Genomic DNA, 56,827 nt, shown 5'->3' with positions numbered 1-56,827 from the left:
TCAGTGCCTTCGTAGATACGCGTGATGTGGAAGGAAAAATCACCACCATCAGCGGCTAACACCAGGCGCGTGCTATCCCAGTTGCCATTTTCAGCTTTGACAAGACGATCTGTCTGGCGCGCTTCTTCAATATTGCGAACGATCATAATAGTTTCCTTATCAGTACAGCCATTGATAGCGTCAATAAAATAGTATGTTAACAGGCCCTAACCCGTAATAGTTTCTGTCTGGAAAGGACCAATCCTGACCAGATTCTCAGGGTCATGCTCGCCCCCGAGCTGTTCGGTAGAAAAATACTCACGGCTGTTCAACGGTGCATGCCAGCGTGCTGCAAGCCGCCGAAATAGCCCCCATGAAGCCTGATTGTCTGGTGTGATGGTAGTCTCAAGGTGATGAACGCCCTGAAGCTCAGGGCGTGTCATAATGGCTTCAACCAGACGACGGGCCAAGCCCGTGCCGCGCGCCTTCTCCCCCACAGCCACCTGCCAGAGGAAATACGTATCCGGGGCATTATCCTTGACGTACCCAGAGACAAAACCAACCACTTCGCGTTCCTCATTGATGGCCACGGCACAGGTATCACGGAACTGCGTAGCCAATAGCAGATAGGCATAGGCAGAATTGACATCGAGGGGCGGACAGGACTTGATTAACTCGTATACTCCCCAGCCGTCGTCAGCATTTGGCTTGCGAATAAACAAGGGCGTCTCTGCATGCCCCACCACAGCATCCGCAACAGTGGGACGAATCAGGTCAGCAGAGGGTGTAAAAGGCGGTATCGGCGTTGTCATGGTTATGCTTCGCTTCTGCGATTTTGTTAAGGCTACGCTGTTTGTTTAGTAGCTTGAATGATAATTACCCTAGTTGATCAGGGTCTATTAATCACTATATTAAAAACTATGTATAAATACTATAACGGTTAATTATGACCACATCAAACAATCAGGCAGTTGATGCGGCCAAACCATAACGGAAAATTATAAAAAGCGCCTAAAACCTCTATCAGTAGCTAACTAGCAACCGTTAGCGACGGGTTACGCTGCGCATAGTGACAAATTCTTCAGCGCCTGTCGGGTGAATGCCAACGGTGCGATCAAAGTCAGCCTTGGTAAGGCCAGCCCTGACCGCAATCGCTATGCCTTGGATAATTTCTCCCGCATCGTCTCCTACCATATGCGCGCCGAGCACTACGTCTGTTGCATCATCAACAATCAGCTTCATCAAGGTGCGTTCCTGACTACCTGACAGGGTGTGCTTCATGGCACGAAAATCAGCCTGGTAGACGCGGATATTGCCTTTTTCTCTGGCCTCTTCTTCTGATAGGCCCACCGTTCCTATATTAGGATGGCAGAACACAGCAGTGGGAATATTGGCGTAATCCATCGGTTTCGCATCAGCGTTACGGAAATGGACATCCACCAACTGCATGGCTTCAGCCAATGCAACCGGCGTCAGTTCTGGGCCAGCAATCAGGTCGCCCAGAGCGAGTATCGAGGGCACGCTGGTTTCAAAGCGCTCATTGACAGGCACCTTGCCTTGCGCATCCAGGCGAATGCCCAGCGTATCCAGCCCTAACCCTTCAATATTGGCGTGGCGCCCGGTGGCCGCCAATACGGCATCCACGTGCATTACCTGGCCGTCAGTCAGTGTCACCCGATATTCATCCTTGCCAGTATCTCCGGTCACTTTGTCGATTTGGGCAATATTGACATTAAAATGTAGGTTAACACCCTTGCGAGACATTTCATCGCGGGTAAATTCACGCACTTCCTGATCAAAGCCGCGCAGAAACAGGTCGCCCCGATAGATAAGATGGGTATCACTGCCAAGACCATTGAAGATGCTGGCAAATTCAACCGAAATATACCCACCGCCCAGGGTCAAAAAACGCTTGGGGAAGTGTTCCAAATCAAAAATCTGGTTGGAGCTGAGCATATGCTCGCTACCCGGGAAATCCGGCAGCCACGGCCAGCCACCGGTAGCTACCAGAATCCGCTGTGCGGTGATCTGATGCTCGCCTTCATCGTTATGCAGAATGACAGTATGGGCATCTCTGCAACTGGCATGGGCATTGTAGAGCGATACATTAGCGCCTTCGAGCAAGCGATGGTAGATACCGTTCAGGCGCTTGATCTCGCCTTTCTTGTTTTCCCTCAGGGTTGCCCAGTCAAAGATGGCTGGGCCGGGTAATTGCCAGCCAAAACCAGCTGCATCATCAAAGCTGTCGTGAAAGTGCGCAGCGTAGGAATACAGCTTTTTAGGTACACAGCCCACATTGACGCAGGTGCCACCCAGATAACGGTTTTCCGCTATCCCGACCTTGGCGCCTTCTGCCGCTGCCATTCTGGCGGCACGTACACCGCCAGACCCAGCGCCAATAACAAAGAGATCGTATTCATAAGCGGCGTTTTTCGTCATGCTGTGCTCCTTTCATTCAATATCAGTACGTTAAGGAAGTTGTCTCCCCACTTTTCATCAAGGCAATGGTTGACCTCGTGATAAGCTAGGGTTAAAGATAAAAAGGTTAAAACGCTAATCATTTTCTGTATATGACTGCTTCTTCGCCAACGAGAACCTAGATGTCAGATTCCATTAATAAACTGTTAGCCAATAATCGCGCCTGGGCTGAGCGAATGTGCAAGGAAGATCCGGACTACTTTGCCCGCCTGTCGCGGCAGCAAAATCCCGATTATCTGTGGATTGGCTGCTCCGACAGCCGGGTTCCGGCGAACCAGATTATTGCCCTTCCCCCTGGCGAAGTCTTTGTCCACCGTAATGTTGCCAACCTGCTTCATCATACTGATATGAACGCCCTGTCTGTGGTTCAGTTTGCCGTTGATGTGCTTAAGGTGAAGCACATCATGATTGTTGGCCATTATGGCTGCGGCGGCATCAAGGCCGCAGTCACCGGTGGTGAATGCGGCATGGTCGATTTCTGGTTGCACTCGGTACGCGAACTTTATAATCAGCACTGTGACTCAATGCAGCATTTGTCTCTAAGTCAACAGATCGACACCATGTGCGAACTGAATGTCAAAGCCCAGGTTAACAGCCTTTGCCGCACCAAAATCCTGCAACGTGCCTGGCAGCGGGGTGAGCAGATATCCGTGCACGGTTGGGTATATGGGCTTGAGGATGGGCTGGTGAAGGATCTTCACTGCACAGTATCTGACTTATCCCAGGTCGAGACCCTTTATCGGATTGACCGCCTTGAAGCAGGCGACTAATCAAGATGGCGCCCTAGCCTCCAAGCATCAATCAGTAGCGATAGCCACGGTGGCAGCTTTTGCAACTTGCTCCAACTTCGGACAGTCTCTTGGCGGCCGCCCTTAAATCGTCATTTTTGACAGCCTCCATCAGGGTGGCGATTTCGCCATCCAGGCGGTCAAAGCCTTCGCGGTAGCGATCCCACTCTTTCCAGATTTCCGGCCTGGCATCAGACCCGGGACCGTGACTGCCTTCAATAAATGCGGGCAGCATATTATCAGCGTTAACTATTTGCCTAAGGGTTTCAATGCGTGGCCCAGCGGCAGATAGATCACGCTGATTGACGATATCAAATCGCAGTTGGCGTACCAGGGTTTCGGTTTCCTTGAAGGTATCCTGACGCCAGATCACTGCCTCACGTTGATCAGCGAAAGGAGTATCGTCAGCGCTGGCGGGCGGCGATGACCAGCGCTCATCTGCGCTGGCCTGAGACGAGACAGCACCCAGTGAGAAAGCCATTATGACAGCTGTGCAGGCAAGTAGGGTGATATGCCCTGGTGATAAGCATAAGCTTCTCATGTTAATCGTATGTCCTCGTCGAAAATAACGTCTTTAAACCAGCGGGCAACTGACACCGGTGCCTTTCAGGCCACAGTAGCCACCCGGGTTCTTGTGCAGATATTGCTGGTGGTAAGCTTCGGCGTAGTAGAACGTATCCAGCGGTTTTATTTCCGTGGTGATCTGCCCTCGTCCGGCTTTATCCAGCTGCTGCTGAAAAAGGTCGGCGCTGTGCCGGGCTGCTTCAAGTTGTTCGTCATTGGTTGTGTAGAGTGCTGAGCGGTACTGGGAACCAATATCGTTCCCCTGGCGGTTCAGCTGGGTGGGGTCATGATTTTCCCAGAATATGGTTAACAGCAAGGTCAGGTTAACCTCGGCCGGGTCATAAATGATCAGTACCACTTCCGCGTGTTCAGTCTGCCCAGTGCAGACTTCTTCATAACTTGGGTTAGGCGTTTTACCGCCTGCATAGCCTGCCGCAGTGACTAGAACCCCCGACACTGGCCAGAACAGGCGCTCCACGCCCCAGAAACATCCCATGCCGACGACCAGAGTGGCATAGCCTTCGCGATATACTGGCTTCAGGGCTTCACCGCTGATGGCATGATGCTCACTGGTTTTAATAGGCGTATCCCGCCCGGTCGGTATACGATCAAAAAAGCTCATGTCTTACCTCGCTTGAAACGTTGAAGGGTTACCACTGCGACTGAATTGGTAGATCAGGTCAACCGCCTGATTGGCACCCGAAACAGCCTGCAGATACAGGTCACGCCATAAGGTGTAGCGCAGGGTAAGTTCTGCTATTGGGGTAAAGATACCAACGCCATAGCTGATGCTGATGTCATCGGTTAGCTGGCCACTTAACGCTACCTGACTATTGTCGCCGGCGCCTGCGGTATCCAGACGCAGGTCATCAATGCCAAAGGCCTGACCGATAGAACCGACAGCACCTCCTGTGCGGCCTAACGACATACTGATCAGCGCAGTGGTCATTGCACTGCTAAAACCACTGCCAGATTCGTCCGGCGCCCTACCGCGCAACAGGTAGGAAAGCGCACGGGTTTCATTCATAGCCGGATTGGAAAAAATGGCAAGGTTGGGTGATTCCGCCAGTCCGGTTACCCTAACCCCGACAATGACATCGTCCTGAGTGACGTCGGGATTACGGATTGCTTCAAAATCAAGTGATGGCGCCCCCGGCGGGCCACTGAAAAGAATGGCGCCACGCCGGATAAGCAGATCCTGACCAAAGGATTTAAAACGGCCATCCGCCAGATTGACATCGCCAAACAGCTGTAAACCGCCGCTATTCTGGTCGACTTCAAGGGTACCCTGAAGGCGTGAATTCAGCCCATAAGCGGAGAGTTGCATGTCTTCGCCAAGGTTGATATTGATCTGTACATCCATAGCCATTCCGCCCTGCTCAAGGCTTTCTGCAGCGCTTGGCCCACCATTTTCAGACCGTTGCGCGGCCAACTGTTCGGCTTCTTGATCGTCGCGCTCGGTTATAATGATCTCGTCGCTACTGGGCCCCATCACCGAAGCAGGCAGCTCGCCTGCCTCCAGACGCGCCCAGGGCACGTTGACATCGCCCCGCACCTGCAAGCGATCGGGGGCAACGCGAATGCGAATATCCGGTGCGGCTTCCAGGCGGCCAAACTGTGGCAAGGACACCAATAATGGGTTCTCTGTTGCCTTCAGGTCAATGCCAATGCCCCAGTCATCATCTCCGGGCCAGACGGCCTCGCCCTGAATATTCAGACGTCCACGTTCGGCATCCACAAAACCGTCAATCCGGCCTGAGTCACCGTCGAAATCGACGTTGATCTCCCCATCGGGAATGACAATGGGCAGGTCGGCGCCGGCGACCTGTAGCTGATTGAGGCTTAACTGGCCTTGAAGATCCGGTTGTGCCACAGAACCGCTGATGCTGACATTACCGTCTAACTGCCCTTCCATGGTGTCAAGCCCAACCACCATCTCGCGGTATGGGTTCAGGCGAACGCCTACGACCCTTAGATCACCGTCGAGACCTGCGGCGCCGAGTGGATCTGTAATGGCCAGATCGAGGTTGATATCACCGGTATTGCCCAGCGCCAGAGTGGCATTGGCATCCACCTGCTGTGGATTAGCTTCTATGCGGGTTTCAAGGCTCAGGCGCGGTAGGGTTACTGGCTGGCCAAAGTCATTCAGCGCGGTGATCTCCAAGCTGCTGTCCAGCCCCAGATTGGCCTGCCAGCGGGCACCGCCCTGTCGCCAGGAAGCCGCCATATCAGCGGTGGTATCACCTTGTAGCGACCAGCCCTCAGGTAGGAAAGGAGCCAACATCTGCATAGGCACTTCGCTGACAGACAAGACAGCGTTACCCGCATCGGCAGAGGCATTAATAGCCTCCTCGGAACAGATAACGCCGCCTTCCTCGCGGCGCAAGCAAAACCTTGATAGACGGGCTTCACCACTATCCAGGCGATAACCAAGATCCAGAGGGGCTTCAAGACTTATCGTGCCGAACGCTGAAACCACCTCAAGCGGTAACAGCGTAGCCTGGTAGCGCTGCCCCGGCTGATCAAACTGGCCATCAAGCGCCAGAGTGACACTTTCAAGCAGTTCATTATCTGCGCCCCCTGCCACCTCCAGCGAAAGATTATGTTCAGAAAGCCTGCCATCCAGTGAAAGCGCGATATTTTCAAATGCTTGCCCACCAGCAATAGCATTAGCTATTGCCAGGCGGATATCCAGCTGCGGATCTTCAATACCACTGACATCCGCATCCAGCTGTAGGGCATCCAGACGATTTTCGCCAAACTGCAGCCCTTGGCCCTCAAGATTGGCGGCAAGTTGCGGCTGCTCCAGGCTTCCCCGTGCCTGAATCTGCCCGGTTAGCGCGCCTTGTAACCCGGGGGCCAGGGTTTGCAGGCCACGCATATCAATAGTGGCGTCCAGATTCATGTTTTCCGGGCTGATCTGGCCGCTGGCATTGAGCCGGTTTTCACCCTGAGCAAAGTCCAGCTGCTGAAGATCTACGTTAAGCGTACTGTCTGCGTTGAGGGCTGCCTTCAGATTGAGTGGATAGCCCTGCAACTCACCGTTGATATCGAGCACAGGCAGTGCCACTGTCCATAGCTCGCCCTGCTGGCGCACAGAGACATCCAAAAGCCCATTCAGCTGCCCTTCAACCGATGGCGCAAGGTCATTGGGGTTGAGATTGGACAGCTCAACAATCGCATCAACGCCCAAACCATCCTGCCAGGAGACATTGCCCCTGCTGGATATCTGGCTGCCATTTACGTTTAGGGTCAGTGGCGCCCAATTAAACGTGCTCAGGTTCCCCTGGCCGTTCAATGCCAATCGGCTGGGCGGTACCTGGGGGCCTTGAGCGTCAACCTGAAGATCAAGCTGGTAGTCTTCAAGATCACCTTCGGCGGTCAAGGTCAGCCCTTCAAGCACATAAGGCTCATCCGCTGACTCACTGTCCTGTGTAGCAGCCGGTGAGGTTAACGGCCAACGCAGCTGATTGCTGTCCAGCGTTATCTGGAAAGGCAGGGTCGGCGCCAGGGCATCCAGATTGGCGGTCAGGTTCGCCGCAATTGGCCCTTGGGCGTTGAGCGTTGCGTTCAGATCATTCAGGTTGCCGTCCAGCCGTAGGGAAATCTCCTCACCGGCCAGTTCGGGCATTATCTCCGGCAGTAAGAGTTGAGCATCCAGCTGGGCATTCAGCGGGTAGTTTTCCTGCAGCTCCACCTCGGCACTCAGCTGCGCTGAGGCATCAGGCGTCGTGACATCAAATTGGGTTAAGTTAATTTGGCTACCCTTGGCTGTCAGTCCCAGTTGCAGGCTGTTCACTGTGTATTCGGTAACTCCTGAAAGCGTGAATTCATTCACGCTGAACGCAGGTAGCTCCAGGCTGATTGGCAGGCTGATAGCAGGTAACTCAAGCGGCTCGCGGTTGGCGATGTCCTCTGCGGGCGAAACCTCGCTGACAGGTTCAAGCGGATCTTGCAATTCAATGGCGGCATCAATGGCCGCACTGGAAAGCGGCGAGTCCTGTGAGCCTGCCAGCAAAACACCCGGACTTGGGGGCAAATAGACCTGAGGGCGCTCCAGGTGGGTGGGCGCAATACTGATAAGGGTCTCTTCTGCGCTGATGGCAGAGGTAAAGCTTTCCCAGCGGATTCGGGTGCCATCGCCAAGGCGTACATCTATGTTTTCCAACACCAGCTCGCGCAGCTCAACTGGGAAAGGCAGGCGAATTTCTTCCAGCGGCGCCGAGTCCTGCCGCTCCTCTTCAGGTTTGTCGCTGCTAGCCGGCAGGCGAACTGTAGCATCGACCAATCTCAGTGTATCAATGCACAGACGGCCGGAAAGCACGCAATCCTCTGCCCAAGCCAGTTCAAATTCGCCCAATGAGAGAGAAACTCCCGCCACATCCAGGCCAAAGCCTTCCAGTTTGAGGTGTTCAAGCAGGCTACCCTGATGGCCTTCCAGCTGAACCCAGTTGCGCTGTTCTGCCTGATCCAGAAGCACACTGGTTCCCCAAGGGGACAGTACCCAGCCAAGGACTACCAACACCAGTGACATCAGCCAGATAGGCAGTACAATCACCAGGCGTATAAGGCTCCAGACCAGCAGCCACAGGCGTTTTCGGGCTGAAAAATAATGCCGTTTGATCACGGTCTGTTTATCTTGAGACACAGGCAACTCCTAGAACTCAGGCCCGATAGAGAAATGCAATCGCCAATCGTCTTCGTGATCAAAGGGATGGGCGACATCAAGACGAATGGGCCCAACCGGCGAGACCCAGCGTACGCCGAGTCCGGCGCCGGTCTTCAGGCTGTCAGGGCCCCAATTGTCGAAGGCATCGCCGGTATCAGCAAACGCCGCCCCCACCAGTTGCCTGTCACTCTGCGTTGATATTCAAGGCTGGCTGTCAGCAGCTGTTGTCCGCCGCGCAGCCGCCCTTCGGCATTGCGCGGTGAAAGGCTTTCATAGGAGTAACCCCGTACGCTGCGGTCTCCGCCCGCAAAAAAGCGCAAGGATGGGGGATACGATCAAAGTCATCCGTTTCAATAGCGCCGATACCCAGGCCACCGACAAAACGGTTGTCGTTACCGATCATGCGGATCCACTGGGTATCGCCGTTGACCCGCAGGAATTGGGCATCAGACCCCCAGAACGTATCTGAGTACTCGATCGACAGTTTCTGGCGATCACCCCAGACGGGAAAGCGCTGTTCACGGGTGCGGATACGCGTCCATTGCACACCGGGATAAAGTAACCAGACCTTGTCTGATTCCCCACCTTGGGTGAAATCTTCGTAAGTGGTGCGTACATAGACAGATTGCTCCCAGTCGTTATCGAATTTCCAGCGTCTGGCAATCTGCAGGGAACCTTCCAGGGTACGGGTGTCATTATCGTCTTGATGCTTGATACCGTATTGCAGCTGATAGCTATCTTTGAGGGGGTCATCCAGTGGAATAGTGTATTCACCGGAGAATCGCTGTTCAGGTGCCGAAATATACAGGTCGTTGTCAAGGCTATGGCCAAAGCGGTTGACCCAGGGCTGCTGCCAGGAAAAGCTCATCCGCGGCCCGACATCCGTAGCAAATCCGACACCCACCTCGAACTGGTGGCGATCAGCGGGTTCAACGCTGATATCAATGGGCATTGAGACATTGTCCGAAGGACTGACGTTCAGGGCGCTGCGCATGGCATCCAGGCTGATATTTTCAATTAACGGTGAGCTATCGGCTATTTCACGCCCAGTCGCTTCCTGCCACCACATGGAAGCGGATTGTTCCGTCGGTGTCACTGTCATCAGTTCTGCCGGATCAGCTAAGCGTGGGCGTACAGTAACGGCTTTGAACCAGCCAGTTTCTGACAGGCGCTGATTGTATTCGGCGATTGATTCGGCAAGGTATGGCTCGTTCAACTCAAAGGGCCGCATTTTTTCAAGGCGCTCAGGCTCTATGTGGCTTCCCCTTGTATGGATATCACCAAAGCGGTAGCGCCGCCCGCTATCGAAATCCATATAAAGGCGCGCACTGTTCAAGTAGGGCCTTACTTCCATGCGTCTATCCGCAAACTGCCAGTTGAAGTAGCCACGCTCCAGAGCCAGAGTCGATAGCCGGTCGCGTAGGCTATCCCAAGGGCTATGGCGCAGCACATCTCCCTGCTCTAGCGGGAAATCCTCGACAGCCCTGACAAAGGGAGCATCCTCACTGGCGTCGCCATTAAGCTCGAGAGATAAGACTTCAATCGTCACCGGCTGACCGGGATCAATCTGTATGTTAACGCCGCTTTTGCCATCTTCCAGCGTCAAGTTGATATCAGGCTCGTAATACCCGAAAGGCCGCATGGCTTCAGCAACGCGTCTGCGAATTTCGCCTTCCAGGCGCACTTCGGAAAACTCATTCACCTTGAGCGCCTTGATATAAGCATTGATGTTGTCGCTGACCTCCTCCTCAACCCCTTCGACGTTAACCTCAAACGCCCATAGTGAAGATGAGACGCATACCAGCGATAACACACTGCCCGTCAGTAATCGCTTGATTGCCTTTCCTCGGCAAGAATTATCCATGGATTCGTTTCCTAGCTAAATGGCTCAGCCGGTTGTCATCTGAGCATTTCCAACTGAGCGCTGAAGGCCAATTGCGCTTGCCTGATCTGACGTAGATCACTTTCCAGAGCATTCAGTTCCTCCTGCCAGGTTTGTTGTGCCGCGGCAATTTGATTTGTCACCTCTGAAGAACTGACGATATTAGCCTCTTCCAGATCCTGTACACGATTCTGCAGGACTTGTTGCTCTGCTCTCAGCGCTTCTATGTTTGCCAACAGGCCAGATTCCTGACGTTCAAGTTGTGTTATCAGGCTGGCTATTTCATCTACCAGTTCTTGCCGAGCCTGGGTGCTGGCCTGTTCAAGTGCTTCAAGGGAAGTGTCAAGTTCCGACAACTGGCGATCACGTTCAGCGGCTGCTTCCTGCTGGGAGCTGATTTGTTCCATCAGCTTATCCAGGGTCTCTGCCGATACGGTATCCTCGCTGGCAGGTATCAAACTGAAAAGCTCGCTACGTGTATCGTTCAATGCCATCCCCAACTGATCCTGCTCCTGAAACAGGGTGCTCATCTGAGCTTGCAGTAGCGTAATGGTCTCCTCTACCTGAGTATCACCAGAATCCAGCCGAGCATGCATATTGGAGACCTCGCCGCTAAGCCCATTTACCTCATCAAGCAGGCGTTCGCGTTCATACCAGAGCCCTGCGGCGGCAGCGGCGAGCAGTGCTGATATGGCCACCAGGGCCAGCCAGATCGGCCAGATGGCAGGGCCCTTCCGGTAGCGCAGATGTTGTGCACTGACGCTTTGCTCAACATCAGGGACAATACGTCTTGACGCAGCGGATTCAGACATGGGTTCTCCTCAATGGGCGATGACGTCGGCGCGGCGGCCGATACCTCGATAGTCTAGGCCACAGCTTGCCACAAATGCTGGATCATAGATGTTTCGTCCGTCCAGTATCAGTTTGGCGTTGAGCAGTTGGTGCAGTTTCTGCCAGTCAGGATTCCAGTAGGCTTTCCACTCGGTTACCAGCATCAGGGCATCAGCCTGCTCGCAAGCCAGGTAGGGGTCATCCTCAAAGGTGGTCAGGTCGGCACGTTCACCAACGGCGTCCAGCAGAGCAGGAATGGCCGCCGGGTCATGCAGTTGCACCTTGACGCCCTGTGCCCAGAGTGACTCCAGTAGCGTCAATACCGGCGCCTGGTCAATGCGTGCTGTGCCCGGCTTGAATGCCGCGCCCCAGATAGCGATGGTCTTACCCTGGAGGTTGCCATCGAAATGCGCCCACAGCTTGCGAAACAGGGTTTCTTTCTTGTTTTCGTTGATATCCATGACCTGTTCAAGCAATGCCGATGCCCGGCCGCTGGAAAACTGGACATCCGCCAAGCGCATCAGATCGCGTGAAAAGTTGGGGCCACCAAAACCGCACCCCGGATACAGGTATTCAAAGCCGATACGGGTATCGGCGCCCATCCCTTGACGAACGTACTCAACATCTACCCCGAGTGTATCTGCCAGCCCGGCAATTTCATTCATGAAACTGATCCGTGTCGCCAGCATGCCGTTAATCGCCAGTTTGGTAAGTTCGGCAGCTCGACGGGGCATACTCTGAAAAATTTCACTGCGACGGTTAAAAGCCCGCAGTAATTCCCTGACCAAGCGTTCACTTTCCGCATCGTCGCAGCCGAGTAGCCAACGGGTTGGCCGTGTAAACGTCAGCCATGCGCGGCCTTCTTCCAGCATATCTGGCAGGGCAACTCCCAGCTGGCTTTCTTGCAAAAGCCCTTGCAGGCGCTCGGTTTCCCCAACGGGAAAGGTCGAATTGTTGATCAGCAGCAGGCTGGCGGGTGCCTTGGCGGAAGCGCGGGTGATCAGACTAGCCGCATCGCTGCGCTGTTCAGGAGATAACGCCAGCCAAATGACATCCGCTTGAGAAATAGCGTCTGCCTGTTGCTCGATGGTCAGGGTGCCTTCTGCCCTGCTCTCCTCAAGCTGTTTCAGCAGGTGGGGTTCACGGTGCATCCAGCCAGCCAGCTCAAGCTTTTCCCAGGGCTCAGATTCATGCGCAAGCCAATGCACATGATGCCCCACCCAGGAAAGCGCGGCGGCAGCCGTTGCCGCACTTAGCTCACTACCGTAGATAAATATCCGCATCGCTCAAGGCTCCCGGGTATAACAAGTCATCTCTTTCGGGATTGACATGGAAGCCGGTAAACAGCGATTGCCAAAGCCTGCTACGGAAAGTACAACCTTACGAATCATACAAAGGTCCTTTTATGCGTTACGACCCAGGAATGGTTAGATAGAATGGTTATCATACACGACACACCTATACACACCCACACACGGGTTCATGCTCGTTTAACGACGCAGGAAGCTAAAAATGCAAGCAATACCTCAGGATAGTACCGCACCGGGTTCTCAGAACAACGTTGACCCTGCCGAAGTGGCAAAATTTGAAGCCCTGGCCAGCCGCTGGTGGGACAAGACCGGTGAATTCAAGCCGTTGCATGATATCAACCCACTGCGCCTGGACTTTATTGACGCGCGCGCCGGGCTGGCTGGAAAACGTGTGCTTGATGTTGGTTGTGGTGGCGGAATCCTCAGCCAGTCCATGGCTCACCGCGGCGCCGAGGTCACCGGCATTGATATGGGAGAAGCCCCTCTTAATGTAGCTCGTCTGCATGCAGAGGAAAGCGGCGTTGAGATCCACTATGAGCTGTGTGCCGTCGAAGACTTTGCCAGCCATCACCCTGGAGAGTTCGATGTGGTGACCTGCATGGAAATGCTCGAACACGTGCCAGACCCCGCTTCAGTAGTAGCCGCGTGCAGCCAGCTGGTACGCCCGGGCGGGCACGTCTTCTTCTCTACCCTGAACCGTACGCCCAAGTCCTATGCCTTTGCCATTGTAGGCGCCGAGTACCTGCTCCACTTGCTACCGCGTGGCACCCATCAACATGCCAAGTTTATTCGCCCTTCGGAAATGGCGACCTGGTGCCGAACCAGCCAGCTTGAGGTCAGCGAGCAAACCGGCCTGACCTATAACCCACTACTGAAACGCTATCGGCTCGACCCGCATGATGTATCGGTCAACTACATGATGCATTGTCGTCGAGGTGATGACGCATGACGCCCAAGGCTATTCTGTTTGATTTGGACGGCACCCTGGTTGACACCGCCCCTGACCTGGCTAATGCAACCAATCGGCTGCGCGGGCATCACGGCTTGCCGCCGCTGCCGTTTGCGACTATTCGCAGAGAAGTGTCCAACGGTGGTAGCGCCTTGGTCACTCTGGCACTGGGGCTGGAGGCCAGTGCACCAGAACATGGTGCGGCAAGGCAGTGGTTGCTGGATGCCTACGAGCAGGCGGTTGCTACTCATAGCCGAGTTTTTCGCCGCTGGACGAGTGGCTGCATCAATGGGAAACGCTGAAAAGGCCCTGGGGCATTGTGACCAACAAGCCACGTCGCTATACAGAACCTTTACTGCAGGCCTTGACGCTCTCTCCGGGTGCCCTGTTGTGTGCAGATGACCTGGCGGTCAAGAAACCTGCCCCTGAGCCCTTATGGGAAGCTGCTCGCCGCTTGGGCGTCGCACCTGCAGACTGCTGGTATGTTGGCGACCATCTGCGCGATATGGAAGCCGCCAAAGCGGCCAATATGCATGCTGTGGCGGTGGGTTACGGTTATATCGCTGAACAGGACGACTACCGGAAATGGCCGTCAGATGTGTGGTTTGCCGACTGCGCTGAATTGGTCAACGCCTTGCCGAAGCCATCTTGATATTTCTCATTAACCTATATTGTAACCCCTATATTTTAAGCCCCAGCTTTTCATATCTTAGCTGTTCATATCTTAACTACGCGGCGGCTGGGCATCCCATTTTTCACCGCTGATACCCGTGCTGTCAGGGCCCATCAGCCACAGATAGGTGGGCATGATATCTTCCGGCGTACGCAAGGTCTCCGGGTCTTCGCCTGGGTAGGCGGTGCGCCGCATCTGGGTCAGCGTCGCCCCTGGGTTGAGGGTGTTTACCCGCACGTTAGGCTGGTTATCAAGCTCATCTGCGAGCACTTCCATAAAGCCTTCAGTGGCAAACTTGGAAACAGAATAAGCGCCCCAATAGGCACGGCCTTTACGACCAACACTTGATGAGGTAAAGATGATAGAAGCATCCTCAGATGCTTCCGTCAAAGGCAAGAGTGCCTGGGTCATCCAGATGGGGCCATTGATATTGACCTGCATGACCTGCGCCCATAGCTCAGGGTTATATTGCTCAAACGGGGTGATGCGCCCCAGTAAGCCTGCGTTGTGTAAGATGCCATCCAGGCGCCCGAACTCTGTGTTCAGCGTCTGCGCCATATCCTGATAGTCCTTGAGCGTGGCGCCCTCAAAATTAAGCGGAAAGATAGCCGGCTGCGGGCCACCTGCCGCTTCAATTTCATCGTAAACCTTTTCCAGTTTAGCGATGGTTCTGCCCAGCAAGATGACGGTGGCACCATGACGAGCATAAGCAAGAGCGGCTGCTCGGCCGATACCGTCACCGGCGCCGGTAACCAGAATAATACGATTTGCCAGAAGATCAGCAGGCGCTTGGTAGTCAATCTTGCAGCTCATGGCATTTCCTTTAAATGAATAGATAGACGATGTTATTGAAATGAGCTTATCGGAACGGCTTTACTCGGGCATCTGGCGCAGAAAATCACCCGCAAGCCCGGCGGCGCTACTTTCCGGAAAGTCTTCACGTACCCGGTTCAGCAGTTCGCGGCTATGCTCGGCTTCTCCCTGGCGGGCTTTCACAAGGCCAAGCTTGTAGAGCGCATCTGCCACCTTGTTGTTACCGTCAAAATCATTGATAACCTTTTCAAATGATACTTCAGCGTCACCCAGATCGTCATTGGCAGCGTGCAACTCACCTAACCAATAATAACCGTTGGGCGTCAGGCGGGTATCCGGGTAATCAGCAACAAACGCATTAAAAGCACTAATTGCGTCATCGAATTCACGCGCTTGGACAAAAGCAAAGGCTGCCTGATAGGCTTCCTGTACTTCTGGAGATGTTGTGCTGGCGCTAGGCCTGTCAGACACAGGAGTATCGTTTTCTTCGGTGGAAACCTCCGCTGCCTCGTCGCTAGCTTCAGATGCGTTATTCAACTCAGAAGTATTGACAGGTATAACGTCGCCATCCAAAGATTGTTCGACATTATCGGTAGAAACGCTACTTTCCAACGCTGTCAGACGGTCATCGGTATCCAGATAGCGCTGTTGGCCCTGATTGCGCAACTGCTCGAGCTCGTAGCGTAATTTCTCAATCTGGCCGCGCAACTCCTGAATTTCCCGTTGATGCTCCTGAACCTGATTAAACATCACCAGCGCACCATCAGTCGCTGTCTGGGTATCCGCCTGCTGATAAAAACTGCTTGTCGATGACGCCGATAGGTCCTGCACGATGGGCTGCTGGGCAAGCGCTACCGGAGCAGTCATCAGGCTCAGCGAAAACGTCAGCCCCATTGCACAAGCGGGCAGTCCAAAAAGCGTTTTACCATGATGAGCTGCAGGCCTTTTCGGCTCTGACAGGCTGTGGCGCCATATTGCGAGACTGCGATTCATAAAACCACCTTAATTCAAACACAAAAGGCAGTGACTGATCTGTGGATCCAACGCGTATCCAAGACAGCACTGCCCTTTGCTCAACATTAGTTCACTGGCCGGTTAACAGCACTGGCCGCTTAATAATCAAAGACAACCCGACGATTCTGGGAGTAGGCACTTTCATCGCTGCCACGGGCTGCCGGGCGCTCTTCGCCGTAGCTCACCACGCTCATCTGACTGTTGGAAACGCCCTGAATATTCAGGAAACGCTGAACAGCATTTGCACGACGTTCACCCAGTGCCAGGTTGTACTCACGGGTGCCGCGTTCATCAGTATGACCATGAAGAGTGACCTGGGCACTTGGATTGGCGCGCAGGTAACGGGCGTGAGCCATGACAACAGATTCAAATTCACTTTTGATCGTGTCGCGGTCGAAATCAAAGTAGATGGTACGTGCAGAAGGAATTCTGGAATCTGCCTGTTGCCCAGCTGATGACCTGCTGCCAGATGTCGAACCGTACTGCCCAGTACCGCTGATACCTGTGGTCGAAGCACCGGCCGAGCTGCTACCGGAAGAGCTACCTGAACCTTGCTGGGTGCCGTAGGCATCACTCCCCTGAGTGCCCCCGTACTGGAGCAGCCCGCGATGATGGTGATTGAGAACGCCACAGCAAATAAACGAACCAGTGATTTGACTTGCATTATCAGACCCCTTGTCTGAACAGTAAAAGAAATGAAACCTGAGTTAGCTGAAAACATTTATGGATTAATCCATAAACGGTGACCAGGCAGGTTCCCGTACATCACCTTGAGGTGACGGTAGCCGGAAAGACGATCGACCATCTGCGGAAACCGCACTCAATACTCCATTGCCTCCTCGCTTGGTGGCGAAAATGACCATAGTACCGTTAGGCGCTACGCTGGGAGATTCATCCTGAGAGGAGTCGCTCAGCACCACGAGTCGATTGCTGGACAGATCCTGTCGCGCTACCTGATAGCCGCGACTGGAACGATGAATCAGAAAGATATCCTCGCCATCAGGTGAAAAGCGACCTCTAGCGTTGTAATTGCCGGTAAAGGTAAGCCGCTGTGTTTCTTGGCTCGCAAGCGAATAGCGGTAGATCTGCGGGCCACCGCTACGATCCGAAGTGAACAACAGGCTGCGCCCATCCGGCGCCCATGAAGGTTCAGTATCAATGCTGCTGTTGTTGGTGATACGCGTTAGTGAGCGATCCGCCAGGTTCATGATGTAGATTTCAGGCTGGCCATCCTTGGAGAGCGACATAGCCAGGCGTCTGCCTTCAGGCGACCAGGCCGGAGCACTGTTGATTCCTTCAAAGTCGGTCAGTTTGACACGTTGGCCTGAGGCCACCTGCTGCACATAAATGGCTGGACGCCCGGACTCAAAGGAGACGTAAGCAAGCTTCTCGCCATCTGGCGACCATGCGGGCGACAGGATGGGCTGATCCGAACTGAGAACTTCCTGGTTATTGCGTCCGTCGCTATCAGCCACATAAAGCGTAAACTGCATATTATCACCCACGCCACTGGCGGAGACATAGGCAATCCGTGTCGAGAAGGCGCCGCGAATATCGGTAATCGCTTCAAAGATCTGGTCACTTAGGTAGTGAGCGGCACTACGTAGGCCATTACGTTGGGTGGTAACGCTTTCAGTAAGCATCTGGCGCTGACCGCTGATATCCATCAAGGCAGCACTAACCCGGTATCCATCAGCCGTTTCTTCGACATTCCCGACCACCAGATAGCGAACATCCAGGGATCGCCAAGGGCCAAATTCCACCTCGTCGGCACGGGTTGGCTGTTCGAACATGGCGCTACGTTCCAGAGGATCAAAATAGCCACTGCGCTGCAGGTCATCCTGAATAATCTGCGCTACATCCTCAGACAGTTCGCTGGCCTGTTCAAAAGGCACAACACCAAGCGGCAAGGCACGCTCACTGCCCCGCGTAATCTCAATGGTGAGGTTAGCATACGCTGTGCTGCTCAACAGACACAAAGCCAGCAACATCCCTATTCGTCTTAACATTGACATCAGCGAACATCCCCGGAGTAAAGCGCAGATTAAACTGGCGCAGATTGCGTTGAAATTCAGCAGGTACATCGCGGAGCTCACTGAAGGGCGCCGCCTGTTCGACAGCCTGCTGGGCAGAACGGTCAAAACTTCCATCGCCACTGGATGAAACCACTGACGTCGCCAGGACTTCTCCTGATGGACCCAGACGAATGTTGAGTGTCACCGCAGCATTATTGCTGGCTCCAGGCGGAATGATCCATGCCTGTTCCACCAGATTTTTTACTATGTTGGTAAAGCTGTTTTGCGCCTGTTCAGCTTGACGTGCCCTTTCAGCCAGTTCAGCAGCGCGACGCGCTTCTTCGGCCTCTCGCAGGCGCTGGGCTTCAGCTTCCCGCTGGCGCTGGGCTTCGGCCTCTGCTTCCCGCTGGCGCTGAGCTTCGGCTTCTCGTTGGCGCTGGGCCTCGGCTTCTGCCTCTCGCTGGCGCTGGCGCTGAGCTTCGGATTCTCGTTGGCGCTGGGCCTCGGCTTCTGCCTCTCGCTGGCGCTGGGCCTCGGCTTCTGCCTCTCGCTGGCGCTGGGCCTCGGCTTCTGCCTCTCGCTGGCGCTGAGCTTCGGCTTCGGCTTCTCGCTGGCGCTGGGCCTCGGCTTCGGCTTCTCGCTGGCGTTGAGCTTCGGCTTCGGCTTCTCGCTGGCGTTGAGCTTCGGCTTCTCGCTGGCGTTGAGCTTCGGCTTCTCGCTGGCGCTGGGCCTCGGCTTCTGCCTCTCGCTGGCGCTGGGCCTCGGCTTCGGCTTCTCGCTGGCGCTGGGCCTCGGCTTCTGCCTCTCGCTGGCGTTGGGCTTCGGCTTCTCGCTGGCGTTGAGCTTCGGCTTCTGCCTCTCGCTGGCGTTGGGCTTCAGCTTGCTCAGTGGCTATATCCTGTGCCGTAGGGCCAGGGTCTGGCAGCGTTGTTTTCTGGCTTTCTTCTGGCACATCTGCCGTAGGCTGCTCAAATGGCTGCTGGGCCTGATCGGTAAAGGTTTCGGTGCTCACCAAAGTCGCCTGCACAATGGATGACGATTCCGGTGTGTCATCCTGGGAAGGCAAGCTGATAACACTTAGCCCCACGACAAGGGCATGTAGCGTGACCGCAAGAATCAATGGCAACCCATAGCCAACGTCGGACTTGTGACGCTTGCGGCCCAAAAAAGCGATGGTTTTCTTACCTTTAGTCATTATTCGGTGGCTCGGATATCAGACCGACATTCTCAACCCCTGCACCTTGCAGCGTACTCATCAGAGTAACAATTTGCCCATAGGCCACATTACGGTCGCCGCGTACCAGAACAGCAGAATCAGGACTGCGCTCGAGTATTGTCACGACCCGTTGTGCAAGCTCATCAGGGGTTACCTGTGTACTACTTTCCCCCAGGGTGATGTGGTACTGTTCTTCCTGATCCACCGCAACGATCACTGGTTCAGTGTTTTCAGGGGTATCAATCGGTTGGGAGGATACCTGCGGCAATTCAACCTGCACCCCTTGTGTCAGCATGGGAGCCGTAATCATAAAAATTACCAATAGCACCAGCATGACATCGATAAAGGGCACAACGTTAATTTCTGCCATCGGTCGACGCTGGCTGTTGCGATTAAAAGGACCTTGCATACCACGTCTCCCTTACTGGGTATTTGGCTCACGCCCTTGAAGATTGCGGTGCAAAATGGCGTAGAACTCCTCGGCAAAGTCTTCGTACTTACCCAGCAAGCGCGCTGAACTGTTGGATAAACGATTATAGAAGATAACCGCTGGAATCGCGGCAAATAGCCCCATGGCGGTGGCAATAAGCGCTTCAGCAATCCAGGGCGCCACGGTGGCAAGGGTGGCCTGCTGCGTCATGGAAAGCGATTGAAAGGAGCCCATGATGCCCCATACCGTTCCAAACAGGCCGATGTAAGGGCTGGCAGAGGCAACGGTTGCAAGAAAGACCAGATGCTTGGTCAGGCGCTCTTCTTCCCGCGACCAGGCGACGCGCATACTGCGTTGAACCCCTTCAAGCACCTGGTCAGGCTGAGAGTTGCGCGGCATCAGACGATGAAATTCCCGAAACCCTGCCTGAAATAGATGCTCTGCCCCCTGGCGCTGATCATCCGCTGGAATTTCCCGATACAGATCGTTCAGATCAACACCTGACCAGAAGGTCTCTTCAAATTTCTGGTAAGCCGATTTGGCCCGTGAAAGCGCAAAGCTGCGTTGAAAGATCACCACCCATGACAATAGGGATCCGATCACCAGGAGCACCATGACCAGCTGGACAACGGTACTGGCACTCATGACCAAATGGGGTATAGACATACTGTTTTCGTTCACGGTTATCCTCGTCGTCTCTAAAGGCATCATGGGCATTAGCTGACATCAGTCATTACTCACTGATATTAAACACCTTAAGTACCTGAGCTGGCCATCTCTTGGGTTTCATGGTTCTGGCATTCAAACACGCTATCTCGACCGTGGCACGGCAAAGTAGTTCCTCTTCACGTTCAACTACTTGCTCGAAAGTAGCCTTGCAGCGCCCAACGTCTGTCACCAAGGCCGTCACTGTCAAGGCATCATCAAGCAGTGCGGGCTTTGCATAGTGGCAGGTTAGACGATAGACCACTAACTGAGTATTTTCGACCAGCAACGCCTGCTGATTAATGCAGTGACGACGCAACCATTCGCTGCGCGCCCGCTCCATGAACTTGAGATAATTGACGTAATAGACAATTCCGCCGACATCGGTATCTTCCATGTATACCCTGACGGGCATGCTAAAAGAGGGTGTTGTTGTCATGGTCGGATTTCTCCACCTGCGTCTGCAGCCTGTTCATGGGGAACGCGACTGAAATGCGACCAGGCCTGGCGAGTGACCACACGCCCACGTGGGGTGCGCATCATCAGGCCCTGCTGGATAAGATAGGGTTCAATGACATCTTCGATAGTGTCGCGCTCTTCACCGATCGCCGCGGAGAGGGAATCTACCCCGACCGGGCCGCCGTCAAATTTATCCATCATGGCCAATAGCAGGCGCCGGTCCATATGGTCGAGGCCGTGATGATCAACGTTAAGCATATTGAGTGCCGCATCGGCAATCGGCGTGTCGATTTCACCACGTCCTTTGATATCGGCGTAATCCCTTACCCGTCTTAACAGGCGGTTGGCAATTCGCGGTGTTCCCCGGGAACGTTTGGCGATCTCTTCGCAGCCATCCGGGGTGGAAGGCACTTCCAGCAGGCGCGCGGAACGGGTAACAATCTCGGTTAGCTCGGCAAGGTTATAGAATTCCAGCCGCTGGACAATGCCAAAACGATCACGCAGGGGCGATGTCAAAAGCCCAGCACGGGTAGTGGCACCCACCAGGGTAAAACGCGGCAGATCAAGCTTGATCGAGCGCGCTGCAGGCCCTTCACCAATCATGATATCAAGCTGAAAGTCTTCCATGGCTGGATAAAGCACTTCCTCCACTACGGGCGACAACCGATGTATTTCATCAATGAACAGTACATCGCCTTCTTCCAGGTTAGTTAACATCGCTGCCAGGTCGCCCGCCCGCTCCAGGACCGGTCCTGAGGTTGACTTGAGCCCGACCCCCATTTCTGCGGCAATGATATTGGCCAGAGTGGTTTTCCCTAGCCCTGGAGGTCCGAATACCAGTGTATGGTCAAGACTTTCTTCCCGCAGTCTGGCCGCACCAATAAAGATTTCCATCTGTTCACGTACACGCGGCTGGCCAATGTAGTCAGCCAAGCGTTTGGGACGGATAGCGTGATCCAGACGGACTTCACCCTGTTCAGGTGCTGCGGCAATCAGACGATCATGTTCAAGCATGCTGCTCCTCACCCATGGTTAACTGTTCATGCGCTGGGTCAACGCCGCTTTAATCAAGGCTTCCGTTGGCTGATCTGCCTCCAGGCCTGACAGCATTTTTGCTGCTTCGGTAGGCTTATAGCCAAGACTGACCAGGGCTGACTCCGCATCTGCCAAAGCATTGCGGTGCTGGGGATTGGCTTGCGGGTCAAGCAGTGAGGGTTCGCTGGAAGTTTGTTCCCATTCTGTAAAGCGGTCGCGCATTTCGATAATCAGACGTTCTGCGGTTTTCTTGCCAACGCCGGGCAAACGGGTCAGCGCCTTGCTGTCGTCATCGCGGATGCAGCGCATGAAGGCATCCTCATCCATTCCGGACAGAATTGCCAAGGCTAGCTTGGGCCCCACACCGTTGACTTTTATCAAGGCACGGAACAGCGCGCGTTCCTGTTCCCGCACGAAACCATACAGCAGATGGGCGTCATCACGTACGGTCAAATGAGTAAAAAGAGAAACCTGCTCACCCACGGAAGGTAGCGCCACCAGTGCGGTCATTGACGCTTCGAGTTCATACCCGACGCCATGCACATCAATGACAATCCACGGTGGCTGCTTATGCAGCAACTGCCCTGTCAGGCGTCCAATCATAGGGTTACCCACTCCTTAGCAAGGCAAAGATCACGTATTTTAGATGACTGCTAATATAAAGTTTATCTGTACAGATAGCCAGTGGATTGCCGAACGGGCATATTCAAGGCCGCTCTTCTATAACCGCCAGCGTCCACTGCTTCGGCGGGTACGACGCTGTGGAGCAGGCACCCAAAGCCCGCTGCGGGAATAAGCATCTGTCACGGCAATCGCCAGGGCATCGGCGGCGTCTGCCTGGGGCGTACTCGGTAGCTTCAGCAGCGCCGTAACCATATGCTGTACCTGTAGCTTGTCAGCACCACCCTGGCCGGTCACCGTCTGCTTGATCTGACGAGCGGCATATTCATTGATCGCCAGGCCATGGTTAGCCATACACACCAGCGCCGCTCCCCTGGCCTGCCCTAGCTTGAGTGCTGAATCGGCATTCTTGGCCAAAAACACTCGCTCGACGGCTACCGCATTGGGCCGATGCTGGCCAATGACTTCGCTCAGGCCTGCATAGATCTGTGCCAGGCGCTGCTCCAGGGCGCTATCGGTAGTGCGAATACAGCCGCTCGCCACATAAACAGGCTGACCGTGGTGGACATCAATAACGCCATAACCGGTGATTCGCGAGCCTGGATCAATGCCCAGAATACGCACGGTTAACTCTTTGGTTAACACGGTGTTGATTGCTGCTTCATGACGGTTTATCCAAAATGACTATCGCGATACACAATAAATGGCTGAAAAAACACCGACGCCATTTGACGTCGGTGGAATTCAGAAACTCAGGACAGCGTCCAAGACATAGCTTATTCGCTGGCGTCAGCCTTGGCTTTCTGACGCAGACGAATATTGAGCTCTTTAAGCTGCTCGGCGCTGACATCTCCCGGTGCATCTGTCATCAAGCAAGCCGCGCTCTGGGTTTTCGGGAAGGCAATGACTTCACGAATGGTGGTCGCTCCGGTCATCAACATCACCAGGCGATCCAGGCCAAAGGCCAGGCCACCATGGGGCGGCGCGCCATAATGCAAGGCATCCAGCAGGAAGCCGAACTTCTCACGGGCTTCCTTTTCACCGATGCCAAGGATGTCAAAGACAGTGCTTTGCATGGTCTGGTCATGGATACGCAGTGAGCCGCCACCCAGTTCAGTGCCGTTAAGCACCATATCGTAGGCGCGTGACAGTGCCGCTGCCGGGTCTGCCTTGAGCGCTTCCGGTGAACAGGCCGGTGCAGTGAAGGGGTGATGCAATGGGCTTAAACGGCCGTTGCCGTCAGCTTCGAACATCGGGAAATCAACCACCCACAGTGGTGCCCATTCATGGGTGTAAAGGTCTAGATCAGCGCCGATTCTGACGCGCAACGCCCCCATCGCCTCATTGACGATAGACGCCTTGTCAGCACCAAAGAAGATGATATCACCGTCTTTGGCATCCACGCGGTCAAGCAGCTCTTCCACCACGTTTTCCATGAACTTGACGATAGGCGACTGCAGCCCTTCGATGCCTTTGGCACGCTCGTTGACCTTGATCCAGGCGAGACCCTTGGCGCCATAGATGCCGACAAACTTGGTATATTCGTCGATTACCTTGCGCGACAGGCTGGCACCGCCAGCCACTTTAAGGGCAGCCACTCGGCCATCCTCAGCGTTGGCAGGGCCTGAGAAAACCTTGAAGTCGACCTGCTTCATCAGATCGTCAATATCGGTCAATTCCAGCGGAATACGCAGATCAGGTTTGTCAGAGCCAAAACGCTGCATGGCATCATGCCAGGTCATCCGCGGGAAAGCCGGCAATTCGACATCCAGCACGTCATTAAACAGCTGACGGATCATGTCTTCGGTAATCGACATGATGTCATCTTCGCTGACAAAAGATGCCTCGATATCAATCTGAGTGAATTCTGGTTGACGGTCGGCGCGCAGATCTTCATCGCGGAAGCACTTGGCAATCTGGTAGTAGCGATCAAAACCGGCCACCATCAGCAGCTGCTTGAAAAGCTGCGGGGACTGGGGAAGTGCAAAAAAACTGCCCGCATGGGTACGGCTGGGTACCAGATAATCCCTGGCGCCTTCCGGTGTGGCCCGAGTCAATACTGGGGTTTCGATATCCAGAAAACCCTGATTTTCGAGGTAGGCGCGCACATTGTGGGAGATACGCGAACGTAGACGCAGCTTTTCAATCATCTCTGGACGACGCAGGTCAATATAGCGGTGCTTGAGACGCACTTCTTCGCCAACTTTACCATGCTCATCAAGCTGGAAAGGCGGCGTGGCAGCGGCATTAAGCACTTCGACTTCCTTGGCCAGAACCTCAATCATGCCGGTGGGCATGTTGGGATTCTGGGTGCCTTCAGGACGCAGACGTACGCGGCCTGTCACGCGCAGCACATACTCACTACGGGCACGGTCGGCATTAGCGAACGCTTCGGCAGTATCAGGGTCCACAACAAATTGCGCAATACCATCACGGTCACGCATATCGAGGAAAATCACCCCACCGTGGTCACGGCGGCGGTGCACCCAGCCGCAAACGGTAACCGTTTGATCCACCAATGTTTCATTCAGCTGGCCGCAATAATGGCTGCGCATGTCAAATCCTGTTCTGTTTCGTGGCTAATAAAATTACGTTTGGGCAGGCTTTACAGCCAATGATGCGCTATCAGGCGGCAGCATCACTGTTCTTGGCTGAGCCTTTGTCTGTGCTCGTCTTCTGGGTAGAGGTGCCGTCGGACTTGTCAGCCACCAGGTTCTTCTTGCTACCCGTTTTGAAATCGGTCTCGTACCATCCGCCTCCGGCCAGGCGAAAGCCTGCTGCCGATACCAGACGCGACAGGGTATCCTGTTTACACTCTGGACATTGGGTCAGCGGGTCTGCGCTCATTTTCTGCAGCTTTTCCAAACGCTGGCCGCAAGCCTTGCACTCGTATTCATAGATGGGCATGTTATAAACTCCTGTTATCAACGCATGAAAATCGAAGCAAAGACAAAGTGATGGCATTTATAAGATTTGCCATAGTGTATATGCGGCCAGCCGGAGAAATTCCAAGATGGCAAATAATCAAGCGAACGTATTATACCCTTTTGTTGCCCCTGGCGAGCAAGGTTAAGCACTACATAAAACATACCTGAATAACCTGAAAGGACATGTAAATGGCTAATGCCGTCATTCTCGATGCCGAAAGCCTGGGACCAGATATTGATCTTACTGCCATTGAAAGCCAAGTGAATCAGCTTGACGTTTATCAGCAAAGCACCCCACAGCAGGCCATAGAACGCTTACAGGATGCCGATATTGCAATCGTCAATAAGGTGATCATCGATGCTGACACCTTACAGGCGCTGCCTCGCTTACGCCTGATCTGTGTATTGGCCACCGGCCTCAATAATATTGATCTTGATGCTGCCAAGGCGCATAACATAGAGATAATGAACGTGAACGCTTACGGCACGGCCAGTGTCTCCCAGCACACCTTGATGCTGATGCTTACCCTGGCTAACCGCCTGCCGCTATACCAGGCCGATATTGCTAAGGGTAAGTGGCAGCAAAGCGCGTTTTTCTGCCTCCAGAATCATCCCACCATTCAGCTTGCTGGCAAACAGCTTGTCATGGTGGGAAAAGGTGAATTGGGTAGTGAAGTGGCGCGTCTGGCAGAAGCCTTTGGCATGAAGGTCAGTTTTGCCGCCCGCCCCGGCAATGAGGCAAATGACGCACGCCCATCTCTGGATGACCTGCTTCCAGAAGCCGATATTATCAGCCTGCATTGCCCGCTGAATGCAAATACCCGCCACTTGATTAACCGTGAGCGCTTGGCAAAGGCCAAATCATCGCTGTTGCTGGTCAATTGTGCTCGCGGAGGCATTGTTGATGAAGTGGCCGCACTTGAGGCACTTAAGGTGGGGCAGCTAGGCGGCCTGGCCGTGGATGTACTCCCTGAAGAGCCGCCCCGAAACGGTCACTCGCTACTCGATGCTTTGCACGCTGGCGCTACAGGCCAGGCAATCCCCTTAAACCTTATCGTCACGCCACATAACGCCTGGATCACACCGGAAGCAAGGCAAAATATTGTCAGACTGACAGCTGAGAATATTCAGGCCTGGAAAGAGTCTGCCTGAGGCCTCTTATTGACTGCTAATAGGTTGAAAAGTGATCGGGCACTGCAACCTGATCAAGCACCTCCAGCTCGACGTGGGTGACCTGAGCGTTTTCAGAGCCTTTCCATAACCATTGGGATAATACGTTTACATTATCACTGGAACCGCACATCAGAACCTCTACCCGCCCATCGGGGAGGTTCTTGGCGTAGCCGGTGAGGCCCAGCTTGAGCGCCTGTTCCTGGGTGGCTCGACGAAACCACACCCCTTGAACCTTACCGGTGATCCATGCCCGTACACTGGACTGTTTCATGGAAGCTCCTTTGTATAGATCATTTCAAAACCGTGTCAAACGGCTGTTTCTAGGCAGTTTCTGCGCTATTGATGCATGGCGCTGTCTTTATCAACAAACTCGCGTTGTACAATGACAGCGCTATTGCGCGGTATCAAAGGCCTTTTGCGCCTTAACAATAGCGAGCGTGTAAACGCTGCGCCAAACAGAAGTATCAAGGACGAATAATAGACCCACAGCAGAATCATCACCACTGAGCCGGCAGCGCCGTAGGTAGAGGCTGTAGCGGTATGAGAAAGGTAGATGGCAATCACGCTGCGCCCAATGGTAAACAATACCGCCGTGACCACTGCACCGATCAGGACGTCCTGCCAGCGCAGTACCACATCCGGTAATACCTTAAAAATAGTCGCGAACAGCAGAATGACCACGCCCAGCGATATTAAGGATTCAGCGCTGGAAGCCAGTAAGCTCGTATACGGTAGCAAATTATCTGCTGCCTGGAGCATGGCACGAACGACTACCCCGGCGGCAAGTGACACCAGCAGGATAAAGCCTATTGATAACACTACGGTTAGGGATAAAAAGCGATTTTTTAAGAAAACCAATGCACTATTGGCAGTTGGACGAGCAGTGACCCCCAGATGGTGTTGAGTGAAAACTGCATCTGACCAAACACAGTGGTAGCGCCTACTAATAAGGCACCTACCCCTAATAAAGTAGGTAAAATACCGGCTTCTTTTATCCGTGATTGTGCGACAGCCTGCTCAATGGCACTGGCAGCTTCGACACCCATAGTCTCCTGCAATTGAGCGACAATCTGCCCATGAGCGGCATCTTCACCCATCACAACACCAATCACGGTGACTGCGATAATGACCGTTGGGGCTAGTGAAAATAGGGTATAAAAAGCCAGTGAGCCGGCATAACTGAAGGCATTTCGCTCCAACCAGAGTTGGACGGCATCTTTAATAACCTGGCTCCAAAAAATCACTGAGCGCTTGAGCATTTTATCTTCCTTGTAGCATTTAACTGACTATTTTTCGACTTGGCGAAGGTTAACGCCCGATCTACCAAACAGTCATGGTTTTATCAAGAATTGTTGTTAACATACCTGAATAAAATTCGCTTATCAGGCTGTTAGCCAATTGCGTTAGCCCGGTTCACTGCCATAATGGCAACTCAGCTAAACAGCGTAATGTCAGCCAAACTCTTTACCTTTTGGAGCCATCAATGCCCAGCGTTCAAACACTTGAACACCCTGCTGCAAATAAAGGCTATGAGTTCGACTGCCTGGTATTTATTGGCCGTTTTCAGCCACCTCACCTAGGGCATGTGGCCGTCATTCGCGAGGCATTAAAACAGGCGCGTCAGGTCATCGTACTGGTGGGGTCGGCTTGGCAGGCACGCTCATTGCGAAACCCCTGGCAGTTCAACGACCGCCAGAAGATGCTGACCTCTAGTTTTGACGATGAAGAGAATCAGCGCCTTGAGATTACTCCTTTGCTGGATGCACTCTATAACGATGATGTCTGGGTACGCGACGTACAAAGGCGTGTACGTGATCTTACCGTTCCTGAAAATGGCAAGCTAGCAAAAATCGGCCTGATTGGTGCCAGTCGTGGCCAGTCCAGTTATTATCTTTCACTGTTTCCGCAGTGGGAGTCTGTCAGTGTACCCGTGGTGGAAGGCATTTCAGCCAGCCAGATCCGTGAGCGCCTGTTTCGCTCTCAAGGCTCAAGTAATGATTATCTCAGCACCGGTGCCTTTCATGACTTGCCACCTGGGGTGATTGAATACGTTCAGCAGTTTTGTCAGGAAGAAGCCTATCTGCGCCTGATTGAGGAACAGCAACTGCTTGATCAATACCGGAAAGCTTGGGCGGAAGCGCCCTATCCGCCTATTTTTGTGACGGTGAACGCAGTGGTCGTTCAATCCGGGCACGTATTACTTGTTCGCCGTAAAGCAGCACCGGGCAAAGGGCTTTATGCGCTGCCTGGTGGTTTTATCAATTCTCATGAGCGTTTACTGGATGCCTGCCTGCGCGAGTTGCGCGAACGCATTCGTCTAAAAGTGCCTGAGCCGGTATTGAAAGGTTCGCTGCGTGGTCAGCGCCTGTTTGACGAACCACACCGCAGCTGGCGAGGAAGAACACTGGCAGAAGCGTTTTATTTTGCCTTGCGCCCAGATCAGCAGTTGCCGCGGCTCAAACCTGTCAAAGGCGGAGACCATGCACGTTGGATAGCGCTGGCCGATCTTGAGCCGGACAGCTTGTTTGAAGATCATTTTTTTATCATTCAGAACTTTCTGGGGCTGCCGGCTAATTTTGGCACCAGTGGATAGTATCAGCTTTACGAGTTGTCCTTTGCGTTTAGGCTTCAAGAAAGTCACGGGGAGTTTCATCATTTGCCGCCATAGGCGTTCAACCCCCGGCTTGTGCACCAATGAGCACCGGTAAAGGCGTATTTCCAGCGGGATATCCCAGCTTTCATCGCCTGCACGCACCAGAGTGCCTTTCTTTAATTCTTCGCGAATGCAGAAGTCAGGTATCCAGGCCACTCCTACGCCCTGGAGCACCATCCCTTTCAGGCCTTCTGCCATAGCGGTTTCATAAACGGTGCGTAATTTCAGACGTAGCGGATCATTTTTCAGCAGCATCCGCACACTGCGACCCAGAAAGGCGCCCTGGGTATAAGCCAGATAGGGTATGGACGTATCCGTTTGCAGTGAGAATAGCGGGTTACCTTGCCTATCTGCCATGGAAACGGGCAACATTTTGACTTTGCCAATCGAGAAAGATGGAAACACTTCAGCATCTAATTGCATGGTGGCAAAAGGGTCGTAGTAGGCCAACATCAGATCGCAGTTGCCCTCTCGCAGTACGTGTATCGCTTCACCTACGTTCATGGCTACCAAGCGGGTTGGCAACTCACCAAGGCCTTTCTGCAACCTGGAAATCCAGGGCGGGAAAAAACTCAGCGCTAGTGAATGAGCAGCCACTATATCCAGCGCTTCATTGGCAATGGACAATCCGCGCAGATGGCTCAGTGATTCATTCAGCTGCTCAACAAGGTTGCGCGCTGTGATCAGGAACAGCTGCCCTTCTGAGGTCAATCCAACCGGTGTCGTTGAACGGTCTACCAGAGTAACGTCCACAGCCTGCTCGAGTGCTCGAATCCGGCGGCTAAAGGCAGGCTGGGTGACATGGCGTTGACGTGCTGATGCGGAAAAGCTGCGAGTATTGGCCAGGGCGACAAAATCTTCCAACCACTTGGTTTCCAAATTCACCCTAGACTCCTTATAAAAATGACGGGTGTTGCGATAATAATGAATAACGCTAAAGCTGACAGGCCACCATGCTTAACAGATGCTTTCCATGTAAATGACCCACGCTATTAAGCATTTATTGTATAGGTGACATTAAATAGGCCGCTCGTGAAATGACTTTTTTCCATAAAGGCCGCTGCTGAATTTCGTCCAGTGACACACGACGGCATTGGGCAAAATCCTCTTCAAGCATTAATCTCACCTGAGTCGCAAACTCGGTGCTAGGAATAAAAGCCGTTATTTCAAAGTTGAGTCTGAACGATCGATTATCCAGATTGATGGTTCCGATGGTAGCTGCGCTCTTGTCGATGAGTATTGTTTTTGGTGTAGAAAACCAGGAAGATAACGGTATATTTTAACACCCGCTCTTAACATATCCGGCAGAAATGAAAATGCGGATAGAAATACCAGCAAGTGGTCTGGGCGCTCAGGGATCATTACCCGTACGTCTACACCGCGCATTGCGGCCAACCGTAAAGCGTCCTGGACACCTTGATCAGGTACAAAATAGGGGCTTGTCACCCATAATTTCTCGTTGGCGCTATGGATCAGACTCTGAACAAGCAGGCTTGCTGTATCTAACCGATCTGCGGGACCAGAAGGCACAATAACGACATCATGACTGGGGGCAGGCATGGCAATGGGCTGCCACTGTAGATTGATCACCTCCCCTGTCGCCCAGTGCCAATCCTCCCAGAAGGCTTCCTGAAGCCCCAGCACACTCGGGCCTTCCAGCATTAGATGAGTATCGCGCCAAGGCCCATGACGGCTGGATTCTCCAAGATATTCCACCCCTACGTTGAAGCCACCCAGCCAGCCCTGCTCACCATCCACCACTAACACCTTGCGATGATTACGAAAGTTTAGTTGGAAAGGATGCTTGAAACCGCGTGATGAGCGGAAAGCACTGACCTTGACACCAACATTGGACAGATCCTTAAGATACCCTTCATCCAACTTTCGGCTGCCCACTTCATCATATAGAAAATACACCCGAACACCGCGCTTGGCCGCCAGTTCCAGATGGTGTTGCAGCCGCCGCCCTAGCACATCATTGCGAACAATAAAGAACTGGATCAGCACGTAGTGCTTTGCCCGATCAATTCCGGCAAACAGGCTTTCAAAGGTTTCTTTGCCATCAATCAGCAATTCCGCGTGATTCTGCTGCGTCAGCGGCATCATGGCCAACTGCTCTACTGCCTGAATATCCGCCGTCAGCGAGGGCGAACAGTAAGGCAGCATATTGGACCGATAGCGGTTAAGCATCTGGCGCAAGACGCTATCACGCTCTCCCCTGGCCGATACATAGCCATAAAAACGTGGTCGACCGAAAAACCAGTAAGCAGGCACGGCAACATAGGGAAAGGTTAATAAGGAAATGATCCAGGCAATGGCCCCCTGGGACGTTCGACTGGACATAAGCGCCATAACCGCCGACACAATACCTAAAAGGTGTATCAACAGCAGGCCCGTTCCCCATAACCAGGAGGTCATAACAACTCCATTGACGTGCGATTGGCAAAAAATCAAACGCTATTATAACAGCTCAAGGCAAGGTTTTACTTGTCAATCGGAGCTGGCTATTTAATTTATATATAAAAACGGGCCCCGACATTCGGAGCCCGATAGTAGCGCGTTTAATGAGCAAAGTGCTTGCCATGGATATCAAATCAACGATATCAGGCTTTTTCAGCAATAATCTCTTTCCACTTGGCAGGCCCCGTCTGGTGTACCGAGGTACCCTGGGAATCAACTGCCACTGTGACCGGCATATCTTCCACTTCAAACTCGTAAATGGCTTCCATCCCCAGATCCTTGAAACCGACCACGCGGGATTTCTTGATGGCCTGGGCCACCAGATAAGCCGAGCCGCCCACCGCCATCAGATACACCGCTTCATTGTCACGGATGGCCTCAATGGCCGCCAGGCCGCGTTCTGCTTTACCCACCATGCCTAGCAACCCGGTTTCTTCCAGCATGGTACGGGTGAATTTATCCATACGCGTTGCAGTTGTCGGGCCGGCCGGACCAACCACTTCATCACCGATCGGGTCGACGGGGCCAACGTAGTAAATAAAGCGCCCTTTCATATCCACCGGCAGCGGCTCGCCCTTGGCAATCATGTCCACCATCCGCTTATGGGCGGCATCCCGGCCTGTCAGCAGCTTGCCATTAAGCAATAGCGTATCACCTGGCTGCCAGGTTTTGACTTCTTCACGGGTGATGGTGTCGAGGTTGACCCGCTTGACGTTATCGCCCATTTCACGGGTGATTTCCGGCCAGTCTTCAAGCTTAGGCGGCGCCAGTGCCACCGGACCAGAACCATCAAGGGTAAAATGCGCATGCCGGGTAGCAGCACAATTAGGAATAATGGCTACCGGCTTGTTGGCTGCATGGGTGGGATAATCCTTGACCTTGATATCCAGCACCGTCGTCAAACCACCAAGCCCCTGCGCACCAATTCCGGACTGGTTGACCTTTTCAAACAGCTCAAGACGCAGCTCTTCGGCGCGGTTCGAGGCACCCCGAGCCTGTAGCTCCTGAATGTCAATCGGGTCCAGCAAGGCTTCCTTGGCAATTTCCATGGCCTTTTCAGCAGTCCCTCCAATACCGATACCGAGCATACCCGGCGGGCACCAGCCGGCCCCCATCTTGGGCAACTGCTCAAGCACCCAGTCCACCACGCTGTCTGAAGGGTTCAACATGGCAAACTTGGACTTTGCCTCGCTGCCGCCGCCCTTGGCCGCTACATGAATTTCCACTTTATCACCAGGCACAAGCTTGTGATGAATAATCGCTGGCGTATTGTCCTTGGTGTTTTCGCGCTTACCATCAGGATCGGCTAATACAGAAGCGCGTAGAATGTTATCCGGCAGCAAGTAGGCGCGCCTAACCCCTTCATTGACCATATCGTCAAGGCTCATGTCGGCATCCCACTGAACCTTCATACCAACGTGAACAAAAACGGTCACAATGCCGGTGTCCTGGCAGATAGGCCGATGACCTGTGGCACACATCCGGGAATTGATCAGTATCTGGGCGATGGCATCCTTGGCAGCCGGGTTTTCTTCACGCTCATAGGCCTGCGCCATAGCATCAATGAAGTCTTTCGGATGATAGTAGGAAATATATTGAAGAGCGTCGGCAACGCTTTGAATTACATCGTCCTGGCGAATCACGGTCATTTAAGTTACTCCCCGGTATCTGGTTATCACATGCAGGCATAGATACGTCGTTCAGACGGCGATCACGCCACGCTTTTGATAATCGTTTTAATAAGCCACACGGTCATTTTGTGGTGGCAAGTATACCCCATCTATCGGTGACGGGCAGTCTGCTTAATTTACCTGCTGTTGGTGCTTTAGTTTGATTGATATTTTGTTTTGTAAAAAAGATAACGGTATAAAATTATTACACAGATAAGGATTGGCAATGTGAGCAGAAATATAGCCTGCGGGAAGCAATGTTGACTTTTTCTATCGATGTAGCGCAACGATGACAAGGCAGGCCTTCGCGTTCAAAAACACTGAAGCGCCACTGACGACGCGACTCGCCCCTGCTTTTTGCCTTGTCTACCCACTCAGGGCAGTTGGTAACACCTGCCGTGCGATAAGCCTGCCGGGTAAGTGCCAGTATGTAATGCGCCAGGCGCCGCCGCTCTTCTTCACTCAGATCACAGGGTCGCTGACGAGGCGACAAGCCGGCAAAGAACAACACCTCACTGCGTAGATAGTTGCCCAAACCAGCCACAAACCCTTGATCCAGCAATAAGCCACCCAGCCCACGCCGATAAAATGGCGGCTCCTTCAGGCGCTGGGCGATGTGCTCTTCACCCACCGATTGTGACAGCAAATCAGGGCCGAGTCTGGCCAGAAAAGGATGTTCCTCCAGGCGGTCTGCGGGCCACATGCTGATATCCGAAGCGCTATACAGACTGGCCGCGCGCCCATTAACCACAAGACGGGCGCGCAGTGAACGACGCGTAGCCGGCTCTTTATCTGCCATATGGCACTTCCATACGCCATAAAGCTGGTTATGGGAATAAAGAACATGCTGATCCGAAAAACGCACCAGCATGGCCTTGCCACGGGTCTCGACCCGTTCGACCTGTTGGCCAATCAGTTTAGGCGGGTACTCTTTAAGCTCATCAAAGGCAAACCAGGCATCATCAATGATGCCCTTAGTCAGCTGCTTTTCGATACGATCAGCAGCTCGGCGAATTTCAGGACCTTCCGGCATGTTTACCCCAGCGCCAGCTGTTTTTCTTTAAGCTCATGAAGACGGTCACGCAGACGGGCCGCTTCTTCGAAATCCAGATTCTGGGCGGCTTCAAACATGCCGTCTTCCAGCTTGCTGATCGCTGATGCGACATCGTTCGGGTGCATACTGGCGGGTTCATAGACGGCCTCAGGCTCTGCCACCTTGCGCTCATTACCCCGCCGACGGCTGGATTTCTTGCCGGGCGCCTGAGCGGCTTCCATGATGTCCGCCACCGAACGGGTCACCGTGGTTGGCGTAATGCTGTGCTTTTCATTATGCGCCTGCTGTTTTTCCCGACGGCGTGCTGTTTCATCCATGGCCTTGCGCATGGAATCGGTGATCCGGTCACCATAGAGAATCGCCTTGCCGTGGGCGTTACGCGCCGCACGGCCGATGGTCTGAATCAGTGAACGTTCAGCGCGCAGAAACCCTTCCTTGTCAGCGTCGAGAATCGCCACCAGGGAAACTTCAGGTATATCCAGCCCTTCGCGCAACAGGTTGATCCCCACCAGAACATCAAATTTCCCCAGGCGCAGGTCGCGGATAATCTCGACCCGCTCAACGGTATCAATATCCGAATGCAGGTAACGCACGCGAATACCATGCTCATCAAAGTAGTCAGTCAAGTCCTCAGCCATGCGTTTGGTAAGCACGGTAACCAGGACACGCTCCCCCACCGCCGTACGCAGGCGGATTTCCGAGAGCAGATCATCTACCTGGGTTGACGCGGGGCGAACCTCAATCTCAGGATCCAGCAGCCCCGTCGGGCGTACCACCTGTTCAACCACCTGACCGGCATGTTCGGCTTCATAGGGTCCGGGGTGGCGGATACAAAGATCGTCTGCGGGCTGATGGCTTCCCATTCCTCAAACTTCATGGGGCGGTTATCCAACGCCGACGGCAGACGGAAACCATATTCCACCAGGGTTTCCTTGCGTGAGCGGTCTCCCTTGAACATGCCGCCCACCTGGGGAACGCTGACGTGGGATTCGTCGATAAACAGCAGGGCATCGTCAGGCAGGTAATCAAAGAAGGTCGGCGGCGCCTGACCCGGGTCTCGCCCGGAGAGATAACGCGAGTAGTTTTCGATACCGTTGCAGTACCCCAGTTCCAGCATCATCTCGATATCGTAAAGGGTACGCTGTTCAAGACGCTGAGCCTCTACCAGGCGGTCGTGCTTACGTAACCACTCAAGACGCTCTTTCAATTCAGCTTTAATGGCGTCAATCGCCCCCAGTATGGTTTCCCGAGGGGTGACATAGTGGGATTTGGGGTAAATCGTCATACGCGGCACCTGGCCACTTACATCGCCAGTCAATGGGTCAAACAGACGAATGGAATCAATTTCATCGTCAAACAGTTCAACCCGTACGGCTTCCTCTTCAGCATCCGCCGGGAAGATATCGATCACATCGCCGCGCACCCGGTAGGTACCACGGCGGAAATCCATATCGTTACGGGTGTATTGCAGTTCAGCGAGACGGCGCAGAAAGGCACGCTGGTCGATCAGTTCACCGCGAGTGAAGTGCAGACGCATCTTGAGATACTGATCCGGGTCGCCCAGGCCATAAATGGCCGAAACCGACACCACAATCAGGGCATCGCGGCGTTCCAGTAGCGCCTTGGTCGCGGAAAGGCGCATCTGTTCAATATGATCATTGATAGAGGCATCCTTTTCGATGAAGGTATCTGAAGACGGCACATAGGCTTCAGGCTGATAGTAATCGTAGTAGGAGACAAAGTATTCGACGGCGTTATCGGGGAAGAACGCCTTGAACTCGCCGTAAAGCTGGGCTGCCAGGGTCTTGTTGGGCGCCATGACAATCGTTGGCCGCTGCAGGGTTTCTACCACATTGGCCATGGTGAAGGTTTTGCCAGAACCGGTCACCCCCAGGAGGGTTTGATGAGCAAGACCGGCTTCCAGCCCGCCTACCAGCGCCTTGATTGCCGTAGGTTGGTCACCGGCAGGGGAAAATTTGGACTGCAGTCTGAATGCTTTGCTCATCAAGGCTCCTAAAGCGGGTTTACGCGATGTCTTAGCGGTCAGGCAATATCTGAACGCGTGGTCACTTCAACACTGGCCTGGGTGATCAGACGATGAATCGGGCAGCGTTCACTGATTTCTTCGAGCCGCGCCTGTTGCTCAGGGTCACTGATACCATGAAAGACCAGCGTGACTTCAAGCTTGTACAAACCTTTACGCTCCTGTGAGTCATCACGCTTGACTCTTGTTGTGATGCCTTCCAGCGGCCAACCCTTGCGGTCGGCATACATCTTGGCGGTAATCGCCTTACAGGCACCTAGCGACAGGTCGAAATAATCGTGTGGGTCTGGCGCCGTTTCTTCACCGCCGTAGGCTTTGGGAACATCCACATAGAGATCCTCGAAGCCGTTCAGTTCAACCCGGTGGCGTAGCAGATGATCGCGCTCTGTAATCACTGTTATAGTCTTTTCCATGGTGTTTTCCTTCTCTGTAAGCCAATGTCCTTTCAATACGCTTTTGCTTTCAAGACGCTTTTGCTGTTCACGATACCTTGATCCCTAGCTTCAAGGCATTGACGGCGGCGATAAGCTTGTCGCGCTTTACGCGCCCTTCAACTTCAGCGCCATGCTGGCCGACTTCAGCACTTTCAACCCCGTCTACCATCATCAAGGCCGTTGTTATCTGATTCACCTGTTCAACGGATTCTACGCCTTTAAACCCTAATGATACCTGCTGAGCCATGTGTCCTCCCCCTACGCATACCTATCATTCAACAAGCTTATGCAAGCTTGATACAGCACCAGAGTCTAGCACGCTGATAATGGCTTGCAATCGGGTCTCAAGGCCCATACGTGGTAATGTTGGGGTATCCACGGTCAGGATCAAGGCCTGCTATTTCATCACAGTAAGGAGATGCTCACGCTATGCATGCATCCACAGCTTCAAGCTCAACACCGGGTACGCAGCCTCAGCCGCAAGCCACAGGCGCCAGTATCAGGTTATCTCATCTAGCTATTCTGGATATTCGTGGTGACGGTGCCGAACAATTCCTGCAAGGCCAGACCAGCGCCCAGGTTAACCTGGCGGACAGCCACTTTGCTCCCCTCACCTGCTTTTGTACTCCCAAGGGACGGATGATTTCTAATGGTCAGCTGATCCGCTTGGCTAGCGACCATGTGCGTATGCTGCTATCCGCCAGCCTGGTGGAACCATTGATGAAGCATCTGCAGAAATTTGCCCCCTTCTATAAGGTGACCTTATCAGCCAGTGAAGACGTCACTGTATTGGGAGCTGCGCTAGGTGATGCTGAAAATATGGCTCAAGCGCTCAAGATGCCCTTGCCCTCCGTACCCTGGCAACAGGTTAGTGACGCTGAGCAACGCAGTATATTGGCTTTTCCCCCGGAAATGATGAGGCTGGCTATCGATGGCTGTTTATCCTCCCTGAGGCAGATAGCGCAAACTGGCCAACAAAGGGCCAGCTTGCCGATTGGCAATTGGCCGATATTCGCCGGGGTCTGGTCTGGCTTGACGCCGAACATCAGGATAAGTACCTGCCCCAGATGATCAACTGGGAAGCCCTGGGTGGCATCAGCTTCAAGAAAGGCTGTTATACCGGCCAGGAAGTGGTGGCACGCGCCCACTTTCGCGGTCAGGTGAAAAAGCGCCTCTGGCGTGGCAGTGTCAATAGCACTGAAACGTTATCCAGCGGCACTGGGGTTAAGGATGACAACGACCGTAGCGTCGGCGAGATTGTGACCAGCTGCGTTAATGAAAATGGCGCTAGCGAATTTCTGGCAGTGATCAACACAAAAGCAATCAACAATCAACTGCCTCTGAGTATCAATGGCCATAGTGTTGAGCTGGCAAGTTTGCCTTATGAGGTTGAACGGCTTGACCCTGAGCAGCTGGCCCTGACGATCAGTGGTCAATAGACCATCAGTCATCAATAACACTATTAGGCAGGTGGAATAATCGCTTGGCTGTCTGGCCGCTCAGCCTAGCGACGTCAGCTTCTGATTGATGGCGTAGCTGGGCTAGCTGGCGGCAGACTTCAGCGACATTGACCGGTTCATTACGTTGGCCTTGCTGACCGTGAAGCGGCATATCCGGGCTGTCGGTCTCCAGCACAAAACCATCATCTGCCAATGCCTTGACCGCCCGCTGAACTCGGCGGGCGCGTGGATAGGTCAATATCCCCCCAGCCCGACAGCAAACCCCAGCGCATTAAAGGCGTGGGCCTGCTCTGGTGAACCGGCAAAACCGTGCACCATGCCGCCTCTGGGCAGCTGCAGCTGACGCAAACGCTTGGCCACCTTATCGTTGGCCTGCACGCAGTGAATTATCACTGGCAGGTCATAGCGTTTGGCCAGACGCAACTGGGCATCAAACAGCGTCCATTGCTGCTCAAGCGTGTCACTCAAGCGAGCATCAATGCCGCACTCACCCACGGCAACTAACTGAGGGTATGCTTGCAAGGCGTCTTCCAGCGCCTGCATATCCTCGTCGCTATGTTCTTCAATGAAGTAGGGATGCAGCCCCAAGGCAATACTGACGTCTTCACGCTCACCAAGCGCCAGCACTTTTGGCCAGCGCGCTCGGGTAGTGCCAGGCACCACAAAGTGTCTTACACCGACTTGTCTGGCGCGCTGAAAAACGTCATCACGGTCGCTATCAAAATCAGCAAGATCAAGATGACAATGGGCGTCAATCAGCATCTAGCCTCCCTAAGGCAACCTATATCAGTCAAACCGTATCCGCTCAGTGCTCGCGGGTTGGCTGGAAGCGAATCTCAGGCCAGCGTTCTTGGGTCATCTGTAAGTTCACTCGTGTTGGCGCAATGTAGGTGAGATAACCACCGCCATCAATCGCCAGGTTGGCGCTTGCCTTGCGCTTGAATTCTTCAAGCTTCTTGGCATCCTCACTGTACACCCAGCGGGCGGTGTTGACGTTGATGCCTTCATACAGGCAATCCACCTTGTACTCTTCCTTGAGGCGATGGGCGACCACGTCAAACTGCAGCGTACCTACCGCGCCCAAAATCAGGTCGTTGTTATCCAGCGGCATAAAGACCTGGGTAGCCCCTTCTTCGGAAAGCTGCTGAAGCCCTTTCTGCAGCGCCTTCATTTTCAGCGGGTCTTTCAGGCGCACACGCTTGAACAGTTCCGGAGCAAAGTGAGGAATCCCGGTAAAGCGCATGTCTTCATTCAGGGTAAAGGTGTCACCAATCTGGATGGTGCCATGATTATGCAGACCGATAATATCACCCGGCCAGGCTTCCTCAACCTGGGAGCGATCCGACGCCATAAACGTCAGGGCATCAGCAATCTTTACATCCTTGTTGATTCTGACATGGCGCATTTTCATGTTCTTTTCGTATTTACCCGAGCACACCCGTAAAAAAGCAATACGGTCACGGTGATTCGGGTCCATGTTTGCCTGAATCTTGAATACAAAACCACTGAAGCGCTCATCATCCGCAGTGACGATACGGGTATCCGTTTCACGAGGTTGGGGCGGCGGTGCATATTCAACAAAGCCATCGAGCATTTCCCGCACCCCAAAATTGCCCATGGCGGTACCGAAATACACCGGCGTCAGTTCACCGTTACGATAGGCATCAAGGTCAAACGCATGGGAGGCGCCGCGTACCAGCTCCACTTCCATGCGCAACTCTTCTGCCTCCTCTTCTCCCAGTACGGCTTCCACTTCAGGGTTATCCAGCCCTTCGATGCGTTTGTCATCAGGAATTCGGCTACCCTGGCCCTGGGTATAAAGATGCAACACATCGTTATACAGGTGATAGACCCCCTTGAAATGGCGCCCCATACCAATCGGCCAGGTCATCGGTGCGCACTGGATATTGAGTACGGTCTCCACTTCATCCATCACTTCAATGGGGTCACGGATATCACGATCCATCTTGTTGACAAAGGTCAGGATCGGCGTGGTACGCAGCCGGCAGACTTCCATCAACTTGATGGTACGGTCTTCCACGCCCTTTGCCCCGTCAATCACCATCAGCGCTGAGTCGACAGCCGTCAGGGTACGATAAGTGTCTTCAGAGAAGTCTTCGTGGCCAGGCGTATCCAACAGGTTGACGATACGCCCACCATAGGGAAACTGCATAACGGAGGTGGTCACCGAGATACCCCGCTCCTGTTCCATTTTCATCCAGTCCGAGGTCGCATGGCGATCATTACGCTTGCTTTTGACCGAGCCCGCCATCTGGATGGCGTTCCCGAACAGCAGCATTTTTTCAGTAATGGTGGTTTTACCCGCGTCCGGGTGAGAAATAATAGCGAAGGTGCGGCGAAGTTCCGCTTCGCGGGATAGTTGAGCGTCAGACATTGGTTTCTCTGGCAGGACTGCATAAATTAAGTAACTGATAGCGCCATGGTAACGCAAAACGAAGGCATCAGCACAAGCAGAGCCTTGCATCAGCAAAGGTCAGCATGCAAAAAGGCCATATCAACATATGTTGGTATGGCCTTGGCTTTTTTAAAGCTAAACGTATCTATATGAAAACAGATCAGGCAAACGTATTGATTTGAGTTCCCAAATTACCTTCTGAAGCAAGATTTTGCTGTGAACCTGAACCGGCCGTTGCCGATTCCATCAAAGCAGATACCTGCTGTTCCTGGTTATCCAGTGACTCTCTGAATACCTGCATTTGTGCCTGCTGAGCAGTCTGCGCCTGATTCATATAAAGCGACGCAGAGACAGCATTACTAACAGATGCATCCATAGTGGCACCTCGCTTGCTATTAAATATTATTTAACAATAGCAGAGGCATTATTGAGGTGCAAAGTTTCCCACCATTACGACGGCCGAAAATTTCAGAAACGGTCAGCACGGAAAGGCGCCATATCAATAGCCGTTGGTTTACCTTCCATCATATTCGCCAGCAGCATGCCCGTTGCTGGCCCTAGTGTGAACCCCTGATGACCGTGACCAAAAGCCAGCCACAGGCCTTTATGGCGCGGCGCCGGGCCAATGACCGGTTTCATATCTGGCAAGCAGGGCCGCGCGCCCTTCCAGGCGTCTGCATCTTTTCGCTCACCAAGCGGAAACAGCTTGCGGGCGGCTTTTTCGGCACTCGCCAGTTGATTATCGTGAGCAGGTGATTCCAGGTTATCCAGCTCGGCCCCAGTTGTTAGACGAATACCCGCGCGCATGGGCGCTAACAGATAGCCTACTTCGGCATCCATTACCCAGTGATTGAGCTTGGCACCTTCGCCAGACGCATAGTGCATGTGGTAACCACGCTTGACGAAAGTCGGGAAATGATAACCCAAGGGTTTGAGCCACTTTCCCGCCCATGGCCCCAGCGCCATAACTAGGTTATCAGCTTGCAGGGTTTCATCAGGCGTGGTCACTTCCCAGCCCCCTGCCTTCTGCTGGATATCAGTGACTTCACTCTGCAACAGCCGGCCACCCTGCTGCTTGCAGGCATCGGCATAGGCAGCAACCAGGCTTCCAGGATCATTAACCACCCAGGAATCCACCCAGTGGATAGCACCAATGATATCCGCCGAGAGGTGCGGTTCCATGACAGACAACTGCTGACGGTCAAGGTGCTTGAACTGAACACCAAAACGCTCCCGATTCTCTTCCGCTTCTTTCAAGCGAATTGCCTGCTTGCTTTCAGAACGGAACAGTTCCAGAAAGCCATCTTTGGCGATCAACCGCTCAGCGCCAGCCGCTTTGATCATAGGCGCGTGAGTATCAAGGCATAACTGAATAAGAGAAGCATATTCCGGCACGATACGTGAGTAGGCCTTAGGGCCGGAGTTATGCCAATAACGCAGCAGCGGTGACGCCGCATTAATCATCCCGCCCGGCCGATAACGAATATCCACTCGGCGATTAGGCAAGACACTCAGCAGTGTTTTCATATCACGAGGAAAGGCATAGGGGCGCACGGCCTCACGCTGGATGATGCCAGCATTGCCAAAGGATGTTTCCTGGCCTGGATCACGGCGGTCAATCAGGGTGACATCATGCCCGCGCTGAAGAAGATGCCAGGCAACGCTGACACCAATCATTCCAGCACCCAGAACAATACTATGCGCCATTCTATGCTCCTTGTTTTTTTATGCCTTTCAACATCAACGCTGCCACCAGCCAATATACTGATGACAGCAAACTATAAAATAAACTCGTGCTGGCCTTGTCACAAGGTTGCTGAGCAGTACGCTACAAGCAACTGAGGATCAACCCTAGCCAAAAACCATTTTTAGAAAATAACACCAAATCAATAGCATTAAAATAGCCACAAACACTGTATATTTTTTAAAAAACAGCAATTAATTTCAAAAAATTAATCAAAAAAGAATAAAAACCTAAACCCCACAGCGAGGGGTGGAGCAACTGCAAAAAAGCCGTCAATCTATCAAAATCTATCAGCACGCAGGAAACTATCACACAGCAGATAGGCTATTTGAAAAACACGGGCAACATAAGTGAACCCTAATAGTAGAGGCAATACTTATATGCCGATTAGCGCATTTGAATGCAGATAACTGGGGAGGAAATGTAGAAAGTAGATAACTAGACAGGAATATGAAAATAACACTGGGAGAATAAGAGATGACAAGGGTTAATGGGGTGGATGATGGGGATCGAACCCACGACCACCGGAGCCACAATCCGGGGCTCTACCACTGAGCTACATCCACCATAACCTGGAATAATCTGCTTACTGATGTGTTTTACAAATAGTTAATGGGGTGGATGATGGGGATCGAACCCACGACCACCGGAGCCACAATCCGGGGCTCTACCACTGAGCTACATCCACCATAATTAACTTGTAAAGCAGATAGATACAAACAATGATGCTCATATCTTTCAACATGCTGACGCTTCAGATTGGCACGCCCAGCAGGACTTGAACCCGCAACCTACGGCTTAGAAGGCCGTTGCTCTATCCGGTTGAGCTATGGGCGCACTTTGGAGTTAGCTATTCAATTGATAATGTTACTCAATTGAATCAAGTGCTGAACCACAACCAACGCTTGGATATGCAAGTACCAACATCCACGTTAGGAAGTGGTCGGGGTGGAGGGATTCGAACCCCCGACATCCTGCTCCCAAAGCAGGCGCGCTACCAGACTGCGCTACACCCCGAAGTAACTACCTAGACGCTACCGTATGTCTCGTCTCAAGCGAGGCACATATTACAACTTTTAATTTTAAAGTCAACCACTAATGCACATAAATCCTTCAATCGCTTTGCCTGAACGTGCTGGCATGCGAAAATCAGACGCATTCCACTTGTTCAAGTATCTTTCTCGACGGGGATTACATTGATGACCGCCCAATTGATCGATGGCAAAGCCATCGCCGCTGATGTTCGCCAGGATGTTGCCAACAAGGTTGCCGCTCGCCTCAAGATCGGTGCTCGCGCTCCTGGCCTTGCGGTTGTGTTAGTGGGCAATGACCCTGCCTCGCATGTTTATGTCAGCAACAAGCATCGCGCCTGTGAGAACGCAGGCATTCACTCCATTCAGCATGAACTGCCGGCCGAGACGACCCAGCAGGCGCTCGAAGCCTTGATTGATCAGCTGAATGCCGATGACACCATTGACGGCATCCTGGTGCAGCTGCCCTTACCTCCTCACCTGGATGCCGAACCGCTGCTGGAACGCATTCTTCCTAACAAGGATGTCGATGGCTTCCACCCCTATAACCTGGGCCGTCTTGCACAACGTCTGCCTGCCCTGCGCCCCTGTACGCCCAAGGGAGTGATGACGTTGCTTGAAAAAAGCGGCTTGGCCGTACGCGGCCTGGATGCCACCGTGGTCGGCGCCTCCAATATTGTTGGCCGCCCCATGGCGCTAGAACTGATGCTGGCCGGTTGTACCACCACGGTATGCCATCGTTTCACCCGTAACCTTGAAGAACATGTCAGACGTGCCGATCTTCTGGTGGTCGCCGTCGGCAAGCCCGGTATCGTTAAAGGGGAATGGATCAAGCCCGGCGCCGTCGTGATTGATGTGGGTATCAACCGACAAGAAGATGGCCGTCTGATTGGGGATATCGATTTCGAGCAAGCCCAGCAAAGAGCCAGCCATATTACGCCTGTACCCGGTGGCGTTGGCCCCATGACGGTTGCCAGCCTGCTGCAGAACACCCTGGAATCAGCCGAACAGCATGCCCCTGCTCATACCTGATTCACGTTGAGCATTATCAGACCTAATAAGGAATCTTTCGTGAAACATATCGGGATTATTGGTGCCATGGCGCAGGAAGTCGAGATTCTTGCCGGGCAGCTGGACAACGCCCAGCGCCATGAACACGCAGGGTGTACGTTTTATCGCGGCCAGCGCCATGGCCTGGATATCACCATCCTGCAGTCAGGCATTGGGAAGGTTAACGCCGCAGTGGGCACCGCGGTCTTGCTTGAACGTTTCCAGCCCCAGGCCATTATCAATACCGGCTCTGCTGGGGGCTTTGCCACGGATATGAAAATCGGCGATGTGGTGATTTCCAGTGAAGTTCGCCACCACGATGTAGACGTGACCGCCTTTGGCTATGAACTTGGCCAGGTGCCAGGTATGCCCGCCGCGTTTGAGGCTGATTCAGGCCTTAAAGCCCATGCCCAGGGCGCCATTACAGTGCTTAATGAGGTCAACGTGCGTGAAGGCATGATTGCCACCGGAGATAGCTTCATGGCCGACCCTCAGCGGGTAGCACAGCTGCGTCAGCAGTTCCCTGCCATGCTGGCCGTCGATATGGAAGCGGCAGCGATTGCTCAGAGTTGCCATCTGTTTGGCGTGCCCTTTGTGGTTATCCGCGCCCTCTCGGATATTCCGGGGGACACGGATAATCACCTGTCATTCGAGCAGTTTCTGGAGGTGGCTGCCCAGCACTCATCGCGCATGGTTGACCAGATGCTCAAGCAGATCGGAGCTGTAACAGCGGCTTAAATGCTCTTTCTCTTAAATACTAGCTTTCTGGAGTTTCCAGGGTAGCGTTTCTCCCGCCAGCAAGGGAATGATGCGCTGCCCGTCCGCATAAGGGTAACTGTCTGGAAGTGCCCAGCTATTACGCTCCAGCACCACCTTGTCAGGGTTAACCGGCAAACCATAAAAGCGCGGGCCATTCAGGCTGGCAAAGGCTTCCAGCTGATCGAGCGCATCCATCTGTTCAAACGCCATGGCATACAGTTCAATCGCCGCCGGTGCCGTGTAGGCACCCGCACAGCCACAGCTGGATTCTTTATCGCCTTGGGCATGGGGCGCACTGTCAGTCCCCAAGAAAAACTTCCGGCTGCCTGAGGTCGCCGCCTTGAGCAACGCCTGACGGTGACGCTCGCGTTTGAGAATCGGCAGGCAGTAATAGTGCGGGCGAATCCCGCCTACCAGCATATGGTTACGGTTAAACAGGAGGTGGTGGGCCGTGATGGTCGCCGCAACGTTATCCGGCGCTTCAGCCACAAAGGTGGCCGCCTGCTCAGTGGTGATGTGTTCGCAAACCACCTTGAGCGAAGGATGACGCGCCAGCAAAGGCTTGAGCACCTGCTCGATGAAAACAGCTTCACGATCAAAAATATCGATGTCAGCATCGGTCACTTCACCGTGCATCAAAAGCGGTAAACCTGCCTCGGCCATGGCAGCAATCGTCTCATCACAGTAGCGCAGATCGGTCACCCCTGACGCTGAGTTGGTCGTTGCTCCGGCAGGGTAAAGCTTGACCGCCTTGATAATACCGCTATCAATGGCTCGCTGAATTTCTTCTGGTGGCGTGGTATCGGTCAGGTACAGCGTCATCAGCGGTTCAAAGCTTGACCCTTGCGGCAATGCCTGCAGAATGCGTTGGCGATAGGCTTGTGCCTGGGCCGTTGTCGTCACCGGTGGCTTGAGATTCGGCATGATGATGGCACGCCCCATCTGGGCAGCACTATGATTGACAACCGCCTCCATGGCAGCGTCGTCGCGCAGGTGCAGATGCCAATCATCGGGGCGCGTTAGGCTAAGTGTTTTCACGGCGATTCCTATCGAGCAAATTTTGATACGTAACGGATCAGGATACGTTATGGTGTGGGCAATTGAATGTCAGCATCGATTATACCGGATATTTAGCTTGCTTAAATTGCTCGCCGGATAATCGCGCTGGAATCCATACCCACAAAGTGGACGAATTGACGTATCATTCTTACTGATATCAGCTTCAGGACGTATTTTTTGTATGCATAACGTAAGGCGCTATGCGGATATTGTTGCCAGCACTGAAGGATTGCTATGGCTGGCACTTGGCTGGTCGGTAACGCTTTCCGCTTACCGTGGCAGCACCGAACCAACGGTCGGCATGATGCTGCTTATTGCCACCGTCATCTTTGTTAGCTGGTTCCACCGCCCGCTGCGTTTGTTGCTGCGCCGCTATCATGTGCGCAAACGCCGCACTGACATGTGGATTCACCTGCTGGCATTGCCTCTGCTGCTAGGCATGGCCGCTTATATCCTGCTTGAGTTCCTGCTTGGCCCTGCATGGCTTCCACCCAAGATGTTGGCCGTCAACGTGCTGGCAACGGCTGGCTGGCTGACCTTTGTCTTTACACTGGTGATCAAGGTGATTCACCGCCTGATAACGTCCGGCAAATAACGCCATGCCTACGGAATTACCCCTGCCACTTTCAACGCCCAACCGTAATCTGGTCCGCCTGACCATCGTACGCGGCATTACCTGGACGGGCTTTCTGCTCGCCATCATTATCGGCGTTGAATTGCTTGGCTTTGAGCTAAAGGTGCCTGCCGTCGTCGGTGTGGTTATCGCCATGGGAACCCTCAATATCGCCACCTGGTGGCGGCTGGGACGCCCCCGTGCAGTTAACCACACTGAATATCTATTACATTTGCTAGCCGATATCGCGGGCCTGACGCTGTTGTTCTACTTCACAGGTGGAGCGACCAACCCTTTTATCACCTACTACCTGGTGCCAGTTACCATTGCAGCTGCCACGCTGCCCTGGACACACCTGGATTATCGCCGCCTTCGCCATGGCAGGTTACAGCTTTTTGATGTTCAATTATTATGCTGTTCCGCAAATGAGCCATATCCATAGTGACTCCCCCTCAGCCTGCATACCCTCGGCATGTGGCTGAATTTTGGCCTTTCCGCTGGCTTGATCACCTTCTTTATCTACAAGATGGCCCACGCCCTGCGTCGCCGCGACAAAGCCCTCTCGCGCACCCGAGAAGCCGCACTCAGAAACGAGCAGGTGCTGGCGGTTGCTACGCAAGCGGCGGGCACCGCCCACGAGCTGGGCACGCCGCTTTCCACCATGGCGGTGCTGCTCAATGAAATGGCCGATGAAGCACCCAAGGGGTCAACGCTTAGCGATGACATTCATCTGCTCAGGCAACAGGTCGATACCTGCAAATCACGCCTGCAGCATCTGGTGGCCCATGCCGATCGCCGACGTATGGCAGAACCTGAGGTGCAGGATGCAGAAGTATGGCTGGCTGGTGTGGTGCAACGCTGGCTGGTGCTCCGCCCGGATGTCAGCCATCAGCTGATTGTCTCAGAGCGCCGCGGTCGCCCCTGGCTAGCGGTTGATGCCACGCTTGACCAGGCCTTGACCAATCTTTTGAATAATGCCGCAGACGCCAATCCGGAAAATATTGCTATCCGCCTGGACTGGCAAAATGACAGCGTGATTATTGATATCCGCGACCATGGGCCTGGGGTTTCCATGTCGATTGCTGACCAGCTGGGTGACACCTTTGTTTCGACCAAAAGCAAAGGCATGGGTATTGGCTTATTTCTGACCCATGCTACGATCAATCGCTTTGGTGGCGGCGTCAGCCTCTACAACCATCCGGAGGGCGGCACGCTGACAGAGGTCATCCTCCCATTGAGTTCCTCGCCACCGTCATGATCTGACCCTGGCATCATCATTTGCTGAATTGCTGTGCGGATTAACAGAGGAAGCCATGTCTACCCCCAAGCCGTTTAATAACAAGTCATCAACCCAAGATCAGCGCCTGCTCATCATTGATGACGACGAGATGTTTTGTCATGTACTCAGTCGCGCGCTTACCAGACGTGGCTATCAGGTTAGCGTTGCCCACGATGCCGACCAGGCGCTGAGCCTTGCTGCCAGCGAATCGCCGAGCATGGCAACACTTGATCTCAAACTGGAAAACAGCTCCGGCCTCAAGCTGTTGCCCGAACTACTCGCTGTGATACCCGAGTGTCGTGTGGTTGTGCTGACCGGTTACTCCAGTATTGCCACCGCCGTTGAGGCCATCAAGCTAGGGGCCGTCAATTATCTGTGCAAACCCGCTGATGCTGATGATGTATTGACGGCCTTCAACCGCCAGGAAGGCAACCCAGACACAGAAGTTGCTGAAAACCCGCCTTCAGTGAACCGCATTACCTGGGAACATATCCAGAAAGTGCTTCAGGAACACGATGGCAACATTTCAGCCACAGCCCGCGCCTTGGGCATGCATCGGCGTACCCTGCAACGCAAGCTGCAAAAGCGCCCGGTCAGACGCTAGCGCCAAATGCAAAAAACCCGCCTGGCGGCGGGTTGTCATCTTTGCAGACTATTGGCCTGGGAAACTACTGGGCCGTCCAGCCAAGATCAATGTTCCAGCTTGAACCGGTCACCGCCCCGGCAGTGTCAGCACACAGGAAGGCCACCATTTCAGCCACTTCTGACGGCTCGATCAGGCGCTTGACGGCCGCATTCTTGAGCATGATTTTCTCGATCACCTCTTGCTCTTCCATACCATGAAGCTTGGCTTGATCAGCAATCTGATTATCCACCAGCGGCGTTTTCACATAGGCCGGACAGATGGCGTTGGCGGTAATGCCCTGCTCACCGCCTTCCAGAGCGGCGGTCTTGGTCAAACCAATCATGCCGTGCTTGGCACTGATATACGCTGACTTACCCGGAGAAGCCACCTGAGCATGCACGGAAGCGATATTGACGATACGCCCCCAGCCACCTTCACGCATATGCGGCCAGGCCGCCTGTGAAAGCAGGAAGGGGGCGGTCAACATCAGATCAATAATCTGCCGCCACTTCTGCTCTGGAAAGCTTTCAATCGGAGAAACGTGCTGGATGCCGGCATTATTGACCAGAATATCGACGCTGCCAAAGCGTTTGACCGCATCGTCGATCGCCGCACGGCAGGCATCTGCATCGGTCAGGTCTGCTTCAAAGAAGGCAGCACCTGCGGCTTCTGCCACCGCTTTGCCCGCCGGGTTAAAGTCTACCGCCAGCACCTGATGCCCCAGATCACAGAGCTTTTTGACGACAGCTTCGCCAATGCCACTGCTGGTACCCGTGACGACCGCAACACGGGGATTATTCGTTGTCGAAGCACTTGTTGTCATATAGATTCCTGTTAAAAGTTCTTGTTAACGTGACTTGTGAAAGATTACACCCTGGAAAGCCACCAACCCACAGATCCAGGTAACCAGAATGACACGGTAAAACCACTATGTGGCCGGTGCCATAATCCGTTCCATCAGGCGCTGCGCCAATTGGGCCGCCTCCTGCATGGTCTGAAGATCGCTCAGGTCATCCAATATCCGGCACATATAGCAGCCTTGGCCATCCTGCAATGGTTGCAGAAAAAAACGATACGCCCCCGATGGTAGTGAAATCAGCAAGCTGTCCTGGCATACATGTGAGCTGGCATTTTCCGGAATGGCCACCAGCCACAGCGCACAGGGGTGATCAAGGCGCCGATCAGGCCGGTGCCTTCCAACGCTTCAAACTGGCCACGTTGAAAACATAAGCCATCGACACCCAGGCGTGGGTTGAAGACAGGCTCGCGTTTGAGCAAGCGTATCTGACTGTCTCGATAGTTGCGGGCCAGTTCAGTAATCTGCTCGTACTCTTCAAGCGTGGGTAACTGCATTAAAAAGTTCTCTATCTGGAATCGCCATAATCAGGATCAATGGGTGATGTAGCATCCTGCTATTAGCCAAACGGTCTTGGCTACGTCAGACTAATGTATTAAAAATTCATTCAAAGGAGTCAAGCTATATGTTTGTTGTCATCTATGGGCGTCTGTCATGCCCTTTCTGCGTCATGGCCAAGCGCCTGGCCGAACAACTTGAGAGTGCAGGTAAGATTGATGGCCTGCGCTATATCGATATGCCCAGTGAAGGCATCACCAAGGAAGATATCGCTAAAACCGCGGGCAAACCTGTGTACACCGTCCCCCAGGTGTTTGTCGATCAAGAGCACATTGGTGGCTTCACAGAATTTGATCAGTATGTGCGCCAACATCCTTCTCTGAGTCACTGAAATTTCAAAGTGCCAAGTCAAGCAGATTATCAGCTATGCCGTTAACCTGCGTTGAACGCTGCACGGCTCTCCTTGCCTATACTGCGCGTGTAGAAAACGTCTACTCTCAACGGATCTTGCAGGCGAGGATATCATTATGCAGCGCAAGGAGTTCATACAACAATTATGGCTGGATTATATTCATGCCCACCCTGATGTTGGGGCCTTGACCCTGTGGCCCAAAGCCGAACAAGCTGAATACATGACCTTGCTGACCCTCAATGTCGGCGAGTTCAGCGCCAAGGCGATATCCCCTTTTCTTGCCCAAATGGGCTATCAACTTGTGTCCCGCTATGCCATGGCTGACAAGGGCTTGCTGGTACATCTTTGGTCACCTCAGGACAGCGGCAGTTGGCTGATTGTAGCGGAGCTACAAATAGGTACGCTGCCCAAAAGCCAAAGAGAAGAGCTTACCCGGCTTATCCATCAACCGGGGCCTGCTGATGACGCGGCAAAAGGCGTTGAACTGTTCTGCCATGGTCGCCCTTGGCCAATGCCCACATGGTCGCTGCATGAAGCGTTGCTGGAGACTCACCCCATGGCTGCCTGGCTTGCTGCCATGGGGCCTCGCCTTCACCACGCGGGATTCAACTGCCACACGCTTGGCCAACCACTGCGGAAAATTGATCAACTGCTCAGCGACTCCGGTATGGCACGGGCCTGCGCCGAACAAAACGGCATCTTCCCCGTCTCTTCATTGCTGGAGCATCGCTTTTACCCGACCAATGCCCAGAAAATGGTGTTTGCAGAAGGTGATGAGCACCGCGTCTCTTTTGGTGGGCTAGCGCTGGTTCAAAAGCGCGTGGAAGATGACCACGAGCCGATTGCCTGCCAGCTATTACCTCACCATACCCGCTGCGAGATCATGTAACGGCACCCAACAGCACTGCTTCCATGACATAAACTGCGCAGCGCCAGCCACGAGCTGACTCTGCACAGCCCTTCTATTTAGCCCAGAGCGTTGAGTCAGGTTGATGTCATTTAACCTTCAGCAAAGGTCATTTCAGGAACGTTATCTGGCACCACCAGCTTACCAGCGGTTTTCTCGATGATTTCTTCAACGCTCACTCCAGGCGCCCGTTCCTTGAGTATGAAAGTACCGTCCTTGATTTCCATATAGGCCAGATCCGTCAACACACGGTTGATACAGCCCGCGCCGGTTAGCGGCAAGGTGCATGCTTCAAGCAGCTTGGATTCACCGTGCTTGGACGCATGGGTCATGGTGCAGATGATATTTTCCGCGCCAGCCACCAGATCCATGGCACCGCCCATGCCCTTGATCAGCTTGCCCGGCACCATCCAGGAAGCAATGTTGCCGTTCTGGTCGACTTCAAAGGCCCCCAGTACAGTCAAATCAACATGGCCCCCGCGAATCATCGCAAACGACTCCGCCGATGAAAAAATAGCGGCTCCCGGGCGTGCCGTCACCGTTTGCTTACCGGCATTGATCATATCGGCATCAAGTTCTTCTTCGGTTGGAAAACGCCCCATCCCCAGCAGGCCATTTTCTGACTGCAGCATGACGTCCATGCCGTCAGGAATATAGTTGGCCACCAGCGTTGGAATACCGATACCCAGGTTAACGTAGAAGCCATCTTCTAGCTCACGCGCAACGCGCATTGCCATCTGTTCACGTGTTAGTGCCATGATTATCTATCCTGTTATTTTAAAAAGATTCTTGGGCAAATTAGGCTATTTAAAAGCACTGCCTTAGCTGCGAACGGTGCGTTTTTCGATACGCTTCTCGAATGTGCCCTGAATCAGGCGATCCACATAAATGCCCGGCGTATGAATCTGAGCGGGGTCTAATTCACCCGGTTCAACAATTTCTTCCACCTCAACAACGGTGATTCTGCCCGCGGTGGCGGCCATGGGGTTAAAGTTTTGAGCCGTATGACGGTAAACCACATTGCCATACCAGTCGGCCTTCCAGCCCTTGACGATAGCAAAGTCGCCGGTGACGGATTCTTCCAGAATGTGCGGGCGACCATTGAACTCGCGGACTTCCTTGCCTTCACCAATCGGGGTGCCGTAGCCTGTAGCGGTATAAAAGGCTGGAATACCAGCACCACCAGCACGCATTTTTTCCGCCAGGGTGCCCTGGGGCGTCAACACCACCTCAATTTCATCATTAAGCATCTGCTGCTCGAACATGGCATTCTCGCCTACATAGGACGCCAGAATCTTGCGAATCTGGCGGTCTTCCAGCAGAAGGCCTAGACCAAAACCATCAACGCCGCAGTTATTGGAAACCACGGTCAGATCCTTGACACCAAGACGCTTGATCTCGGCAATCAGGTTTTCAGGTATACCACACAGGCCAAACCCGCCGGCAATCACCGTCATACCGCTTTCGATTCCCTGCATTGCTTCTTCATAGGAAGCCACTCGCTTGTCAAAACCTGCCATGATGAATCCTCGCTTGTTATTAATGGATGCTATTGACGGCTAACACGCCTTCTTTCGGCAACAGTGTATCTTTAAATGCCACTGCCAGCTCCGGCTACCGAATAGGATCAGTGTTGTACCAGATGATATATTTGTTAAGTTTGTTTTATTTATCAATTTATTTATATAATTGATTAATAATTTTTCGCCGCGTTATTTTTGGAACCAGACGATGACCGTCAAACAACTGCGCGCTTTTCTGGCCGTCGCCCAGACTTTAAGCTTTACCCAGGCCTGTGAACGCTTGCACCTTTCACAGCCGGCACTGAGCTTGGCGATCAAGGGGCTGGAAGATACTCTGGGCGGTAAATTGCTGATTCGTAGTACACGCAGTGTTCGTTTAACGCCCGAAGGAGAATCCCTGGTACCGCTGGCAAAACATCTACTGGCACAGTGGGACAACACCGAGGAGCGTTTGCGCCAGCGTTTCACCCTGCAGCTTGGCCGCCTGGGCGTTGCGGCCATGCCGGCGTTTGCCAGTAATCTGCTGCCCGCCGCATTGGTCAAGTTTCGTCAGCAATATCCGAAAATCAATATTACTGTCCATGATGTCATCAATGAGGAAGTGATTGACATGGTGCGCTCCAGGCAAGTTGAGATGGGCATTGCTTTTGCCCCTGAAGGGCTTGGTAGCCTGCATTTCACACCTTTGTTTGATGACCGTTTTGTGGCGGTAGTGCCACGTAACAGCCTGCTTGCCAGGCTTGAACAACTGACCTGGACAGAAATGATTTGCCAGGACTTCATCACTCTTCAACGTCCTTCAATGGTACGACGCCTGCTGGAGCAGGCGCTCGAAAAGCGCTCCACAGTGCTGCCAGTGGCGTTTGAAAGCCACCAGCTGGCCACCGTCGGGCGTATGGTCGCAGACGGCCTTGGGGTTAGCGCCGTGCCTTCCATGTGCATTCAGCAGATGACCGAGCTAGGCGCCCTCTGTATTCCACTCACCCGGCCGGATATTTCCTGTCAAGTCGGAATTCTTACTCATCAGGAGCTATCCGTCGCCGCTCAGGCATTACGGGATGTGCTCAAAGAGACCGTTCAGGCGCCCTGCCTACATCCAACGTAACAAGTGGCCTTTATTAACACCTCATCGCTGGGAACCGGGTGCGATATCTATTAGCATTTGTCAGCGTATCTTCGTTACCGCTCAATATAATGTCATTGATATAACAACGCTGAAGAATTGGGAAACCGCCGAATGCCGATAATAAAAGGAGTTACCAGCTTACTGTTGATCTGTGTGATTACTCTGATATTGGGTATCCCACTGCTTATACTGACGCTTCTGAAGCTGCTGGCGCCCACCCAAAAAATGCGTAATCTGCTACTGCAAACCATGAATGAAATTACCTTGCACTGGATTGGTGCTAATCTGTGGTGGATGCGCCAGTGGCTAAAAACACCATTAACGGTAGAGATTCCTGATGACTTGAGCGACAACCAGTGGTGGCTGATCATTTCCAATCACCGCAGCTGGACAGATATTTTCATGCTGTTTATGGCCCTGCACCGGCGCATTCCCATGCCACGCTTTTTTATCAAAAGAGCATTGTTATGGATACCGATTATTGGACAAGCATTCTGGGCACTGGAATTCCCCGTAATGCGCCGCTACAGTCGGCAGCAGTTGGCCAAAAATCCCAAGCTGGCTGAAATAGACCGACGCGCCACCCAGCGGATGTGTGAACGAGCCAAAGATTACCCTATCAGCATTGTCATTTATGTCGAGGGCACCCGTTTCACTCCGGTAAAGCGTGAGCATCAACAAAGTCCGTATCAGCATTTGCTACGTCCCAAGGCAGGTGGCATCGCGCAAGTACTGAATCTGATGGGTGATCAGCTCAGCGGTATTCTTGATGTCACTATCAGCTATACCAACCCGTCACCGACTTTCTGGGGATTTCTGTGTGGCACTGAACAGCCAGTAACATTGACTGCTCGACGGCTGGCCGTGCCAAAATGGATGTTAGATACTCAGTATCATGCGCAATCTCAGGATAAGGAACGCTTTCATCAATGGATCAATGCACTGTGGCAAGAAAAAGACGCCCTGCTGGACAAACGCACTCACCACGACTGATCAGCGCCCTTATCTGCTGCTGCCTTCTGACTACGTTGGCAGGCTGCGCCAGTACACCTGACAGCAGCCCGAGTGAAGAAACCCAAGTAAGGGCGGAGGGTAGTCCCTGGATAACCGTGCAGACTGGCGACACCCTGGGAGCAATTGCTCGGCGGTATAGCATCCCGGTAGAACGGCTACAGCGCTTTAATCCTGATGTTAACCCCCAACGTTTATTAGTTGGCCAACAGCTGCTCATTCCCCTGCAACAGGAACGCGCGCCTTCGGCTGGCCCCTATCGCTACCAGATTCGCGCAGGTGACACCTTCGCTGGCATCGCGCGCCATTTTGGTGCCCGCACCCAGGATTTGATCAACGCCAACCCTGGTGTCACCCCCACCGCCCTGCGAATTGGCCAACTGGTCAATGTGCCGCTTTCCGGCGCTGCCAATCGCCCGCAACCAACCTCCAACAACACAACAGCTAGCCGACCGCCGCCTACTGGCAACCTGCCCACATCCGCACGCCGCTGGCCCTGGCCATTGGACGACTACCGGATTGTGCGGCGTTTCGGGCCAGATGAGCGTGGCACTCTGCAGCCCATGTTACTGGCCACCCAGGCAGGCGCTCAGGCAACTGCCGTTGCCTCAGGGATGTACGTTTTGCGGGCAGCATGCGACAGCTTGGTCAGGTCGTTATCGTTCACCATCCGGACAACCTGCAAAGCGTCTACGCCCTGTGCTCGGAATTACTGGTCGAAGAAGACACCCAGGTGGCCCGTGGCGATGCTTTATGTGAGGTAGGGCTAAACCGTAACGGGCGCCATGACTTGCTGTTTGACCTGCGCCAGGGCGGCAACCCTATCGACCCTCGCCGGGTACTGAAGTAAGCGTAAGCGTTGCCTCAGCCGCGATAATAACCGGGGGTGATAAACGGCATTTTTGTCACGACCATCGGCTGGTGTTTGCCACGTACCAGGGCAAATACCCGGGAACCTGGGCTTTCCCACTCGCGCTCCACATAGCCCATGGCGATCGGCTTGCCGACGCTGGGTCCAAACCCGCCGGATGTCACTACACCCAACTCGTTACCATCTGCATCGACCAATAAGGCACCTTCCCGCACCGGTGCTTTACCTTCTGCCACTAGGCCAACCCGCTTGCGCGTATGGTCTTTAGCGTCTACCTGATGCAGCACCAGATCAGCCCCTGGAAAACCAGCAGCACGATCACCGCCAAAACGGCGCGGCTTGCTGATAGCCCAAATTAGGCTTGCTTCAACCGGCGTTGTCTGGGTATCCATATCATGGCCATAAAGGCATAGGCCCGCTTCAAGGCGCAGTGAATCCCGCGCGCCCAGGCCAATGGCCTCTACTTCCGGTTCGGCCAGAAGGCGCCGTGCAAAGGCTTCTGCGGCATGCCCTGCTACCGAGATTTCAAAGCCATCCTCACCGGTATAACCACTGCGGCTCACCCAGATCTCCTCGCCTGCCAGCCCGTCACCTTCTTTCAGAGTGAAACGTTGATGCTGCATGAACACCAACGCACAGGCTTCAGGACAAAGACGCGCCATCACATCCTTCGCCTGCGGCCCTTGTAGCGCCAGCAAGGCACGCTCTTCCAGATAGACAATCTCCTGCTGGTCGCCAAGA

At 53.6% G+C, this 56,827-nt stretch carries 50 protein-coding genes, 4 tRNA genes and 11 pseudogenes (1 of these 65 cut by a window edge); 17 read left to right on the top strand and 48 right to left on the bottom strand.

What is annotated here, in order from left to right:
• The 3 genes from HLB35_RS15430 to gorA all read right to left on the bottom strand — a co-directional run.
• A protein-coding gene (locus tag HLB35_RS15430) for an ectoine synthase (protein ID WP_171703254.1) crosses the window boundary here: on the bottom strand, positions 1-146 show its 5' portion. Its footprint begins 247 nt before the window's first position; only the first 146 of its 393 coding nucleotides appear in the window; the start codon lies at positions 144-146; the stop codon falls past the left edge of the window.
• Positions 147-206: 60 nt separating this feature from the next.
• Complete coding sequence (gene ectA / locus HLB35_RS15425) at positions 207-791, bottom strand: diaminobutyrate acetyltransferase (RefSeq protein ID WP_171703253.1); 585 nt, start codon at positions 789-791, stop codon at positions 207-209.
• Positions 792-1,023: 232 nt separating this feature from the next.
• Positions 1,024-2,418, bottom strand: coding sequence for a glutathione-disulfide reductase (gene gorA / locus HLB35_RS15420; protein ID WP_171703252.1), 1,395 nt, complete (start codon positions 2,416-2,418; stop codon positions 1,024-1,026).
• A 161-nt stretch (positions 2,419-2,579) separates the two neighbouring features.
• On the opposite strand from gorA, the gene can reads away from it, so the two are divergent.
• Positions 2,580-3,227, top strand: coding sequence for a carbonate dehydratase (can, locus tag HLB35_RS15415; RefSeq protein ID WP_171703251.1), 648 nt, complete (start codon positions 2,580-2,582; stop codon positions 3,225-3,227).
• Between the two features lie 31 nt (positions 3,228-3,258).
• Here the strand turns inward: can and HLB35_RS15410 are convergent, their stop codons facing one another.
• The 8 genes and pseudogenes from HLB35_RS15410 to HLB35_RS19040 form a co-directional block, all read right to left on the bottom strand.
• Positions 3,259-3,726: a c-type cytochrome gene (locus tag HLB35_RS15410; protein WP_171703250.1), complete on the bottom strand. Its 468-nt coding sequence runs from the start codon at positions 3,724-3,726 to the stop codon at positions 3,259-3,261.
• 93 nt (positions 3,727-3,819) lie between these two features.
• The gene (gene msrA, locus HLB35_RS15405; protein WP_171703249.1) at positions 3,820-4,431 is read right to left on the bottom strand and encodes a peptide-methionine (S)-S-oxide reductase MsrA; all 612 of its coding nucleotides are present in this window, start codon (positions 4,429-4,431) and stop codon (positions 3,820-3,822) included.
• A gap of 3 nt (positions 4,432-4,434) precedes the next feature.
• Positions 4,435-8,457, bottom strand: coding sequence for an autotransporter assembly complex protein TamB (tamB, locus tag HLB35_RS15400; protein ID WP_328732253.1), 4,023 nt, complete (start codon positions 8,455-8,457; stop codon positions 4,435-4,437).
• A gap of 9 nt (positions 8,458-8,466) precedes the next feature.
• A pseudogene (locus tag HLB35_RS18625) lies at positions 8,467-8,798 on the bottom strand (autotransporter assembly complex protein TamA).
• Positions 8,693-10,342, bottom strand: a complete 1,650-nt coding sequence (locus tag HLB35_RS15395; protein WP_328732251.1) for an autotransporter assembly complex protein TamA — start codon at positions 10,340-10,342, stop codon at positions 8,693-8,695. The pseudogene HLB35_RS18625 and the gene HLB35_RS15395 overlap by 106 nt, the downstream one beginning before the upstream one ends.
• A 35-nt stretch (positions 10,343-10,377) precedes the next feature.
• The gene (locus tag HLB35_RS15390) at positions 10,378-11,172 is read right to left on the bottom strand and encodes a coiled-coil domain-containing protein (RefSeq protein WP_171703248.1); all 795 of its coding nucleotides are present in this window, start codon (positions 11,170-11,172) and stop codon (positions 10,378-10,380) included.
• A 9-nt stretch (positions 11,173-11,181) separates the two neighbouring features.
• Positions 11,182-12,474, bottom strand: coding sequence for a nucleotide sugar dehydrogenase (locus HLB35_RS15385; protein ID WP_171703247.1), 1,293 nt, complete (start codon positions 12,472-12,474; stop codon positions 11,182-11,184).
• Positions 12,475-12,480: 6 nt separating this feature from the next.
• Positions 12,481-12,582 (bottom strand): annotated as a pseudogene (locus HLB35_RS19040) (UTP--glucose-1-phosphate uridylyltransferase); the annotation flags it as partial.
• Positions 12,583-12,703: 121 nt separating this feature from the next.
• Between HLB35_RS19040 and ubiG the strand changes: the two are divergent.
• Positions 12,704-13,450: a bifunctional 2-polyprenyl-6-hydroxyphenol methylase/3-demethylubiquinol 3-O-methyltransferase UbiG gene (ubiG, locus tag HLB35_RS15380; protein ID WP_171703246.1), complete on the top strand. Its 747-nt coding sequence runs from the start codon at positions 12,704-12,706 to the stop codon at positions 13,448-13,450.
• Positions 13,447-14,102, top strand: a pseudogene (locus tag HLB35_RS15375) (HAD-IA family hydrolase). The gene ubiG and the pseudogene HLB35_RS15375 overlap by 4 nt, the downstream one beginning before the upstream one ends.
• 72 nt (positions 14,103-14,174) lie before the next feature.
• Here the strand turns inward: HLB35_RS15375 and HLB35_RS15370 are convergent.
• The 13 genes and pseudogenes from HLB35_RS15370 to HLB35_RS15310 form a co-directional block, all read right to left on the bottom strand.
• Entirely contained in the window at positions 14,175-14,936 is a 762-nt protein-coding gene (locus HLB35_RS15370) for a YciK family oxidoreductase (RefSeq protein WP_171703245.1), read from the bottom strand.
• A 60-nt stretch (positions 14,937-14,996) separates the two neighbouring features.
• Positions 14,997-15,929, bottom strand: coding sequence for a tol-pal system protein YbgF (ybgF, locus tag HLB35_RS15365; protein ID WP_235937280.1), 933 nt, complete (start codon positions 15,927-15,929; stop codon positions 14,997-14,999).
• Positions 15,930-16,048: 119 nt separating this feature from the next.
• A pseudogene (pal, locus tag HLB35_RS19035) lies at positions 16,049-16,614 on the bottom strand (peptidoglycan-associated lipoprotein Pal).
• Between the two features lie 64 nt (positions 16,615-16,678).
• Positions 16,679-17,965 carry a Tol-Pal system beta propeller repeat protein TolB gene (gene tolB, locus HLB35_RS15355; protein WP_171703244.1) on the bottom strand — a complete coding sequence of 429 codons (1,287 nt, stop codon included), beginning with the start codon at positions 17,963-17,965 and terminating at the stop codon, positions 16,679-16,681.
• Positions 17,898-19,160 carry a cell envelope integrity protein TolA gene (gene tolA, locus HLB35_RS15350; RefSeq protein ID WP_171703243.1) on the bottom strand — a complete coding sequence of 421 codons (1,263 nt, stop codon included), beginning with the start codon at positions 19,158-19,160 and terminating at the stop codon, positions 17,898-17,900. The genes tolB and tolA overlap by 68 nt, the downstream gene beginning before the upstream one ends.
• The gene (gene tolR / locus HLB35_RS15345) at positions 19,153-19,590 is read right to left on the bottom strand and encodes a protein TolR (protein WP_171703242.1); all 438 of its coding nucleotides are present in this window, start codon (positions 19,588-19,590) and stop codon (positions 19,153-19,155) included. Before tolR ends, tolA begins: the two co-directional genes overlap by 8 nt.
• Before the next feature lie 12 nt (positions 19,591-19,602).
• Complete coding sequence (gene tolQ, locus HLB35_RS15340) at positions 19,603-20,277, bottom strand: protein TolQ (protein WP_171703241.1); 675 nt, start codon at positions 20,275-20,277, stop codon at positions 19,603-19,605.
• A gap of 67 nt (positions 20,278-20,344) precedes the next feature.
• On the bottom strand, positions 20,345-20,755 hold the full coding sequence (gene ybgC, locus HLB35_RS15335; protein ID WP_328732235.1) for a tol-pal system-associated acyl-CoA thioesterase: 411 nt from the start codon (positions 20,753-20,755) through the stop codon (positions 20,345-20,347).
• Entirely contained in the window at positions 20,752-21,789 is a 1,038-nt protein-coding gene (ruvB, locus tag HLB35_RS15330; protein WP_171703240.1) for a Holliday junction branch migration DNA helicase RuvB, read from the bottom strand. Before ruvB ends, ybgC begins: the two co-directional genes overlap by 4 nt.
• Before the next feature lie 18 nt (positions 21,790-21,807).
• Entirely contained in the window at positions 21,808-22,413 is a 606-nt protein-coding gene (gene ruvA / locus HLB35_RS15325; protein WP_171703239.1) for a Holliday junction branch migration protein RuvA, read from the bottom strand.
• A 117-nt stretch (positions 22,414-22,530) separates the two neighbouring features.
• Positions 22,531-23,076: a crossover junction endodeoxyribonuclease RuvC gene (ruvC, locus tag HLB35_RS15320; RefSeq protein ID WP_328732231.1), complete on the bottom strand. Its 546-nt coding sequence runs from the start codon at positions 23,074-23,076 to the stop codon at positions 22,531-22,533.
• A 131-nt stretch (positions 23,077-23,207) separates the two neighbouring features.
• Positions 23,208-24,986, bottom strand: a complete 1,779-nt coding sequence (gene aspS / locus HLB35_RS15315; RefSeq protein WP_171703238.1) for an aspartate--tRNA ligase — start codon at positions 24,984-24,986, stop codon at positions 23,208-23,210.
• 70 nt (positions 24,987-25,056) lie between these two features.
• A complete protein-coding gene (locus HLB35_RS15310) occupies positions 25,057-25,338 on the bottom strand; it encodes an FmdB family zinc ribbon protein (RefSeq protein ID WP_171703237.1) in 282 nt (93 codons plus the stop codon).
• Positions 25,339-25,547: 209 nt separating this feature from the next.
• Here HLB35_RS15310 and HLB35_RS15305 point away from each other — a divergent pair, with 209 nt between their 5' ends.
• A complete protein-coding gene (locus HLB35_RS15305) occupies positions 25,548-26,510 on the top strand; it encodes a D-2-hydroxyacid dehydrogenase (RefSeq protein WP_171703236.1) in 963 nt (320 codons plus the stop codon).
• A gap of 16 nt (positions 26,511-26,526) precedes the next feature.
• Here HLB35_RS15305 and HLB35_RS15300 read toward each other — a convergent pair whose 3' ends face one another.
• Entirely contained in the window at positions 26,527-26,802 is a 276-nt protein-coding gene (locus HLB35_RS15300) for an acylphosphatase (protein WP_171703235.1), read from the bottom strand.
• A gap of 65 nt (positions 26,803-26,867) precedes the next feature.
• A pseudogene (locus HLB35_RS15295) lies at positions 26,868-27,790 on the bottom strand (YihY/virulence factor BrkB family protein).
• A 224-nt stretch (positions 27,791-28,014) separates the two neighbouring features.
• Between HLB35_RS15295 and HLB35_RS15290 the strand changes: the two are divergent.
• On the top strand, positions 28,015-29,124 hold the full coding sequence (locus tag HLB35_RS15290; RefSeq protein WP_171703234.1) for a bifunctional nicotinamide-nucleotide adenylyltransferase/Nudix hydroxylase: 1,110 nt from the start codon (positions 28,015-28,017) through the stop codon (positions 29,122-29,124).
• A 33-nt stretch (positions 29,125-29,157) separates the two neighbouring features.
• Here HLB35_RS15290 and HLB35_RS15285 read toward each other — a convergent pair.
• The 7 genes and pseudogenes from HLB35_RS15285 to HLB35_RS15255 all read right to left on the bottom strand — a co-directional run.
• Positions 29,158-30,069: pseudogene (locus HLB35_RS15285) on the bottom strand (LysR substrate-binding domain-containing protein); the annotation flags it as partial.
• 115 nt (positions 30,070-30,184) lie between these two features.
• Positions 30,185-31,602 (bottom strand): annotated as a pseudogene (gene cls / locus HLB35_RS15280) (cardiolipin synthase).
• Positions 31,603-31,787: 185 nt separating this feature from the next.
• Positions 31,788-33,293, bottom strand: coding sequence for a fumarate hydratase (locus tag HLB35_RS15275; protein WP_171703233.1), 1,506 nt, complete (start codon positions 33,291-33,293; stop codon positions 31,788-31,790).
• A 226-nt stretch (positions 33,294-33,519) separates the two neighbouring features.
• Positions 33,520-34,347 carry an endonuclease VIII gene (nei, locus tag HLB35_RS15270; RefSeq protein WP_171703232.1) on the bottom strand — a complete coding sequence of 276 codons (828 nt, stop codon included), beginning with the start codon at positions 34,345-34,347 and terminating at the stop codon, positions 33,520-33,522.
• 2 nt (positions 34,348-34,349) lie between these two features.
• A pseudogene (gene uvrB / locus HLB35_RS15265) lies at positions 34,350-36,373 on the bottom strand (excinuclease ABC subunit UvrB).
• Between the two features lie 38 nt (positions 36,374-36,411).
• Complete coding sequence (locus HLB35_RS15260) at positions 36,412-36,825, bottom strand: OsmC family protein (protein ID WP_171703231.1); 414 nt, start codon at positions 36,823-36,825, stop codon at positions 36,412-36,414.
• A 67-nt stretch (positions 36,826-36,892) separates the two neighbouring features.
• Complete coding sequence (locus HLB35_RS15255; protein ID WP_171703230.1) at positions 36,893-37,093, bottom strand: hypothetical protein; 201 nt, start codon at positions 37,091-37,093, stop codon at positions 36,893-36,895.
• Between the two features lie 182 nt (positions 37,094-37,275).
• On the opposite strand from HLB35_RS15255, the gene HLB35_RS17680 reads away from it, so the two are divergent.
• Both HLB35_RS17680 and ygfZ read left to right on the top strand, forming a co-directional pair.
• On the top strand, positions 37,276-37,917 hold the full coding sequence (locus HLB35_RS17680) for a YgfZ family protein (protein WP_235937277.1): 642 nt from the start codon (positions 37,276-37,278) through the stop codon (positions 37,915-37,917).
• Positions 37,848-38,285 (top strand): CAF17-like 4Fe-4S cluster assembly/insertion protein YgfZ, encoded by a 438-nt coding sequence (gene ygfZ / locus HLB35_RS17675; RefSeq protein ID WP_235937276.1) that lies wholly within the window; start codon positions 37,848-37,850, stop codon positions 38,283-38,285. Before HLB35_RS17680 ends, ygfZ begins: the two co-directional genes overlap by 70 nt.
• A 4-nt stretch (positions 38,286-38,289) precedes the next feature.
• On the opposite strand, the pseudogene HLB35_RS15245 reads toward ygfZ, so the two are convergent.
• The 8 genes and pseudogenes from HLB35_RS15245 to HLB35_RS15210 form a co-directional block, all read right to left on the bottom strand.
• Positions 38,290-39,068 (bottom strand): annotated as a pseudogene (locus tag HLB35_RS15245) (TatD family hydrolase).
• A gap of 43 nt (positions 39,069-39,111) precedes the next feature.
• Positions 39,112-40,701: a peptide chain release factor 3 gene (locus HLB35_RS15240; RefSeq protein ID WP_171703229.1), complete on the bottom strand. Its 1,590-nt coding sequence runs from the start codon at positions 40,699-40,701 to the stop codon at positions 39,112-39,114.
• A gap of 181 nt (positions 40,702-40,882) precedes the next feature.
• Complete coding sequence (locus HLB35_RS15235; RefSeq protein WP_171703228.1) at positions 40,883-41,098, bottom strand: putative motility protein; 216 nt, start codon at positions 41,096-41,098, stop codon at positions 40,883-40,885.
• A 92-nt stretch (positions 41,099-41,190) separates the two neighbouring features.
• The gene (locus HLB35_RS15230; RefSeq protein ID WP_171703227.1) at positions 41,191-42,429 is read right to left on the bottom strand and encodes an NAD(P)/FAD-dependent oxidoreductase; all 1,239 of its coding nucleotides are present in this window, start codon (positions 42,427-42,429) and stop codon (positions 41,191-41,193) included.
• Positions 42,430-42,957: 528 nt separating this feature from the next.
• Positions 42,958-43,032 (bottom strand) — tRNA-His (locus HLB35_RS15225).
• A 47-nt stretch (positions 43,033-43,079) separates the two neighbouring features.
• Positions 43,080-43,154 (bottom strand) — tRNA-His (locus HLB35_RS15220).
• Positions 43,155-43,226: 72 nt separating this feature from the next.
• Positions 43,227-43,303 (bottom strand) — tRNA-Arg (locus tag HLB35_RS15215).
• Between the two features lie 103 nt (positions 43,304-43,406).
• Positions 43,407-43,483 (bottom strand) — tRNA-Pro (locus HLB35_RS15210).
• Between the two features lie 182 nt (positions 43,484-43,665).
• Between HLB35_RS15210 and folD the strand changes: the two genes are divergently transcribed.
• Together folD and mtnN are read left to right on the top strand one after the other, a co-directional pair.
• Positions 43,666-44,529: a bifunctional methylenetetrahydrofolate dehydrogenase/methenyltetrahydrofolate cyclohydrolase FolD gene (folD, locus tag HLB35_RS15205; RefSeq protein WP_171703226.1), complete on the top strand. Its 864-nt coding sequence runs from the start codon at positions 43,666-43,668 to the stop codon at positions 44,527-44,529.
• A gap of 39 nt (positions 44,530-44,568) precedes the next feature.
• Entirely contained in the window at positions 44,569-45,285 is a 717-nt protein-coding gene (mtnN, locus tag HLB35_RS15200) for a 5'-methylthioadenosine/S-adenosylhomocysteine nucleosidase (RefSeq protein WP_171703225.1), read from the top strand.
• A gap of 12 nt (positions 45,286-45,297) precedes the next feature.
• Here mtnN and pyrC read toward each other — a convergent pair whose 3' ends face one another.
• Positions 45,298-46,344 (bottom strand): dihydroorotase, encoded by a 1,047-nt coding sequence (gene pyrC / locus HLB35_RS15195; protein ID WP_171703224.1) that lies wholly within the window; start codon positions 46,342-46,344, stop codon positions 45,298-45,300.
• Positions 46,345-46,546: 202 nt separating this feature from the next.
• Between pyrC and HLB35_RS15190 the strand changes: the two genes are divergently transcribed.
• The 3 genes and pseudogenes from HLB35_RS15190 to HLB35_RS15180 all read left to right on the top strand — a co-directional run bounded on the left by HLB35_RS15190 (position 46,547) and on the right by HLB35_RS15180 (position 48,861).
• A complete protein-coding gene (locus tag HLB35_RS15190) occupies positions 46,547-46,960 on the top strand; it encodes a hypothetical protein (protein WP_171703223.1) in 414 nt (137 codons plus the stop codon).
• A gap of 4 nt (positions 46,961-46,964) precedes the next feature.
• A pseudogene (locus tag HLB35_RS15185) lies at positions 46,965-48,236 on the top strand (ATP-binding protein).
• A 55-nt stretch (positions 48,237-48,291) separates the two neighbouring features.
• Positions 48,292-48,861, top strand: coding sequence for a response regulator transcription factor (locus tag HLB35_RS15180; protein WP_171703222.1), 570 nt, complete (start codon positions 48,292-48,294; stop codon positions 48,859-48,861).
• 64 nt (positions 48,862-48,925) lie between these two features.
• Here HLB35_RS15180 and HLB35_RS15175 read toward each other — a convergent pair whose 3' ends face one another.
• The 3 genes from HLB35_RS15175 to HLB35_RS15165 all read right to left on the bottom strand — a co-directional run bounded on the left by HLB35_RS15175 (position 48,926) and on the right by HLB35_RS15165 (position 50,235).
• Positions 48,926-49,705, bottom strand: a complete 780-nt coding sequence (locus HLB35_RS15175) for a 3-hydroxybutyrate dehydrogenase (protein WP_171703221.1) — start codon at positions 49,703-49,705, stop codon at positions 48,926-48,928.
• A 105-nt stretch (positions 49,706-49,810) separates the two neighbouring features.
• Positions 49,811-50,029 carry a [NiFe]-hydrogenase assembly chaperone HybE gene (hybE, locus tag HLB35_RS15170; protein ID WP_171703220.1) on the bottom strand — a complete coding sequence of 73 codons (219 nt, stop codon included), beginning with the start codon at positions 50,027-50,029 and terminating at the stop codon, positions 49,811-49,813.
• Positions 49,978-50,235 carry a hypothetical protein gene (locus HLB35_RS15165; RefSeq protein WP_171703219.1) on the bottom strand — a complete coding sequence of 86 codons (258 nt, stop codon included), beginning with the start codon at positions 50,233-50,235 and terminating at the stop codon, positions 49,978-49,980. Before HLB35_RS15165 ends, hybE begins: the two co-directional genes overlap by 52 nt.
• 128 nt (positions 50,236-50,363) lie before the next feature.
• Between HLB35_RS15165 and HLB35_RS15160 the strand changes: the two genes are divergently transcribed.
• Both HLB35_RS15160 and HLB35_RS15155 read left to right on the top strand, forming a co-directional pair.
• Positions 50,364-50,627 carry a GrxA family glutaredoxin gene (locus HLB35_RS15160; RefSeq protein ID WP_171703218.1) on the top strand — a complete coding sequence of 88 codons (264 nt, stop codon included), beginning with the start codon at positions 50,364-50,366 and terminating at the stop codon, positions 50,625-50,627.
• A 136-nt stretch (positions 50,628-50,763) separates the two neighbouring features.
• Positions 50,764-51,537: a VOC family protein gene (locus tag HLB35_RS15155; protein WP_171703217.1), complete on the top strand. Its 774-nt coding sequence runs from the start codon at positions 50,764-50,766 to the stop codon at positions 51,535-51,537.
• 110 nt (positions 51,538-51,647) lie between these two features.
• On the opposite strand, the gene HLB35_RS15150 is transcribed toward HLB35_RS15155, so the two are convergent.
• Positions 51,648-52,313 (bottom strand): CoA transferase subunit B, encoded by a 666-nt coding sequence (locus HLB35_RS15150; RefSeq protein WP_171703216.1) that lies wholly within the window; start codon positions 52,311-52,313, stop codon positions 51,648-51,650.
• 63 nt (positions 52,314-52,376) lie between these two features.
• Positions 52,377-53,075 (bottom strand): CoA transferase subunit A, encoded by a 699-nt coding sequence (locus HLB35_RS15145; protein ID WP_171703215.1) that lies wholly within the window; start codon positions 53,073-53,075, stop codon positions 52,377-52,379.
• Between the two features lie 211 nt (positions 53,076-53,286).
• On the opposite strand from HLB35_RS15145, the gene HLB35_RS15140 reads away from it, so the two are divergent.
• From HLB35_RS15140 to HLB35_RS19030, 3 genes and pseudogenes are all read left to right on the top strand, one after another.
• On the top strand, positions 53,287-54,183 hold the full coding sequence (locus tag HLB35_RS15140; protein ID WP_171703214.1) for a LysR family transcriptional regulator: 897 nt from the start codon (positions 53,287-53,289) through the stop codon (positions 54,181-54,183).
• Positions 54,184-54,315: 132 nt separating this feature from the next.
• Positions 54,316-55,197 (top strand): acetyltransferase, encoded by an 882-nt coding sequence (locus tag HLB35_RS15135; RefSeq protein ID WP_171703213.1) that lies wholly within the window; start codon positions 54,316-54,318, stop codon positions 55,195-55,197.
• A gap of 110 nt (positions 55,198-55,307) precedes the next feature.
• Positions 55,308-56,065: pseudogene (locus HLB35_RS19030) on the top strand (murein hydrolase activator EnvC family protein).
• Between the two features lie 14 nt (positions 56,066-56,079).
• Here the strand turns inward: HLB35_RS19030 and HLB35_RS15125 are convergent.
• Positions 56,080-56,827, bottom strand: a 748-nt coding sequence (locus tag HLB35_RS15125) for a glycine cleavage T C-terminal barrel domain-containing protein (protein WP_328732215.1), incomplete at its 5' end; no start/stop codon positions are given.

The sequence above is a fragment of the Vreelandella azerica genome, assembly GCF_013112225.1.
In the GTDB taxonomy this organism is placed as follows: Bacteria; Pseudomonadota; Gammaproteobacteria; order Pseudomonadales; family Halomonadaceae; genus Vreelandella; species Vreelandella azerica.
The sequence above is the reverse complement of the archived record's forward strand: the minus strand, read 5'-3'. Positions and strand labels throughout refer to the sequence as shown.

What these genes read in the sequence shown, in the direction of transcription:
- can (WP_171703251.1), top strand. Translation starts at nt 2,580, where the DNA reads ATGTCAGATTCCATTAATAAACTGTTAGCCAATAATCGCGCCTGGGCT.
- ubiG (WP_171703246.1), top strand. Translation starts at nt 12,704, where the DNA reads ATGCAAGCAATACCTCAGGATAGTACCGCACCGGGTTCTCAGAACAAC.
- HLB35_RS15275 (WP_171703233.1), bottom strand. Translation starts at nt 33,293, where the DNA reads ATGACCGTGATTCGCCAGGACGATGTAATTCAAAGCGTTGCCGACGCT.
- HLB35_RS15260 (WP_171703231.1), bottom strand. Translation starts at nt 36,825, where the DNA reads ATGGAAAAGACTATAACAGTGATTACAGAGCGCGATCATCTGCTACGC.
- HLB35_RS15240 (WP_171703229.1), bottom strand. Translation starts at nt 40,701, where the DNA reads ATGTCTGACGCTCAACTATCCCGCGAAGCGGAACTTCGCCGCACCTTC.
- HLB35_RS15145 (WP_171703215.1), bottom strand. Translation starts at nt 53,075, where the DNA reads ATGGCAGGTTTTGACAAGCGAGTGGCTTCCTATGAAGAAGCAATGCAG.
- HLB35_RS15310 (WP_171703237.1), bottom strand. Translation starts at nt 25,338, where the DNA reads ATGCCCATCTATGAATACGAGTGCAAGGCTTGCGGCCAGCGTTTGGAA.
- HLB35_RS15155 (WP_171703217.1), top strand. Translation starts at nt 50,764, where the DNA reads ATGCAGCGCAAGGAGTTCATACAACAATTATGGCTGGATTATATTCAT.
- HLB35_RS15235 (WP_171703228.1), bottom strand. Translation starts at nt 41,098, where the DNA reads ATGGATGCATCTGTTAGTAATGCTGTCTCTGCGTCGCTTTATATGAAT.
- HLB35_RS15190 (WP_171703223.1), top strand. Translation starts at nt 46,547, where the DNA reads ATGCATAACGTAAGGCGCTATGCGGATATTGTTGCCAGCACTGAAGGA.
- ybgC (WP_328732235.1), bottom strand. Translation starts at nt 20,755, where the DNA reads ATGACAACAACACCCTCTTTTAGCATGCCCGTCAGGGTATACATGGAA.
- msrA (WP_171703249.1), bottom strand. Translation starts at nt 4,431, where the DNA reads ATGAGCTTTTTTGATCGTATACCGACCGGGCGGGATACGCCTATTAAA.
- HLB35_RS15140 (WP_171703214.1), top strand. Translation starts at nt 53,287, where the DNA reads ATGACCGTCAAACAACTGCGCGCTTTTCTGGCCGTCGCCCAGACTTTA.
- HLB35_RS15150 (WP_171703216.1), bottom strand. Translation starts at nt 52,313, where the DNA reads ATGGCACTAACACGTGAACAGATGGCAATGCGCGTTGCGCGTGAGCTA.
- HLB35_RS17680 (WP_235937277.1), top strand. Translation starts at nt 37,276, where the DNA reads ATGCATGCATCCACAGCTTCAAGCTCAACACCGGGTACGCAGCCTCAG.
- tolQ (WP_171703241.1), bottom strand. Translation starts at nt 20,277, where the DNA reads ATGTCTATACCCCATTTGGTCATGAGTGCCAGTACCGTTGTCCAGCTG.
- nei (WP_171703232.1), bottom strand. Translation starts at nt 34,347, where the DNA reads ATGCCGGAAGGTCCTGAAATTCGCCGAGCTGCTGATCGTATCGAAAAG.
- HLB35_RS15305 (WP_171703236.1), top strand. Translation starts at nt 25,548, where the DNA reads ATGGCTAATGCCGTCATTCTCGATGCCGAAAGCCTGGGACCAGATATT.
- HLB35_RS15175 (WP_171703221.1), bottom strand. Translation starts at nt 49,705, where the DNA reads ATGACAACAAGTGCTTCGACAACGAATAATCCCCGTGTTGCGGTCGTC.
- HLB35_RS15230 (WP_171703227.1), bottom strand. Translation starts at nt 42,429, where the DNA reads ATGGCGCATAGTATTGTTCTGGGTGCTGGAATGATTGGTGTCAGCGTT.
- tolA (WP_171703243.1), bottom strand. Translation starts at nt 19,160, where the DNA reads ATGACTAAAGGTAAGAAAACCATCGCTTTTTTGGGCCGCAAGCGTCAC.
- HLB35_RS15300 (WP_171703235.1), bottom strand. Translation starts at nt 26,802, where the DNA reads ATGAAACAGTCCAGTGTACGGGCATGGATCACCGGTAAGGTTCAAGGG.
- HLB35_RS15390 (WP_171703248.1), bottom strand. Translation starts at nt 11,172, where the DNA reads ATGTCTGAATCCGCTGCGTCAAGACGTATTGTCCCTGATGTTGAGCAA.
- HLB35_RS15385 (WP_171703247.1), bottom strand. Translation starts at nt 12,474, where the DNA reads ATGCGGATATTTATCTACGGTAGTGAGCTAAGTGCGGCAACGGCTGCC.
- gorA (WP_171703252.1), bottom strand. Translation starts at nt 2,418, where the DNA reads ATGACGAAAAACGCCGCTTATGAATACGATCTCTTTGTTATTGGCGCT.
- HLB35_RS15255 (WP_171703230.1), bottom strand. Translation starts at nt 37,093, where the DNA reads ATGGCTCAGCAGGTATCATTAGGGTTTAAAGGCGTAGAATCCGTTGAA.
- tolB (WP_171703244.1), bottom strand. Translation starts at nt 17,965, where the DNA reads ATGTCAATGTTAAGACGAATAGGGATGTTGCTGGCTTTGTGTCTGTTG.
- HLB35_RS15370 (WP_171703245.1), bottom strand. Translation starts at nt 14,936, where the DNA reads ATGAGCTGCAAGATTGACTACCAAGCGCCTGCTGATCTTCTGGCAAAT.
- HLB35_RS15165 (WP_171703219.1), bottom strand. Translation starts at nt 50,235, where the DNA reads ATGCAGTTACCCACGCTTGAAGAGTACGAGCAGATTACTGAACTGGCC.
- HLB35_RS15160 (WP_171703218.1), top strand. Translation starts at nt 50,364, where the DNA reads ATGTTTGTTGTCATCTATGGGCGTCTGTCATGCCCTTTCTGCGTCATG.
- ybgF (WP_235937280.1), bottom strand. Translation starts at nt 15,929, where the DNA reads ATGAATCGCAGTCTCGCAATATGGCGCCACAGCCTGTCAGAGCCGAAA.
- tolR (WP_171703242.1), bottom strand. Translation starts at nt 19,590, where the DNA reads ATGCAAGGTCCTTTTAATCGCAACAGCCAGCGTCGACCGATGGCAGAA.
- HLB35_RS15395 (WP_328732251.1), bottom strand. Translation starts at nt 10,342, where the DNA reads ATGGATAATTCTTGCCGAGGAAAGGCAATCAAGCGATTACTGACGGGC.
- HLB35_RS15410 (WP_171703250.1), bottom strand. Translation starts at nt 3,726, where the DNA reads ATGGCTTTCTCACTGGGTGCTGTCTCGTCTCAGGCCAGCGCAGATGAG.
- HLB35_RS15290 (WP_171703234.1), top strand. Translation starts at nt 28,015, where the DNA reads ATGCCCAGCGTTCAAACACTTGAACACCCTGCTGCAAATAAAGGCTAT.
- ruvA (WP_171703239.1), bottom strand. Translation starts at nt 22,413, where the DNA reads ATGATTGGACGCCTGACAGGGCAGTTGCTGCATAAGCAGCCACCGTGG.
- folD (WP_171703226.1), top strand. Translation starts at nt 43,666, where the DNA reads ATGACCGCCCAATTGATCGATGGCAAAGCCATCGCCGCTGATGTTCGC.
- ruvB (WP_171703240.1), bottom strand. Translation starts at nt 21,789, where the DNA reads ATGCTTGAACATGATCGTCTGATTGCCGCAGCACCTGAACAGGGTGAA.
- HLB35_RS15135 (WP_171703213.1), top strand. Translation starts at nt 54,316, where the DNA reads ATGCCGATAATAAAAGGAGTTACCAGCTTACTGTTGATCTGTGTGATT.
- ectA (WP_171703253.1), bottom strand. Translation starts at nt 791, where the DNA reads ATGACAACGCCGATACCGCCTTTTACACCCTCTGCTGACCTGATTCGT.
- HLB35_RS15180 (WP_171703222.1), top strand. Translation starts at nt 48,292, where the DNA reads ATGTCTACCCCCAAGCCGTTTAATAACAAGTCATCAACCCAAGATCAG.
- aspS (WP_171703238.1), bottom strand. Translation starts at nt 24,986, where the DNA reads ATGCGCAGCCATTATTGCGGCCAGCTGAATGAAACATTGGTGGATCAA.